Genomic DNA, 54,215 nt, shown 5'->3' on the forward strand with positions numbered 1-54,215 from the left:
TTGGAACAAGGCTAAGCCGGAAGGCAAATCGTCTTTACCGAACTCAAGGCGCTCACAAAAAGCCATCGCCTCTTGTTTCATGCCCTCTTCGATCTCTTTACGTGTTTGGTTCAAGCCATCTAACTCGCTGGCCATTCGACGCGCGGCATGGATGTTGTTACTCATTAGCAGCTCAACACCAAAAGACATGTCATCCAATCGGCCAGCCGCATTGATACGTGGACCAAGCGCAAAACCAAAATCGGAGGCAACCAAACGCTTAGCGTCTCGCTTAGCAATTTCAATCAAGGCTTGAATACCCGGACGAGCTTTGCCCGCACGAATGCGTTGTAGCCCTTGGTGCACCAAGATTCGGTTATTTTCATCAAGTGGAACCACATCCGCAACAGTACCCAGTGCCACTAGGTCAATCAGTTCCATCAACTTGGGCTCTGTCATACCGTGTTGAGCAAACCAACCCAACTTACGCATGTGAACACACAACGCCATCATCAGATAAAAGGCGACGCCAACACCCGCTAGCGCTTTTGAAGGAAATGCACAGCTTTCTAGGTTCGGATTGACCATCGCATCGGCGATTGGCAGTTCATTGCCCGGTAAGTGATGATCAGTAACCAGAACGTCTAGCCCTTTCTCTTTAGCGAAACGGACACCGTCAATCGAAGAGACACCGTTGTCGACTGTCATGATCACTTCAGCACCAAGTTCGATCGCCTGTTCGACAACCTCAGGGCTCAAGCCATAACCATCTTCAAAACGGTTAGGTACTAGATAATCAACGTTAGAGCTGCCCAACATACGCAGAGCAAGCACAGACAACGCCGAACTGGTTGCGCCATCGGCATCAAAGTCACCAACAATGATGATGCGTTTTTGCTGCTGAATGGCTTCGAACAACAATTCAACCGCAGCATCAATGCCGCCCAGTTTTTGATAAGAGTGCAAGCCTTTCGCTGCTGTCTCTAGTTGGTCAGCACTGTCGATTCCGCGACTCACATAAATGCGCTTTAACAAGTCAGGTAAGTGAGCAGGTAAGACTGAAGTGTCGACCTCAGGACGGCGTTGGATCTCTATCATATAAAAATGGGCCCGATATCAATCAGGCCACTCCTTAAATCAAAAACATGGGGGATAAATTGGCAATACAGAAACGATATTATTGCTCTAAACGTTGAAGAAGTTGTGCTGGCGGTAAGTAACCACTCACCAACTCACCACTTGCTAGCACGATAGCAGGAGTGCCATTGATGCCAAGCTCACGACCCAATTTGTATTGTTTGGCGATGATCTGCTTCTGCTCTGCTAGGTCTTTGCCAGACGCTGGCATTTGACGGTTTACTTTAGCATCGTGCATGGCTGTTTTTGGATCATCTGAAGCCCAGATTGCCGCCATTTGATCGGCAACTTGTCCTGTCGCACCTTGGCGTGGGTAAGCCATGTAACGAACGGTGATACCTAGGTCGTTATAGCCTTGCATTTGGCTGTGCAGACGAACACAGTAACCACAGGTAATGTCAGTAAATACCGTCACAACGTACTTTTCGTTATCGGCTTTATATTCGATAACCGTATCCGACATCGCCGCGACCTTTTCAGCATTAAGTGGAGCTTGACGCTCAGCCAAAACGTCACTGAATTTGCCGTTATCATCCAGAGAGTAAAGAGTGCCGGCTAGAAAGTGATCGCCCTCTGGAGAAGAAAAGATAATGCCACTGTTAGTTTGAATTTCTAATAGGCCATCGATGTCTGAAGGAACGATCTTCTCTACCTTGATACCGATTTTTTCAAAACGCTTAGTTAACGCTGCTGTATCAATAGCTGGAGCAACTTCTACGGCTGTTGATGTTTGTTCTACTTTCGCTTCTGATGCATTACATGCAGTAATCATGAGAGGAAGCACTAATAGAGGAAGACGGCGTAATACGCTCATTAAGTTCACCTTAAAAATAAATGGATTTAAGCACGTGGGTGATGCTGCGCGTGAATTTGCTTCAGCCTTTCGGTCGCCACGTGAGTATAAATTTGGGTTGTCGATAAGTCACTATGCCCAAGCAACATCTGTACGACCCTGAGATCTGCACCATAGTTCAGTAAATGAGTCGCAAAAGCATGTCTTAATACGTGTGGTGACAATAGCTCTGTATCTATACCAGCAACAACCGAGTAATGCTTAATACGATACCAGAACGTCTGACGGGTCATTTGCTTGGCGCGTTTACTCGGAAAAACCACATCAGAACTGTTTTCGCCGAGCAGTTGTGGCCGACCTTGTTCAATAAAAGTCTCAATCCAGTCCACGGCATTTTCGCCCATTGGCACCAAGCGCTCTTTACCGCCTTTACCAATAACACGCACCACGCCTTGTCTTAGACTGATATTTTCCATCGTCAAACTGACTAACTCGGTAACACGAAGACCAGTTGCATATAATAACTCAAGCATCGCTTTATCGCGAAGCTCAATAGGGTCATTGGGATCAGGAGCCTCTAGCAGTGCATTAACTTGCTCTTCACTCAAATCTTTTGGCAAGCGCTGTGGCAGCTTAGGGCTGATCAACAATGCACTCGGGTCATCGCCTCTCACTTTCTCGCGGTGCAAGTATTGGAACAAGCGACGAATCGCCGACAACATGCGAGCACGGGAAGTCTGCTTAAAATCGGCGTCAGCTAACCAACCTTGATAATCCTGCAACCCTGAAAGGCTAATAAAGTCGAGGCGGTAATTGTTCTTTTCCATCCACGTTAGAAGCTTGGACAAATCGGTGCGATATGAGACAAGCGTATTCTCCGATAACCCTCGCTCCATCCACATAGCATCTAAAAACTGCTCAACGAGACCGTGGTCTGCGCTCTGCCCTTGAGGCGACTGCATAGTGTTACTCACAATATTGGAAACTGTTTTGAGAGTATGTCAGAGCAAATATGAATGCCATAAAAATTACGACTTGAGCGGATAATCGCTGCAATCGAAGTCGATTTATGGTTAGAATTCGCCATCTGAAATTAAAATCGAACGTTTGCTATGAAAATTGGATTATTTTACGGCTCAACCACCTGCTATACCGAAATGGCAGCAGAGAAAATTCGCGGCATTATTGGTGAAGACCTAGTTGATATCCATAACGTGAAAGAAACCCCTCTTTCTTTTATGGCGGACTACGACCTTTTACTGCTTGGTATCTCAACGTGGGATTTCGGTGAAATTCAAGAAGACTGGAATGAGTTGTGGGAAGACATCGCAACAACGCCTATGAAAGGCAAGGTTGTGGCTCTGTTTGGTCTAGGTGACCAAGAGGGCTACGGTGAGTGGTTCTTAGATGCGATGGGACTATTGCATGATGAACTGAAAACCGCAGGCGCTGAATTTGTCGGCTTCTGGCCAAACGATGACAGCTACGAGTTTGAAGCATCTAAAGCGTTAACGGAAGACAAATCTCAGTTCGTCGGCTTAGCTCTGGATGAAGATTCACAGTACGAACTCAGCGACGAACGCATCGCAACTTGGGTTGAACAAGTACTCGTCGAGTACAGCGAAAAGCTATAAGTTCTGCTTCCTTAGAGTTCAGAACTAAGCACTACGAGCTAAGGGCTAAGAACTAAGAACTAAAAGCTTCAGGCAGAAAGAACATCATCGATTAGATACAAAAAGGCCTCATTACTGCGAAGTAATGAGGCCTTTTCTATTTCATCTCGAAGGACAATCTAATCTCAACGGAAGATTAAACGGTCTCTTCAGCCATCTCTTGTTCTGTTGCTTTACCAACAAAGAACATGCAGATGATTGCTGCAGCAGTTGGAAGTAACCAACCCATACCGATCTCGAACAATGGCAGCATCTTAAGTGCAGACACATCGACACCCGCTACTTTAGCACCATCAATAAGAGCAAACAGTAGAGACACTAATACAACCACACGGTAAGCGGCTTTTGGATTAGGGAAACGGCTACGCAAGAACGTCAGTGCGACTAGAGCGATAGCTACTGGGTACAGTGCAAACAGTACTGGAACAGACAGAGAAATCAGTTGAGAAAGACCAACGTTCGCTACGGTTGCACAAGCTACACCATTAATGATTACCCAAGTCTTGTAAGACAAAGGCGTGAGCGAGCTGAAGTAATCAGAACATGCTGAAACAAGGCCAATCGCCGTTGTTAGACACGCCAGTAATACGATCACCGAAAGCACTAGCTGACCTGATGGGCCAAACAGTGATTGAACGTAAAGGCTTAAGATAGCACCGCCATTGTCCGCACCCGCTGCAACTGTTGCACTTGTTGCGCCTAGGAAGAACAAAGAGATGTAAACAAACGCTAGACCAGCCGCGGCAATACAACCTGCGCTGATAAGGTACTTAGTCGTCGCTGCACGATCAGTAATGCCCTTGCTGCGAATCGCATCAACGATCAGCATACCAAACATCAATGAAGCAAACGTATCCATGGTGTTGTAGCCTTCAAGGAAACCTTTGGTCAGTGGCTGAGTAATGTACTCACCGTGAGCCGCAAGAATGTCGCCTTGTGGGTTAACGAACACAGCAACTGCCAGTACAACCAAACCAACAAATAGTGCAGGTGTCAGTACCTTACCGATTACGTCGATAAGCTTACCTTGCGACCATGAGAAGAACATCGCTACCACAAAGAATGCAATCGAAAAAAGAGTGAGGTGAGCTTGAGAGGCATCGATGAAGAACGGTTTCACCGCCATCTCATAAGCAACAAGGCCGGTACGTGGCGCAGCAAATGCAGGACCGATGATGATAAAGATCAGCACAGCCATGATAGTTGCAGCTCGCTTTGGAAGATCTTTGGTTAGATGACCCCAAGAGCCACCAGCCACTGCAACTGCGACGATAGTGATTAACGGCAGACCAACGGCGGTCAGCAGGAAACCAGACATCGCTGGAAGAAAGTGGTCACCAGCTAATTGGCCAGCAAGAGGTGGGAAGATGATGTTACCCGCACCTAAGAAAAACGCAAAAAGCATAAAGCCCAATGCCATTATATCTGTTAGTTTTAGACTCTGTTTCACAGATAATCCTTAATTATATTTATGAATTTATGTTGTGCTTACGTGAATGTTACAGCAAGAAGCTGCCAATCAATCTATAAAATAGTCGCGCATAATGACGAAACACTTGGCTAGCTGCAAGTCACCACAAAAAAACACCATATAAATTTGCATTTGAGAACCAAAAGCAGTGGATTCCACTAGATATGGAAATATTGCCATAATTATAAACTAACCATAATTAACAACAATGAATTCTCAAATAGAACATTGAGCCATACAATTAATTAACATTAGAGCTAATCACTTAAAAAATATCGATATCCAGAACATTCATGAAAGACAAAAAAACCGAAACCAAAAGCTTCAATTTCAAAAAATTCTCTATTTACGGAGGACAAAGTGGCATGCCCGTCAGTACCGATGGCGTGTTACTTGGCGCTTGGGTAAGCCTGCCACAAAGATCATGTGTACTCGATATTGGAACAGGAACAGGTCTGTTGGCCTTGATGGCCGCGCAGCGTTTTGAGGATGCTTCAATCTCTGCGATAGATATTGATCAGCACGCTATTGATGCAGCAACCGTCAATATTGAGCAGTCGCCTTGGCAAGATCGCATCTCCCTTCATCATGGCAGCGTGTTAACCACGGATTTCTCGCAACGATTTGATGCAATAATTTGTAATCCGCCCTACTTCAACTCTGGAGAGCAGGCACAGCAAAGCCAAAGAGCCACCGCGAGGCACACCAACAGCTTGGATCACCTTGAGCTTGCTCAGCGTTGTTTCGAGATAACGACCGATGCCGCCACAGCCAGTTTTATACTGCCGACGACCGAGGGAGAAGGCTTCATCAAGCTTGCCCAACAATGTGGTTGGTACCTAGCGAAGCGCCTTGATGTAAAAACAACAGACAGAAAACCGGCAATTCGAGTCCTGTTTGAATTGTCTAAAGATCCTGTTTGTGAGCAAGATTTGCAGCGTGAATCGCTTACGATCCATCACGATGGCGGTTATAGCGAGGCATTTATTGCCCTTACTAAAGATTTTTATCTCAAGATGTAGCAAATACCATGTGATCCTAATCACTAATGCTTCTATAATGTCCGACTACTCTTTTTTATCGTCTGCTTTTTGAGGCAGAAACATTTATTGCTTGTGGAGAAACAACAGTGATCAGAACCTTTGCAGAACTCGATCTAAACCAAGAGCTGCTTAAAGCAATTGACGAAATGGGCTACGAACGTCCAACACAGATACAAGCTGAAGCAATCCCGCAAGCGTTAGATGGAAGAGACGTTTTGGCTTCTGCGCCAACAGGTACTGGTAAAACAGCATCATTTGTATTGCCAGCACTGCAATACCTACTGGATTTCCCACGTAAGAAATCTGGCCCTGCACGTATGCTTATCCTGACGCCAACGCGTGAGCTAGCAATGCAGATCACCGAACAAGCACGTGAGCTTGCTAAATACACCAGCCTGAACATCTTTACGATCACGGGCGGTGTGATGTACCAAGAGCACGCTGACATCTTAAGTACAACCCAAGATATCGTGGTGGCAACACCCGGTCGTCTAATGGAGTACATCGAAGGCGAGCGTTTCGATTGTCGTGCGATTGAATGGCTAGTTCTCGATGAAGCCGACCGTATGCTAGACATGGGCTTTGGCCCTGTTGTTGACCGTCTGTCTGCAGAATGTCGCTGGCGTAAACAAACTTTACTGTTCTCAGCAACGCTAGAAGGTAAAGGCATTGAAGGTTTCACTGAAGATCTACTGAAAAACCCAGCAGAGATCGATGCTAAATCATCACTGCGTGAACGTAAGAAGATCACTCAATGGTATCACCGCGCCGATTCAGCTAAGCACAAGCTTGATATCCTAAAACATATCATCACAGAGCAAGCTGAACGCAGCATCATCTTCTTGAAGACGCGTGATCGCCTAGGTGAGCTACGAGGTCAACTAGAAAGTGCACAGATTCCATGTGTATGGATCCAAGGTGAAATGCCTCAAGATCGTCGTAACAACGCGATTTCTCGTTTCCGCGATGGTTCTATCAACGTACTGCTGGCAACTGACGTCGCAGCTCGTGGTATCGATCTTCCAGATGTGAGCCACGTTATTAACTATGACATGCCGCGTACAGCAGATGTCTACCTTCACCGTATTGGCCGTACGGCTCGTGCAGGTAAGAAAGGTAACGCGGTTTCTATCATTGAAGCGCACGATCAGCTAATGATTGAACGTGTGGCTCGTTACACTGAAGATGCGATCAAAGAACGCTTCATCGAAGGCATGCGCCCAACGCATAAGAAAGCCGCGGTAACGAAGAAGAAGAAACCGAAGAAAGAAGACAAGAAAGCGGTCGCGAAGCAAAAAATTGCTAAGAAAAAGAAAATCGCTAAGAAAAAGAAAGCTGTTAAGAACAAGTAATCTAACCGCCTTTCAATGATTCAATAAAAAGCCCCATGCAGTTATCTGCATGGGGCTTTTCTTTGTCTGGTTTATTATTGTCTGGCTTGTTATCAGGCTAAATAACTAGGCCTCTAATTTCAAACTCAAACCGAGAGGAACTCATTAACTAAGAGTGACTAATTAACCAAGAGCTACTAGTTTTGCTCTTCACGCTTGAAGACAAGCTCTTTCGCATTCGACTCTTCTTCAACGAAGTAGTAACCCGCCGTATCAAATTTGGTCAGCGCTTCCACTGAATCGATTTTGTTTTCAATGATGTAGCGAGCCATCATGCCACGCGCTTTCTTGGCGTAAAAACTGATCACCTTGTACTGACCATTCTTACAGTCTTTAAAAACTGGCGTGATGATTTGACCATCAAGGCTCTTCGGCTTCACCGCTTTAAAGTATTCGTTCGATGCTAGGTTGATCAACACATTATCGCCTTGAGCATTCAACGCTTCATTCAGTTTATCTGTGATGATATTGCCCCAGAACTGGTACAAGTTAGTACCACGCTCATTAGCTAAGCGTGTGCCCATCTCTAGGCGGTAAGGCTGCATCAAATCCAATGGCTTCAATAACCCATATAAGCCAGAAAGCATGCGCAGGTGATTCTGTGCGTAGTCAAAATCATCGTCCGACAGTGTTTCAGCATCTAGGCCAGTATACACATCGCCCTTAAAGGCTAGGATTGCTTGGCGTGCGTTGTCTTGGGTAAAGGTCTCGCTCCATTGCTCAAAGCGCGCTACGTTCAGCCCAGCAATCTTATCGCTTACTTTCATCAGAGCTGAAACATCAGCAGGTGTCAGCTTGCGGCACTCTTCAATAAGCTCTGCAGAGTGTTCAACAAACTCTGGCTGGCTGAAGCGCTCAGTCGCTAATGGTGATTCGTAATCTAATGTCTTGGCTGGAGAAACGACAACTAACATAACTTTACCCTAATCGGTTATCTAACTGGATGCAGCTAGAGTATAGAAAAAACATCAACTTGTCTTTATGACTCTTCCTATTACTTTGATAGACAGATCTAGCGATAAGTCGCTTACAAAGAAAAGGTCGCAGACAAAGTAAAAATTACTCACCAAGAAAAATCGCAGACAGATAGAAATTGCAAACAGATAGAAATCGCAGGCAAAGAAAAAGGCTAAGGTCGAAACCTTAGCCTTTCTAATGATTTTAGGATGAGTGATGAATCACTCCAACAAGATTACTTCTTGTTGTTAACCCAAATACCATCTTCCAATTGAGCCTTAAGCTCTGGGAAATCATCCGCATCAAACGTGGGTACTTTACCCGCGTCTAATTGACGGTTGTAGTCTTTCGCTAGCTTAATCACGATGCCCGATAGCAAGATGATCGCTACCAAGTTCACAATCGCCATTAGACCCATCGATACGTCAGCCAATGCCCATACCGTTGGCAATGTCGCCAAAGAACCGAACATAACCATACCCAGTACAACGATACGGAACAGCACGAGGCCCTTCTTGTTGTTGTGCTCTAGGAAGATAAGGTTTGTTTCAGCGTACGAGTAGTTTGCAATGATTGAAGTGAAAGCGAAGAAGAAAATCGCTACCGCTACAAAGATGCCACCCCATTCGCCCACTTGTGCCGTTAGTGCACGTTGCGTTAGTTCGATACCCGTTACTTCACCGTGTGGTACATATTCACCAGACATCAGGATGATTGCTACTGTTGCAGAACAGATAACAATTGTGTCCATGAACACACCTAGCATTTGCACATAACCTTGCGATGCTGGGTGCGGTGGGTAAGGCGTAGCAGAAGCTGCTGCGTTTGGCGCAGAACCCATACCCGCTTCGTTCGAGAACAAACCACGTTTGATGCCGTTAATCATCGCTTGTGCGATCGCGTAACCTAGGCCACCAGCTGCTGCTTCTTGCAGACCGAATGCACTCTTGAAGATAAGAGCCAGAACTTCAGGCACTTTCTCAATGTTCATTAGCATTACGTAGATAGCGATAGCTAAGTAAGCCAGTGCCATGATTGGAACAATAATTTCTGCAGTGCGGGCAATCTTACGGATACCACCGAAGATAACGAATGCAGAGATAATTACGATACCAACACCAACGTAGCCACGCTCAAAGTCGAATGCCGTGTTCATTGCACTTGCAATCGCGTTCGCTTGAACCGCGTTGAATACTAGACCAAATGCGATGATTAGGAAGATAGAGAATAGAACCCCCATCCAACGCATACCTAGGCCTTTCTCCATGTAGTATGCAGGGCCGCCACGGTAGTTACCGTCGTTATCACGCGTTTTGTATAGCTGAGCTAGTGTGCTTTCTGCAAATGATGTTGCCATACCTAGCATGGCGATTAGCCACATCCAGAAGATAGCACCAGGGCCACCGGCGGTTAGTGCCACAGCAACACCTGCCATGTTACCTGTACCTACACGAGCAGCAAGACTAGTACAAAGAGCTTGGAAAGAAGAGATACCAGCACTGTCTGCTTTACGGCTGTTTCTAAGAACAGAGAACATGTGGCCGAAATGGCGGAATTGAATGAAGCCTAGTCGTACAGTGAAGTAGATACCCACACCAACGAGTAAGTAAACTAAGATAGATCCCCAAAGGAGATCGTTCATCAAATTGATTAAGTCTGTCACGTGAACCTCGTAATTGAGTTTAAGCACCGATCTTGCTTCCGAGCCTTCCTCTAGATCACCTATGCCAGTGTCAATAGTTGTGTCGGCATTAGATTTATATTTATTTGTTGCGATCTAGATTGTAAATGTCGCTTCATGCATCCATTTTACGTATCAGTGTATTTTTTGACGGGCGGATAATGCAGCGAGACGGCCTAAAAATCAATATGCAGATACATTTATATTAAAATGACATTTCACTAATAACACACCTTTTGTTAACACAATTTTCAACAATACAGCCCAATAAAAGTCACATTATCGGGACATAATATCAACAACAACCAAGGCACCTCCAAAACAAGAACGACATCCTATAAAGATGACGTCAGCCTAGGTTTTACAAGGTATAGTGAAGATCTGTATTTTTTTCTAGGGCAATGAGAACCCTCTACCGCACGGCACAATACGCACTTAAATGCAGTGTAGTAAAAATACCATTCCATTCGCACAATGAATTAACATTCCATAACCCCTAATTTAATCGTTTACTTAGGTTTGTTTGCTTGTTTTTTGTACATAAAAATCCCCAAAATGTGTGAGCATGCATAAGAAAACAGAACAAAACCTTCATAGATTTGAAACAAATGAGAAACAAATCAAGGTTATTGTGAACCTAAATATGATATTTAATGGTTCGTAAGAACGATTCCCACGGAAGGAGATATGGCTTATGGATAGCTTTCAATTCGATGAACTATCAGAACTAGAAATGCCTCGTGCAACTCAAAAAACTCGCTCTAAACCGCTCAAGCGTAAATGGCGTGAAATCGAGGCTATCAACGATCGTAGACAGCTTGAGAAAGAGCTCAGAGAGATGAATCTCGGTCTCGATTTTAGCCTTGATGATATAAAGCTTTAATCTGCACGACAAGAAATCAGATAGCAAAAGGCACCTATACAGGTGCCTTTTTTATTGTATGAAACCACTCTTCGATTTAGAGCACAATTTGAAAGCGAGCATCTTAATAGAGAGCGCCTAATAATAGCAGCGTTTCAATACGACAACGGGCTACACGCACTCTTGCTCATTCTGTCGAACACGAGCCGCAAGTTGGCGGTACTGATCGGCAATTGTCTCTCCAAAGACAGGGTCATCTTCCGGTTGAAGCCATTGAGACTCTACTTCTTGCCAATCTTTGACCGTGAATGCCTTCACAATCATCGGTAACACATGCTTCTCTTCATATTCCATGTGCTTTCGTTGAGCTTTAACAAAGGCTTCAAGCTGTTCAATAAAGACTTGTTGAGGAACAACCGCATCTTGGAGGATCATATCGACCACACCTAAAAAGTCCGCTGTTTTCTCAGAAAGCAATTGATGTTCCAGCTCCAAGTCTTCAATCATTTGCTCGCTGCCATATTGCTTGAGGTAGTAACGATAAATAACGTCTTCTTTCGGGTGATGCACCTTATCTGAATGGTTCATGAGATAATGAACCACCTCTGCGATCAAGCTATAGTTTATTTCTCGCTCTTGTTTTAGATGCTCTAACTTATTGTTGAGTATCGCGAGCAAACGAGCCATATAGCCATGCTCTCGTCTTATCCTTTCAATCATCATAGTATTGCACTCCATTACACCTACTATTTACAAGTGTATACGAAGATGCTCATTTATGATTTGACCCTGCTCAGAAAACCACCAACCTACAACTCTGTTGGTAATCGCCAATCTATAGGTTGTTGATCCATAGAAGAAAGTAGCTTGTTGGTTGTTGAGAAATGCTGACAACCAAAGAAGCCACGACGGGCGGATAATGGCGATGGATGAGGAGCGACCAAAACATGATGCTTGTTTTCATCAATAGCTTGGCCTTTCTTTTGGGCATGTGCGCCCCACAGTAAGAATATGACCGGCTCAGAACGCTGATTTAGCTCAGCAATGATGGCATCGGTAAAGGTTTCCCAACCACACTTAGCATGTGAGTGTGCTTTTGCCTCTTCTACTGTCAGTACCGTATTCAACATTAATACCCCTTGAGATGCCCAAGTGTCGAGGTAACCATGACTCGGGATCTCAAAGCCGTCTACATCTTGTGCGAGTTCTTTGTACATATTTCGTAGAGACGGTGGAATTTTAACGCCAGGTAGCACAGAGAATGCTAAACCGTGAGCTTGCTTAGCGCCGTGATAAGGGTCTTGCCCAAGGATAACCACGCGTACAGACTCAAAAGGCGTCATATCGAAAGCACTGAACACTTGCTCTTGAGGAGGGTAGATGGTTTTTCCACTATTACGTTGCTGTTCGACAAAAGCGAGAACACTCTGAAAGTACTCTTTGTCACGTTCATCATTAATAATGGATTCCCAACTCTTTGGTGCGCTCATCGTTTTACTTCCCAATAATCAATGTTTCTAGCGGCTTTCGCCAGACAAAAAAATAGCTGTATCGGCTAACTGTCCTGAATAAGGCTCTAGTTATACCTCATACAGCTATCAATAAACATGATGTGTAGGGTTCACTTGTTGATGAATCATAATAATCAGTTCAAGTTGTGTTTATCTCAATTAACCACTTTTTTGCTGTGTACGATGGTGGCCATGACTATGCACGTGACGATTTGGTGTCGGTAAACGGCTGGCGACAGCAACAGTTGAAGTTGAAGTTGAAGTTGAAGTTGAAGTTTGGGTGATTGAATACATAAAGGCACCTCCTGTAAGACATCGTGAACTACATATTCACTTTAGTACTATGAAAGAAAGGTGCCAATTTTTAGAAATAGACGGAAATAAATTTTCTCCTCTATTATTACGCTTCTTCGCTGACTACCGTTGCTGAGCGATGAAACATTCTAAGTTGTTGAATTTCCTCTTTCCAGATCGTCGAATCAATGGTTTCCAAGATAAGAGGAATACCATTAAAGCGAGAATCCGAGGCAATATACTCAAAACAATCCCAGCCAATCTCACCTTTTCCTAAAGAATGGTGTCGATCAACTCGGCTTGCGAACTCAGCTTTTGAATCATTGATGTGCATTGCTCTTAGATAGTGCATACCCACTATGCGCTCGAACTCTGCAAAAGTATGCTCACACGCTTCTTTTGTTCGTAGGTCATAACCGGCCGTAAACGTATGGCAAGTATCTAAACACACACCGACACGCGACTTATCTTCTACTTGGTCGATGATCTCTGCTAGGTGCTCAAACCTCCAACCCAGATTAGTCCCCTGCCCTGAGGTATTCTCAATCACTGCAATGACATCAGGCACCGCTTGGTGAGCCAAGTTGATCGACTCAGCGATCTTGGCCAAACATTCGCTTTCTGAGATTTTCTTCAAATGACTCCCAGGATGAAAATTCAAAAGCGTGAGTCCTAGTTGATTACAACGCTCCATTTCATCAATAAAAGCCGCACGCGATTTCTCTAGCTTCTCTTCTTCTGGTGCTCCTAGGTTAATAAGGTAGGAGTCATGAGGAAGAATATTCTCAGCACTAAAGCCCAACATCTTACAGTTGGCTTTAAACGCACTAATGGTTTTCGCTTCCAGCGGCTTTGCTGCCCACTGTCTTTGGTTTTTGGTAAACAGCGCAAAAGCATTGGCACCGATCTCTCTTGCGCGCATTGGCGCCTGATCAACACCACCAGCAGCAGACACATGAGCACCAATAAACTTAATATTGGTTTGAGGTTTTGAAGATGAATTATTGTTTGTCATTAAATCACTTTACACTTTCAGGATGCTTAATAAATAAAGGGTCGTATCGTTTGTAGTTCAATAAAAACACAACAAATGTAGTAAACTTACAACAAATAAGACTGTTAAATATTTTTTATACTTTAAAATATTTTGTAATTACTTTGTTTTCAAAGGTTTTATTGATTTACCTCAATATAATCACCTTTGTAAAAATATGGTTTTTGGTTGTTTTTTGACTTAAATCAATGTTAACCTTACAGATATTAGGTATATATTACCCAGCTCAACAAAAATCGAAAGTTAACACCATAATCAAACCACATTCAGTGGACTAGGAGATAGTTATGATCCAAGGTATTCAAATTACTAAAGCAGCAAACGATGACCTACTAAACTCAATCTGGCTACTAGACAACGAAAAGAATGAAGCTCGTTGTGTTGTTGCTACTGCAGGTTTCGAAGCTGACCAAGTTATCTCAGCTGCAGACCTAGGCGACTACGAAAGCCGTGAAGTTGCAATCGAAGCAGCACCACGCATCGAAGGCGGTCAACACCTAAACGTTAACGTTCTTAAGCGTGAAACGTTAGAAGATGCAGTTGCTAACCCAGAGAACTACCCACAGCTAACTATCCGTGTATCGGGTTACGCTGTACGTTTCAACTCTCTAACGACTGAACAGCAACGTGACGTTATCGCACGTACGTTCACTGAGTCTCTATAATTTTTAGAGCTTGAATTAGAATACAAAAACGGCGCTCATTGAGCGCCGTTTTTATTTGTTCAACAATACAGATGTACGTTACGGTTGAACTCGACGAAGCACGACTTTTAGCGCTTCAAAATCATTATCAAGATCTTCAGATAACAACTCCATCGCCGCGTGTTTTGCTAGCGGGCCTGGCAGTTCAATATCCGTACCTAAAATATCATCAACCACTTCTTTGAATTTCGCTGGGTGTGCAGTACACAAGAACAGACCAGTTTCGTTCTCTTGCAGTTGCTCTTCCAGTAGACGGTAAGCAATCGCACCATGTGGTTCACATAGGTAACCCTGTACTTTTAGGTCACGTACTGACTCAGCACTTTGCTCGTCAGATACCTTACCTTTACCTAGTGTATCTAAGCCCCAACCTTTCAGTTGGCAAAGCTCTTCGATACGAGGCCAGTTGTTTGGTTGGCTTACGTCCATCGCGTTTGATGTTGTTGCTACCGTTGGCTTTGGATCCCATTGACCTGTTTCTAGGTAACGAGGAACCGTGTCATTTTCGTTGGTTGCAGCAATGAAACGCTTCACAGGTAGGCCTAGTGCTTTAGCAAGTAGACCTGCTGTAAGGTTACCAAAGTTACCACTTGGTACTGAGATAACAAGGTTCTCACGTTGCTCTTTGGTTAGCTGAGAAGCCGCTTCAAAGTAGTAACAGATCTGAGCCATCAAACGGCTGATGTTGATTGAGTTTGCCGAGTTAAGGCCAATCTCTTTACGCAGCTCAGCATCGTCAAATGCATCTTTCACTAGCGCCTGACACGCATCAAAGTCGCCATCGATCGCCACAGTATGGATGTTCTTACCTAGCGTACAAAACAGCTTCTCTTGCAGTGGGCTGATCTTGCCTTTCGGGTAAAGGATCACAACATTGATGTCTTCCATACCGTAGAAAGCGTGCGCAACCGCCGCACCAGTATCACCTGATGTTGCCGTTAAAATAGTGATTTGACCACCATCTGAAACAGCTGCTAAAGATTGAGCCATAAAGCGGCCACCAAAATCTTTAAACGCGAGTGTTGGGCCGTGGAAAAGCTCAAGCGCGTAAACACCATCTTTTACTTGCTTGATAGGTGCAGGGAACTGGAACGCCGCATCTACCAATTGAGCAACCTGTTCTTTTGGTAGCTCATCGCCGATTAAAGCCGAAAGAATCTTTGAACTACGAGGGACAAAGTCCTCTGCTAGTAGCGCATCGATGTCATCAAACTTTGGCAGTTCAGATGGGAAAAATAGACCTTGATTGCGGCCTAGACCTTGACGAACGGCTTGGCCAAAAGAGACTTGCTCGTCATTTTCTTTGATGTTGTACAGCTTCATAACTCACTTCCTGTAACGATCGAACCTTGCTTATCTAAGCGACAAACGTGGACGAATCCTTCTTCGTTTTGTACGTAATTTTGTTCTAACCAGCGTGCAACACGCTCGGCGACATCTTGTTCTTTGCAAATGCTAAATAGAGTTGGACCACTACCGGAGATCCCAGTAGCAAGCGCTCCAGCTGAGGTTGCGTATTTACGCGCATCAGCAAACCCTGGAAGCAGTTTCTCACGATATGGTTCAGCAATCACGTCTTTGATCATCTTCGCTGCTAGCTCTGGCTGACCAGAGTGGCAAGCATGGATGAAACCCGCTAAATGGCGACCATGAGCAATGACATCTTGGCGACGATATTGAGAAGGTAGAATCTCGCGAGCTTCTGCCGTTGAAACCTTAATGCCCGGATATGCCATTACCCAGTACCAGTCATCAAAACATGGCACTTCTTGACTAATGATACCTAACTCTTCCAGCATTAATTGCACACCACCAAGGTAACAGGGTGCAACGTTATCGTAGTGGATGCCACCTGAAATTTTACCTTCCATTTCGCCCATCAGAGCAAGCAGTTCAGTTTCATTCAATGGCTGACCATGAAAACGGTTTAAAGCATCCAATGCAGCTACTATTGAACATGCGCTTGAACCTAAACCAGAACCGATAGGCATGTTCTTTTCTAGTGTCATCTCCAAAGGCTTAACAGAAACGCCTTTCTTGTCTAACTCACGAGAGAACACAACCCAACAGTCGTAGACAATATTTTCTTTGGTTTCAGTCGGCAACTTAGAAACAAAGCTGCCCGATGTTTTTAGTGAGAATGATTCCTCACCGGCTTTAACCATAACTCGGTCACCGAGCAGCGTGCCATCCACTGGAGACACAGCAGCCCCCAGCACATCAAATCCTACACTGACATTGCCGATTGATGCAGGCGCATAAACAACAACATCCATATCACTTGAACTCATTCCTAAACTCCTAATTTCCAACCAAGAGTACGCATCACATCAGAGAATACGCCTGCTGCTGTAACTTCAGTACCCGCACCGTAGCCACGTAATACTAGAGGGATCGGTTGGTAGTAACGGCTGTAGAATGCTAATGCGTTCTCGCCATCTTTAATCTTGAACATTGGGTCGTCGCCATCAACAGCGGCGATACGAACTTTACACTTACCATCGGCGATTTCACCCACATAACGAAGTACTTTGCCTTCTTCTGCTGCGATCGCTGACTGTTCTTGGAAGTAAGCATCCGCTTCTGGCAAGCGAGCCATAAACTCTTCAACCGTGCCTGAATCATCAAAACCCGGTGGCAATGCTTGGTCAACTTCAACATCTTCAAGCTCAAGTGCCATGCCCGCTTCTCGAGCGAGAATAAGCAGTTTACGCGCCACATCCATACCCGATAAATCATCACGAGGATCCGGTTCAGTAAAGCCGTTATCTTTTGCAATATTGGTTGCTTGACTGAGTGTCATACCTTCATCAAGCTTACCGAAGATGTAAGACAGTGAACCAGAAAGAATGCCGTTGAATTTCTCAAGTTCATCACCCGCAGAGATTAGGTTCTGTAGGTTTTCGATGACCGGTAGACCTGCGCCTACTGTTGTCTCGTACATCAACTTACGACGTGAATTACGTGCAACTTCACGAAGCTGATGGTAGTAAGCCATGCTCGCTGTATTTGCTTTCTTATTTGGTGTTACCACGTGGAAACCAGCCGCTAGGAAATCAGCGTATTGCGCCGCAATGCCTTCGCTAGACGTACAGTCAACCAATACTGGATTGATAATGTGGTTACGTTGAACAAGTGCATTTAAGCGCGCTAAGCTAAACTCTTCTGTCGCGCTCGACATGCGATCACGCCACTGCTCTAGCGGCAGACCATCGCTATCTAGCAACAAGCCTTTACTGTTTGCTAAACCACATACGCGAATCACGATGCCTTTTTCAGCCAGTTTGCCTTGTTGACGTTGGATCTGGTCAACAAGCTCACCACCAACACCACCAACACCAACAACGAATACGTCAAGGAAGTGCTTTGAGTTAAATAGGTTCTCGTGACACGCTTTGATCGCTTCAGAGATTTTGTCTTCAGGAATAACCGCAGAGATCGCACGCTCAGAAGAACCTTGCGCGATAGCAACGATGTTGACGTTTACTTCAGCTAAAGAAGAGAAGAACTGAGAAGCAACGCCACGTGAAGTACGCATACCGTCACCCACCAACGTCACAATCGCAACATCATCCATGAACTCAACAGGCTCTAATAAGCCATCTTTAAGTTCAAGTTCAAACGCATCTGACAGCACTTGCTTCGCTTTCACTTTGTCAGCCGATTCAATACAGAAGCTGATGCTGTACTCTGAAGAAGATTGAGTAATAAGGACGATAGAAACGCCAGCAGAAGACATCGCGCCGAATACACGACTCGCCATACCTACCATGCCCTTCATACCTGGGCCTGATACGTTAACCATCGTTAGGTCACTTAGCGTAGTGATGCCTTTGATTGCTAAGTTATCTTCGCCAGTGTCTTGGCCGATCAAAGTACCTGCACCCTGTGGGTTGAAGCTGTTTTTGATTAGGCAAGGAATATGGAATTGCGCGATAGGAGCGATAGTCTTCGGATGTAGAACCGAAGCGCCGAAGTAAGAAAGCTCCATCGCTTCTTGGTAGCTAAGCGATTTAAGCAGACGAGCGTCATCCACTAAGCGTGGATCACAGTTGTAAACACCATCGACATCTGTCCAGATCTCACAACAATCAGCGCGTAGACATGCCGCTAGAACCGCTGCTGAATAATCAGAGCCATTGCGACCAAGCGTTACTAACTCACCTTTTTCATTACCAGCCGTAAAGCCCGGCATGATGTTTACGTGACCTTGTGGAAGCGGTGATTGACGGAAGTTCTGAGTTGAAACATCCACATCGACCATCGCTTCAAGGTGGTCACCTTTAGCGTATAGGTATTGAACTGGGTCAATCAGGCTTGCCGGTTGGCCTTTCGCTTCAAGTACCGCTTTCATCAACTGGATTGAAATTCGCTCACCTTTACTGATGATGCGAGCATTTACGTGATTTGGACACATACCCAGTAGGTTAATACCATTCACGAACTGCTTAAGTTGAGCAAGAGAGGTATCGACCTGCTCTTGAAATGCAGAGCCATCGACTGACGGCAATACAGCTTGAATCTCTGCAAACAATGCAGCGAATGATGATTCGATCTCGGTGATCTGTACGTCTGCTTCACCATTTTTTAGTGCTGCTTCAATTACAGCAACCAGCTTATTGGTTGTTTTTCCTGGAGCCGATAGTACAACGGCTAGCTCTTCTTGCTGGGCATTATTAGCGATGATATCTGCTGCTCGTAAAAAACGATCTGCATCAGCTAATGATGAACCTCCAAACTTTAAAACGCGCATCCCTTTCTCCATAAGTCATAAAAATGGTACAAAAAAAGGCCTGTATCTTGTTGGATACAGGCCTTTTTTTTAAAATCCGTTACTTAGCAGCCTGCCCCAACAATGTGAATGTCGGTAATAATAATGGTGGTGGTCATTACTAGGTGGCTTACGTGCTGCATATCAAATTCTCTGCTTGTGCTTTACTCTACGTGTATCAATTTTTAGCACTACACGTCAATGAAAAGTTGATTTTTTTTTACATTCACACCATTTTTCAGAGCAAACCGCCATTTCAGGGATAAAACAGCGGCTATAAGCCTACAATTCAAAGGTTGGGTTTGATATCAGAACAACAAAGTTAACCCATTGCATATATAGCCATAACAAAATGCCATATCGATTGTGCAGCGAACGTACAGATTTTGTGCTTTAATTGAACGATAACGTTTGAAGAACAATAATAATGACATCAGGAGTGGGAAGTGAAGAGATTACTTATTCTTTTAGCCTTTGCTATGCCTGTTGTTTGTTCAGCGAGCAGCCTACCTCTGTTAAACAATTTGCCTTTGCTACCCAGTCAAATCGATCGTTCTGCCCATAAGTTTTTTATCTCAACACAAAATGCATCAAGTGAAAGCTTTGACACTTGGAAAGTCGATAGTGGCTATTCTTACAGTCTGTTTGCTGATGTCGACCTTTATGTTGGTACACGTATTAATAGTGATTCACTAAAATATGAGAGTGGATTCTTGAGTGGTGTCAGCTATCAATTCTCAGAGAGAGTCTCTTTCAACAGTTCTCTACACACTTATAAAGATGAAACCGAGGACAGTGAAAAGTCGGTCGCCGCTGAGGTTTCAAGCCGAGTACAACTGACCGACAATCTAGATTTGCATGCCACCCTTGATTATGAAGAGTGGCAGCAAGGTGTTGAAGTGGGATTAGGATTTCGTTTCTAATCTATCTCATTTCGTGATTGATAAGCCCGTTAAGATTCAATCAACAATTCCGTTGAAATTAGCACACCATTCCAATCAGCATATATATAGTCACCAGGCTGAATCAGTTGATTGTGTACCGTGAGCGTGACATTAACTTGCCCAACACCGTGCTTCTCGGTTTTAAATGGTGATGCCCCAAGCGCTTGAATACCAAGATCCATCTGCGCCATCATCGCTACATCACGAACCGCACCATTCACAATCACGCCTTCCCAACCGTTTTCTATAGCTAGAATCGCCAATTGATCACCAAGCAGTGCTTTCTGACACGAGCCATTACCGTCTACGACGAGCACTTTGCCACTGCCGTCAGTCTCTAAAACCTCGCGAACCTTGGAATTATCGTGATAACAACGAACTGTTACAATTTTCCCCCAGAACGCACCACGTTGACCGAAGTTCTGCAATGGCATGTTCAGTTGGGTGACTTTGCTCTCAAATTCATCACACAAGTCGGGTGTTATATCGTGCATATATCCTCCGTGAGTAAGGCGTTACCTATTAAGTCAGGCGAGCCTCTATGCTTTTATATGTTATTAAAATTAATCCTTTGTTTTCATCATTCTATGCTCAATTTATTACTGAATAAAAGTTGATTGAGCATATTTATCTACTAGACTCTAAGGACAGCTTTCAGCTTCCTTGGTTCATAATCTGGTCTTTAGCAGGCGAGATGTAAGAACTATCTCGAATAATCATTCTGGTTTTGCTGCTAAATAATCACCATAACATTGGTTAAGTTGTAGCCATACTATTAAAGTTTGTTGCGATACGGCAATTGATGTAAATCAACAAAGTGAATGGAATTAACATTCTCGCGTTGTTAGCATGCTGTTAACATTATAGAATCCTCTGCAATCACTAAAAGAATGATTAAAAGGCGTACTGGATCTACGTTATTGGGCAATACTTCAAGGAAGGCAGATAGCTGGAAGTAAGTGTTTTTTTGAAAACTTTAAGTTATCATCAAAAATACATTACCTGTATGTTATGTTTTTGCCTAGAATTTATTCTATTAGCACAGTTTCGTCACAAATTTAGGTACCGCCAAATGCAAACCCCGCAGATTCTTATCGTTGAAGATGAGCAAGTAACTCGTAACACTCTAAAGAGTATTTTTGAAGCAGAGGGATATGCTGTTTTTGAGGCTAGCGACGGTGAAGAGATGCACCAAGTGCTATCTGACAACCAAGTTAACCTTGTAATTATGGACATCAACCTTCCTGGTAAGAATGGCCTACTACTTGCGCGTGAACTACGTGAGCAAGCAAATGTAGCGCTTATGTTCTTAACGGGTCGTGATAATGAAGTTGATAAGATCCTTGGCCTAGAGATCGGCGCTGATGACTACATCACTAAGCCTTTCAACCCTCGTGAACTGACTATCCGTGCACGCAACCTTCTTAACCGTTCAATGAGCACAAGCTCTGTTCAAGAAGAAAAGCGTAGCGTTGAGAAGTACGAGTTCAATGGTTGGGTACTAGACATCAACAGTCGTTCTCTGGTTAGCCCAGATGGCGAAGGCTACAAGCTACCTCGTTCAGAGTTCCGTGCTCTACTTCACTTCTGTGAGAACCCAGGTAAGATCCAAACACGTGCAGACCTTCTTAAGAAGATGACTGGCCGTGAGCTTAAGCCACACGATCGTACTGTAGACGTAACAATCCGTCGTATTCGTAAACACTTTGAGTCTGTTTCTGGTACGCCAGAAATCATCGCAACGATTCACGGTGAAGGCTACCGCTTTTGTGGTGACCTAGAAGACTAATTCGATTCGCGCTTCGGGCCGTTTAGTTCTTGTCGTCGGTTAGCTGTTCTAAACCGATAGCACTTCTAAACCGTTAGTACTTATAAACTGATAGTACTTATAAACCAATAGCACTTCTAACAGTCGAAGCGTAATCAATAGTGATTAAAAAGGGAGAATGCCAATGCATTCTCCCTTTTTTATTGTTCATTGATCGCTAAGGTTTTAGTAAACCGTATCAACCTTAACGTCTTTCTCGACGAGCCACTTCACGGTTTCGCCGTCTTTGAGTTCAATCGCAACATCAACAGGTTTGTCACTATCGATCTCTAGCTGCCATACAAAAGCGACTTCCCACTGAGTTTCACTGTGTGTTCTTAAATCAAGATCGTCAGCTGTTACCAACAAGGTATCCGCACCCTGTTTAACCGTCACACTTTCAACCGCAAGCGTTGCTGGTAGTTGTGAGTCAGACTCTAGGTAGATAGAACCGTGCAGAGTCTTATCTTGAGCCTCTCCAATCGTAGGCATCTTGTTGTGCCACAGGTTGCTTTTCATTGTGACTGTCGCTGCAGATATTTCTACTTGGTTATCTTGCTGCCATTCTACTTGTGGTGCAGAACAACCCGCTAATGCCACGACACATGCGGCGAATGCTAATTTTTTCATTATTCTTCTACCTTTGATTTAACCAACTCTTTAAGACTTCAATGTCATTCTGGTATTCGTTATTTATTTCATCAACCCAATCTGAAATGTTCTCCCACCACGCAGGCATATCTGGAGATTGAGCTTTCTGAGCAACTTGCTGTATGCGCTTCAGGCCAATTGAACCTGCCGCACCTTTAATCTTATGCGCTTCAGAAACGATGCTGTCTTGATCTTTCGCCACCATGTTGGAATTCAATATTTCCATATATTCCGGCATCATATCTTCAAACATCACGATGCTGTCCAAAACCGGTTTCGACCCGACAATGTCCACATAAGACTCTAGCATATCAATATCAAGCAAAGAGGTATCAATCGTTGAAAGAACAGGCTTACTCGCTACTACTTTTTCAGCACCTGTTACTTTCTTAACACCTGTTACTTTCTTAACACCTGTTACTTTCTCAATACCGGTTACTTTTTCAACATTCTTTGCTGTATCAATACCCTTAGCTTTCTCAATAGTCTCTGGCGCATCCTCGATAAGATCGCTGATGACATCCTGGATTGCACGAACCGACAGTGGTTTACTGATCGCTTCGTCCATGCCTTTCTGGAAGTACTCTTGCTTGTTGTTTAATACGTTCGCGGTTAATGCCACCAAAGGCGGCAGCTTGCTGTATTTCTCGCGGTAGTATTGAGCAATATCGAAGCCTGTCATATCTGGTAACTGGATATCCAGTAATACCAAGTCATAATCTTTCGGGTTGAAAACGATTTGCGCCTCTTTACCCGTCATTACGACTGTCACTTCATGACCAAGGCTTTCAAGTAGAGAGCGAGCTACTGTGATATTAAGCTCAATATCTTCGACCATGAAGATCTTAAGATTGGACTGCTTTCTTGGCGTTTTGATCAGAGCCTGAGTATCGTGATTAACAGGCACTCGAATCGAAACCGTAAAGGTACTACCAAAGCCCTCTTCACTGGTGACTTCAATGTGACCATCCATCATATTGATCAGCTGTTGAGACACGGCAAGACCAATTCCGGTACCTACAGCGTGTAGATTATCTGTTCCCGACTTCACCTGGTAGTACATTGCGAAGATCTTCTCAATTTCACTTTCAGGAATACCAATTCCGGTGTCTTCTACTTCCATCGTGATGTTGGCAAAGTCGCCATCAACTTCAGCGCTGACTGTCATCACCACACCACCATCTTTGGTGAACTTCATGGCGTTGCTGACAAGGTTCCACAACACCTGTCTAAGACGAGTACCATCCACTTCGACCGCAGCAGGAAGATCCGATAACCTTTCAAGATCAAACCTTAACCCTTTTTGCTCTGCCATTAACGCAGAAATACTCTCGATCTCGACAACGAAATCTTCAAAGTTGAGTGGAGTTGGGAATAACTCAAGTTTACGACGATCAAATTTGTCCATATCGATAATATCGTTAAAGATATTACCCAATGTCACCGCGCTCACCTTGATGGTTTGCATCTGCTTGCGCTGCTCGGTCGTCAGTTGGCTATCCAACAACATACGACTCAAGCCGATGATGCCATTGAGCGGCGTTCTTAACTCGTGGCTAATGGTTGAGATAAAGGTGGTCTTATCACGACTGGCTTTCTCCAGTGACTCTTGGTGCTCTTTACGCTCAGTAATATCACGGCCAAAACCAACCAAGCCCAAGTGACGACCTTCTTTACTGTAGAAAGGCACCTTACGCAGTTCGAAGTAGCTCTTACGACCATCAGGGTATTCCAACCATTGGTCATAAGTCAGTGCTTGGTTGTCAGCAAATACCTTCTTATCGGTTTCAACAACTTGTTGAGCGATCTCTTTGCTATAAACATCCCAAGGCGTTAAGCCAACAAGATCTTTTTCTGTCTTGCCAGTAAGCTCTTCAACTGCACGGTTACAACCAGAGAACACACCATCTTCATTGCGATAGTAAATAAGATCAGGAGAGGCATCGATAAACGAGCGTAGCAGTGCCGTACGCTCTGCGAGTTCAAGCTGAGTTCGCTCACGCTGGAACACCTCATTTTCGAGATCGTGCATTGCTTCTGCACGCGCTTCTTCCGCTTTTTCACGCTCTTCAATTTCTTGATTAAGCTTCTCGATATTGAGTTGCAGTTTATTGTTGAGCTCTTGATCTCGCTCTCGCATGTCACCAAGCTTAGAGACTAATTTCGCCAACCTTTGACGAGACTCTTCCAGCTGATCAACGACCACTGATAGGAAATAAACCGCCCAAGGCGTGATCACTAAACCGAAGAAAACCGAACGGACAATATCGATATCATCAACATTACCTTTGAGTGCGAGGGTAATACCCACTTGCACAACAACTGCGAGGGCTACAAGCGCTAAGGCGAGTAAGATAGAAAAGCGGACAATCCCCAGTTTTACGAGTAGATCCACGTAATACTGAGCGAGATTTTTCATGGGTTTCATTTAACGCTCCATGCGATAAGACTAGCAATATTCTACCCTGTTTAAAGAGAGGAGGTAAGCTAGCTACATCACACGCAGCAAGAGAGCTACAGTTATATTGTTTAAAACAGATAAGTGGGATAAATAGAGGGGCAGCAAGAGATAAATACGCTTATCGAATTGAGGAAGGATGCACCATCGAACGGTTTCGACCGTCGGATTTAGCTTGATACAACGCACTGTCAGCCAAGGCAACCGCCGAATCCATTTCATCATCAGGTGTAGGAATGTAAGAGATAATACCAATACTCACCGTGATGAATTCAGAGACATTCGATTTCTCATGCGCCAGTTCCAATTTAAGGATCCCATCATGGATACGCTGTGCCACCAGCTGAGCACCTTCAGCCGTAGTATTCGGTAGAATAAAGCCGAACTCTTCACCACCGTAACGAGCCACACAATCCGATGAACGGTTCAGCACCTGCTTAAATGCCTGAGAGACTTGGATCAGAGCATCATCACCTTGTTGATGTCCGTAAAAATCGTTGTAACCTTTAAAGAAATCGATGTCACACAGCATAATCGTCAGTGGTAATTTCTCACGCACATGATAATGCCACAGCGTCGAAAGCTGCTCATCAAAGCGACGGCGGTTGGAAACCTGAGTCAAGCTGTCCATAAAGCTAAGACGCTCAAGCTCAAGGTTGGCTTCTTCAAGTTTCTGCTCCGCAAGGTAACGTTCTGTAATATCACGCGCCATGATCAACACACCATTAGTGCTTGATGCCAGATCTCTAAACGGTGATTTCACCACATCATACCAAGTGTATTCGCCATCACTAGAGACGACCTTATCGATATAGCGTAATGACTTACCTTGATGAAGCACTTGGTGGTCGGTGTCTGAAATACGCATATACATACTATTAGGCACCACATCTTGCAGGCGCTTACCGACCAAATCACTCACTTCCGAGATACCCAGCGCTGCCACAAATGGCTTATTACACGCTTGGTAAACCATATTTTCGTTGAAGATACCAATCGAGTCAGGGCTCGCTTCCAAGATGTTTTGGAGGATGGTGTCACGTTGGGCAAGCGCGACTTCAGTATCTTTTCGCTTTTCCATTTCGCCGCGCAGCTTTTGCTGCATGTCGTGCCAATCAGTCACATCATGGCTAATTGAGAGCGTGCCTATGGTTGATCCATCTTGCGAGAGCAAGACACTTTGGTAGGTTTCAAGCAAACAACCCTTACCGTCTTGATCCGTTGTCCACGAACGTTCACTGACTCGACCTTTTAAAGCCCCGCCAGAAACACTCAAAGTGCCCTCTTCTGAGCGACCATGCCAAAACTTTTTAAACGAGCGATTACTCGTCACCAACTCACCCTTTTGATCTTTTACATAGATCAGCTCAGATAAAGAATCCAAAGCGGTACGCGCGACATTAAGCTCACGAACTTCTTGGGACACCTCTTCATCTGTATTTTTATACGGTGATGCGTGAATCATCCACGCTTTCTTGCTTCTAAAACGGATCCTGCGACCAACCAAATTGATCTTAAAGGACTCAAATTCAGACAGCGCCCACAGGGAGACCTGCTCAAATGATCGAGAGTTGATGTGATTGGTTAAGTAATGACGAAAGCTATTCTCGCTTTCAACGGTAGGGAATCGAAAGTTAACGCCAATTTGGCGAATGCCAAGCAGCTGCATAGCTTGGCGATTGGCATATAAGATCTCTCCACTTCGAACATCAACAAAGTAGAGTGGCGATGGAGTAGCGAGTAGAAGTTTTTCAAGATGCGACTGATAACGTGAATAAAGATGCCAGCAGATGAGAGCAATCAGCAATACAACAACGATATAAATACCGTAGCCATACGCCCTGTCCCACAACCAAGTCATTACCAGTTCCATTTACTCTCAATCTATACCATAAAATCTGTGAGGGAAATGTTACCACTATTTGTTGGTTTTATCTGCTGTTACCGACAGTCACCATTTTCTATCAATTAACCGCGTTTAAAACGGGCAGTGTGTACTCGAATGCAGAGCCAGTTTTGATGCCTTGTGCGCCAGTTTTATCAAGCGAACGGCCAATCTCAGTCATCGCTAACCAACGGTTCTCACACCACAAAGGAGAGAGTAACGTCGGGCGTCGTGCCGCAGAAGATACTCGGTGATAAACCACGTTTGCTGGAGTACGTTGAATCACCTCAGTCGCGATATCAATGTACTCCTCAAGGCTTGGTGCTTCTAGCTTTCCGGCCTTCCACGCCTTAGCCATGGTACTGCCCTCTACTATATGGAGCCCATGCAGCTTAATACCGTCGGTGCCAACGGCTAATACCTTATCTAAAGTTTCAAGGTTATCCGCTTTGGTTTCTTTGGGCAGGCCAACAATAAGGTGGGTACATATCTTGATCCCCAAAGCACGAGCACGCCGAGTGATCGTTTCATACACCGCGAAATCGTGGCCACGGTTAATTCGCTTGAGGGTTTTATCATTGGCCGTTTGTAGTCCGAGCTCTAGCCAAATCTCGTAGCCTTGTTTCACGTAACCCGACAGCAGTTCCAATACAGAATCAGGCACGCAATCGGGTCTTGTACCAACGCAAAGGCCAACAATATTGGCACCCGGAGCTTTAAGGGCTTCTTCGTACATATTCTTGAGCACCTGCACTTCAGCATAAGTGCTAGTGTATGCCTGAAAGTAAGCAAGATACTTCTTAGCACGGGCAATCTCACCCGCACGGTCTTTTAATTGATCGGCAATACTTTGAATCTGAGTTTGTTCGTCGGAAAAAGACGCCACATTGCAAAAAGTGCAACCACCGCGACCGATTGTGCCGTCTCGATTTGGGCAGCTAAAACCACCATGAAGTGTCAGCTTGTGAACCTTTTCGCCATAACGACGTTGAAGGTCTTGGCCGATAGTATTAACCAACTCGTGTAATTGCATATTTTCAAAGTGCTCAAGTAAATAAAAATGAATCTCAGTCTTTTTCTGAAAAAAAATTACATCCCTGCAAAATTCGACCAATTAGTTTACGCAAGGCTTTTTGCGAGCAACCTATCAAATATCAATAAACATGCAAAAAATCGGCTCTATTTGCCTAATGTTGCACATTTGTTAGACATTAAATTCAAAATAAAACGAAAAAAATGGTCTACATGGACCAACTTTCATTGCAATTCGCCTAGACAAAATTGTAGGATACTTACACATATTGGCTATTTTTGAGTATTTACTTACACCTAAAACTTGCCAATAAGTCGGTGATACCCATATCCCACCTATATAAACCACTAGTTTGTGGCTAAAAATAAACGGATATCACTAAGGATTGTTTTTCTCGCAATACTTTTCCTGCGAGATACGGAAAGGATTCAAACCGCCAGCATAGGCAGGTTTAGACCCATAAATATAAAAGGACAAGGCTAACTTAATACAAATAAGTTGCGCCTAGATTTAACTGGAAGGATGTATCTATGGTAGATCAAGAGCAGAACTCACAGGGTCTGTATACTCCTGAATTGGAGCATGACGCTTGTGGTATCGGTTTTGTTGCGCATCTAAAGAATCGCAAATCTCATGATGTAGTAACTCAAGCACTCGATATGCTTGCACGTATGGAACACCGTGGCGGCCAAGGCTGCGATCCGTGTTCTGGTGATGGTGCAGGTATCCTGCTACAGAAGCCGCACGAATTCTTACTCGAAGAAGCCGTAAAGCTTGGAATTAAACTGCCATCTTTTGAAAAATATGGTGTTGGTGTTGTACTTTTCCCTAAAGATGAATACAAACGTGCACAGTGTCGTGACATTCTAGAACGCAATGCACAACGCCTTGAGTTAGAAGTTATCGGCTACCGTGAACTTCCAACTGACAATTCAATGATTGGTGCTGACCCATTAAGCACAGAACCTCAATTTGAACACGTATTTATTTCTGGCGGCCCTGGTATCACACCAGAAGAGCTTGAGCGTAAACTGTATGTTCTACGTAACTACACTGTTCGTGTATGCCTAGAAAGCGTTTCAAATATCGGTGATGACTTCTACATCAACTCTATGTCTTACAAGACATTGGTGTACAAAGGTCAGCTAACAACTGAACAAGTTCCTCAGTACTTCCTAGACCTGCAAAACCCAACCATGGTGACAGCTCTAGCACTGGTACACTCTCGCTTCTCTACCAATACATTCCCACGTTGGCGTCTAGCTCAGCCTTTCCGTTACATCGCGCACAATGGCGAGATCAATACGGTTCGCGGCAACCTAAACTGGATGAAAGCACGTGAAGCAATCCTAGAATCGGACCTGTTTACACAAGCTGAAATCGACATGCTGCTTCCTATCTGTCAAGAAGGTAGCTCAGACTCATCAAACTTCGATATGGCGCTTGAGCTACTTGTTCTTTCAGGTCGTACTCTGCCACATGCGTTGATGATGATGATCCCGGAAGCATGGCAAGAAAACAAAAACATGGATCCAACTCGTCGTGCGTTCTACCAGTACCACGCGAACGTAATGGAACCATGGGATGGCCCAGCGTCAGTATGTTTCACCGATGGTGTTCAAGTTGGTGCAACGCTTGACCGTAACGGTCTGCGTCCTTCTCGCTACACAGTAACTAAAGACGACTTCCTAGTGATGGCGTCTGAGTCTGGTGTTGTTGAGATCGCACCTGAAAACGTTGAATATCGTGGTCGTTTGCAACCTGGCCGTATCTTCGTTGCTGACCTTGAGCAAGGTCGCATCATTTCTGATGAAGAAGTGAAAGACGGTATCGCTAAATCGCAACCCTACGAAAAATGGGTTGAAGAGAACCTTCTGAGCTTGAAAAAGCTACCCGATGCGAGCAACGAGTTTAACCAACCTTCTCCAGAGAAACTGCTACACAAACAACAATCGTTTGGTGTGAGCTCTGAAGAAGTAAACGAAATCATTCTCCCTCTTGCAAAAACAGGCTACGAGCCACTTTCTGCAATGGGTGCTGACTGGCCGCTAGCGATTCTTTCTCATCAATCGCAGCACCTTTCAAACTACTTTAAGCAGTTGTTTGCACAAGTAACTAACCCGCCAATCGACCCGATTCGTGAGCGTATGGTTATGTCTCTGAACACTTACCTAGGTAAAGATCAGAACCTACTTGCTGAAACACCTGAACACTGTCAAAAAGTGGAACTTGAGTCTCCAGTTCTTTCTAACTCAGAGTTAGAGAAACTGCGTGCAATCGATAATGAGCACCTTCAATCGAAGACGCTGGATATCGTATTCCAAGCGAACGGAGACCAAGGTAAGTTAGAGCGCGCACTTAAGCGTATCTGCCAATATGCGGAAGATGCGGTTATTGATGGTTACTCTATCATTCTACTGACTGACCGTGCGGTTAACTCAAACCATGCCGCTATCCCAGCAATGCTGGCGGTTGGCGCGGTTCACCACCACCTAATCCGTAAAGGGCTACGTGCTAAGTGTGACATCGTGGTTGAAACGGGCGACGCTCGTGAGACACACCACTTCGCAACCTTAATTGGTTACGGTGCAAACGCAGTTAACCCATACCTAGTTATCGAAACGATTGTTGAACTGCAACGTACTAAGAAGCTAGATCCAAACGTTCATCCACGTGAGTTATTCGATAACTACCGTAAGGGTGTTAACGGCGGTCTACTGAAGATCTTTTCTAAGATGGGTATCTCTACGCTGCAGTCTTACCACGGCGCTCAAATCTTTGAAGCACTTGGTGTTAGCAAATCAGTGGTTGAAAAATACTTCACGGGTACTGTTTCTCGTATCCAAGGTCTAACGATCGACGATATCGCACGAGAAGTACTGGTTCGTCACCGTGTTGGTTACCCTGCTCGTGAAATCCCAGCTCAAGTTCTTGATGTTGGAGGTGTTTACCAGTGGAAACAACGTGGTGAGAAGCACTTATTCAACCCAGAAACCATTTCTCTACTTCAAGAATCGACGCGTAACAAAGATTACGGTCAATTCAAGAAGTACGCGAACGCAGTTGATGCTCAAGGCGACAACGCAGCAACACTACGTAGCCAACTTGATTTCATCAAGAACCCAGCAGGCTCTATTCCTCTAGCGGAAGTAGAACCTATTGAGAAAATCCTTAAGCGTTTCGCAACAGGCGCAATGAGCTTCGGTTCAATCTCGCATGAGGCTCACTCAACACTCGCTGTTGCAATGAACCGCATTGGCGCGAAGTCGAACTCAGGTGAAGGTGGTGAAGACCCAGCACGTTTCGAGCGTAAAGAAAATGGCGACTGGGAACGTTCAGCAATCAAACAGGTGGCTTCTGGTCGCTTTGGTGTAACGTCTTACTACCTATCTAACGCTGATGAGCTGCAAATCAAGATGGCTCAAGGTGCGAAACCTGGCGAAGGTGGTCAACTACCTGGTGATAAGGTTGATGACTGGATCGGCGCAACGCGTCACTCGACTCCGGGCGTAGGTCTTATCTCTCCACCGCCACACCACGATATCTACTCAATCGAAGATTTGGCTCAGCTGATCTACGATCTGAAAAACGCGAACCGTAACGGCCGTGTAAACGTGAAACTAGTATCGGAAGCTGGCGTAGGTACGATTGCATCGGGTGTAGCGAAAGCGAAAGCTGACGTGGTACTTATCGCAGGTTTTGATGGTGGTACGGGTGCATCTCCGATGTCTTCTATCCGTCACACAGGTCTGCCTTGGGAGCTGGGTCTAGCGGAAACGCACCAAACACTACTGAAAAACGGCCTACGTAACCGTATCGTTGTTCAGTCTGATGGTCAGATGAAAACACCACGTGACCTTGCAGTCGCAACCTTACTTGGCGCTGAAGAATGGGGCGTAGCAACAGCTGCTCTAGTTGTTGAAGGCTGTATCATGATGCGTAAGTGTCACAAGAATACATGTCCTGTTGGTATCGCAACACAAAACAAAACTCTTCGTGAGCGTTTCGACGGCCGCGTAGAAGACGTAGTCACTTTCTTCCAATACATGGCTGAAGGTCTACGTGAAGTAATGGCTGAACTTGGCTTCCGCTCTATTGATGAGATGGTTGGTCAATCACACAAACTTAAAGTTCGTGATGACATCGGTCACTGGAAGTACAAGAACCTAGATCTAACACCGGTACTCCACATTGAGCAGGCTCGTGCAGAAGATGGTATCTACAACCAGACAACACAGAATCATAATCTTGAAGACGTTCTAGACCGTAAGTTGATTCAGGCTGCAATCCCAGCGCTTGAGAAAGGTGAAGCGGTTACCGCTCAGTTCCCTATCATCAACACGGACCGTTCAGCAGGCACGATGCTGTCGAACGAAATCTCGAAGGTTTACAAAGACCAAGGTTTACCACAGCCAATGAACGTTAAGTTCCACGGTAGTGCAGGTCAATCTTTCGGTGCGTTCCTTGCGAAAGGCGTTAAGTTCGAAGTAGAAGGCGATGCGAACGATTACTGGGGTAAAGGTCTGTCTGGCGGTACGTTGGTACTGTACCCAGATGCAAGATCGACTATCGTTGCTGAAGATAACATCGTGGTTGGTAACGTATGTTTCTACGGTGCAACCTCTGGTGAGTCTTTCATTCGCGGTATGGCTGGCGAACGTTTCTGTGTTCGTAACTCAGGTGCGAAGGTTGTAGTTGAAGGTGTTGGTGACCACGGTTGTGAATACATGACTGGCGGCGCGGCAATTATCCTTGGTTCAACGGGTCGTAATTTTGCTGCAGGTATGAGTGGCGGTGTCGCTTATGTTTGGGATAAAGCAGGTGACTTCGAGACTAAGCTCAACGCAGAACTTGTAGACCTAGATCCAATTGAACAAGAAGATAAAGATCTTCTACTAGATATGCTAACTAAGCATGTTGAATTCACAGGAAGTGAAGTTGCTCAGTCTTTCCTAGACAACTTTGAAGCAAGTGTTGCATCGCTAGTTAAAGTAATGCCACGCGACTACAAAGCGGTTCTTCAAAAGCGTAAAGCTGAAGCACAACAGGCACAAACGGAAGAAGTGGAGGCAGTATAATGGGTAAGCCTACTGGATTTTTAGAACACGGTCGTGAGCTTCCAAAGAAGCTCGACCCGTCAGTTCGAATTGAAGACAACAAAGAGTTCGTACTTAACGAAGAGTTTGGTGAAAAGATCAATACTCAAGCATCTCGTTGTATGGACTGTGGCGTACCTTTCTGTCACAACGGCTGTCCGATTGGTAACATCATCCCAGAATTCAATGACGCTGTTTATCGCGACAGCTGGGAAGAGGCTTGGAACATTCTTAGCTCTACCAATAACTTCCCTGAGTTTACAGGTCGTGTTTGTCCTGCTCCTTGTGAAAGTGCCTGTGTTCTTGGCATCAACCAAGACCCAATCACTATCTGTAATATCGAGAAAACGATTGTAGAAACTGCGTACCGTGAAGGGTACGCAAAGCCTAAAACACCACGCTCTCGCACAGGGAAAACTGTCGCAGTTATCGGTTCAGGCCCAGCAGGCTTAGCCGCAGCTGAACAGCTAAACAGTGCAGGTCACTCGGTAACGGTATTTGAACGTGACGAGAAAGTGGGTGGTCTACTTCGCTTCGGTATCCCAGATTTCAAACTGGGCATGGACGTGATTGATCGTAAGATCAACCTAATGGCTGAAGCTGGCGTTGAATTTAAAGTTAACCAACACATCGGTGTTGATGTTAATGCTCAACAGTTACGCCAAGAGTTTGATGTGGTATTGCTAACGGGTGGTTCTACGGTTCCACGCGACTTACCAATCCCAGGTCGTGAGCTTAAAGGCGTTCATTTTGCCATGGAATTCCTTGGTCAAAATAATCGCCGTGCCAACGACTTAGATCTTAAGACAGAAGAGCTTCACGCTAAAGATAAACACATTGTGGTTATCGGTGGTGGTGATACAGGCTCTGACTGTGTAGGCACATCAAACCGTCATAAAGCAGCAAGCATTACTCAGGTTGAGATCATGCCGATCCCACCAGAGAAACGCCCTGCAAATATGCCTTGGCCTCAATACCCAATGATCATGAAAACCACCACTTCTCACGAAGAAGGTTGTGAACGTCATTGGAACATCTTAACCAAAGAGTTCATTAGCGACGATCAAGGTCAAGTAACGGGTCTACGTATCGCTGACATCGTTTGGCAAGACGCAAAACCAGGCGAACGTCCAGGTTTTGATGAAGTAGCGAACTCTGAACGTGTTATTCCATGTGACATGGCATTCCTTGCAATGGGCTTCTTACACCCAGAGCCAACAGGCGTGCTTGCTCAACTAGACATTAAACTGGACGAGCGCGGTAACGTAGCTTCTGAAGGTTTTGCGACTAACCAGAAAGGCGTTTTCGCTGCTGGTGATATGCGTACTGGCCAATCTCTGGTTGTACGTTGTATTAATGAAGGTCGTGAATGTGCAATTGCCATTGATGACTTCTTAATGGGTAACTCAAACTTAGAAGCGAAAGCAGATTCACTCATGCTTTCCGCATAATATTTCTCGGGCTAGCGTCGATGACGTTAGCCTAGAGGAAAAGCAACACCCTTCCTAACTTTTATGTTTGGCTAGCACTCGATGCTAGCCTTTTTTCTATCTGCCTTACGGCTCCTGCGACATTCCCTTCGTTGCACATGTTAAATCCCATTAACATCTACCTTTTATATCCCTTTGATATCACTCTACTATTTTAGATTATTACGTGGTTAATCGCGTTTACGCATGATAATTAACCATGAACTTGACCTTAAACACAATTAGCTATACGTTGTAAAGCTGGTGAAAATAAAACCAATCGGTTTTGTTAACACAACCAATAACGTTTTAACTAGCTAAAGACAAACTATAAGCTTATAAAAAATAACAAGTATATGAATAGTTAGTCATTTACTGTCTGGATGACAGAGAAGCAAAAGGGAGAATTGCAATGGCTCTATATGATCCTAGTCTTGAAAAAGACAACTGTGGATTTGGTTTAATAGCGCAAATGGAAGGCCAACCGAGTCATAAGTTGGTACGAACTGCTATTTCAGCCCTCGATCGCATGACACACCGTGGTGGTATTGCTGCAGATGGTAAAACAGGAGATGGCTGTGGCTTATTGCTACAGAAGCCAGACTCTTATCTCAGAATTATTGCAGAAGAGAATAACTTCAAGCTCGGCAAGCAATACGCTGTCGGCATGATTTTCTTCAGCCAAGACCCAATCAAAGCGCAATCCGCGCAAGACATCGTCAATAAAGAACTCGCTCAAGAAACGTTAACCGTTGCAGGTTGGCGTGTCGTGCCGACCAACACCGACGTATTAGGTCCAATCGCAAAAGATTCCGTTCCTAATATTCAGCAAGTGTTTATCTCAGCACCTGCGGGGTGGCGTGAACGCGATATTGAACGACGCCTTTACATCGCTCGTCGTCGAATTGAAAAGCAGATCACCGAAGACAAAGATTTCTATATTTGTAGCCTTTCGACACAAGTCATGGTTTACAAAGGTCTGTGTATGCCGGCCGATCTTCCGCGATTTTACCTCGATCTTGCTGACTTACGTATGGAATCGGCGATATGCCTGTTCCACCAGCGCTTCTCTACCAATACTCAGCCGCGTTGGCCACTGGCTCAGCCATTCCGCTATTTGGCGCACAATGGTGAGATCAATACCATCGAAGGTAACCGTCAGTGGGCTAAAGCTCGTGCCTATAAATTCTCTTCACCACTGCTGCCCGATTTACAAACGGCCGCACCCTTTGTGAATGAGACAGGCTCAGATTCATCAAGCCTAGATAACATGCTCGACCTGTTCCTTGCCGGTGGTATGGATGTATTCCGAGCGATGCGTATGCTCGTGCCGCCCGCTTGGCAAAACCACCCAGACATGGATCCCGATCTGCGTGCATTCTACGACTTCAACTCCAAGCACATGGAACCGTGGGATGGCCCTGCAGGTATCGTCCTTTCTGACGGTCGTTACGCTGCGTGTAACCTAGATAGAAACGGCTTACGCCCTGCGCGTTATGTGATTACCAAAGACAATCTGATCACGCTGGCCTCTGAAGTGGGCATCTGGAATTACGCGCCAGACGAAGTGGCAGAGAAAGGGCGTGTCGGCCCGGGTGAACTACTCGTCATAGATACGCGCCGCGGTAAACTGTGGCAATCTAACGAGATCGACAATGACCTTAAAGGTCGCCATCCCTATAAAGAGTGGATGGAAAAGAACGTTCACAAACTCACACCGTTTTCCGATCTGCCCGATGAGCAAGTCGGTAAGCGCAGCTTTGACGATGACACGCTCAAGACCTACCAAAAACAGTTTGCGATGAGCAACGAAGAGTCGGACCAAGTACTGCGTGTGCTTGGTGATATGGGACAAGAGGCCGTAGGCTCGATGGGCGATGATACGCCGATGGCTGTGCTCTCTTCGAAAGAGCGTCTCGTCACTGACTATTTCCGTCAAATGTTTGCACAGGTCACCAACCCACCGATTGACCCACTGCGTGAAAAGCATGTTATGTCTTTAGCCACCAGTATCGGCCAAGAGATGAACGTGTTCTGCGAAACCGACGGTCACGCCTATCGTGTGACATTTAATTCGCCCGTTCTGGTCTACTCTGACATGCAGCAACTTCTGCAGTTAAATCAAAAACACTATGGCCACGCGATTCTTAGCATGCACTATGATCCTGCTGATAAAGATCTCGAACAAGCCATTAATGACTTGTGTGATCGTGCGGTGCAAGAGGTCCGTGATGGTGCTGTTTTGATTGTACTTTCAGACAAGCACTTAGAGAAAGGCAAGCTGCCGGTTCCAGCAGCGATGGCTGTCGGTGCGGTGCAAACCAGACTTGCTGACAACAACCTACGTTGTGATGCTAACATCGTGGTTGAGACTGCAACCGCACGTGACCCGCACCAATTTGCAGTTCTGCTTGGCTTCGGTGCAACCGCAGTTTATCCATATCTCGCTTATGAAGCATTGGGCAAAATGTTGGACGACGGTTCATTAAATAAAGACTATCGCACTGCATTGCAAAATTACCAAAACGGCATCAACAAAGGTCTGTATAAGATCATGTCGAAGATGGGTATCTCGACGATTGCTTCTTATCGCTGCTCGCAGTTATTTGAGGCGGTCGGTTTGCATACCGATGTCGTTGACTTGTGTTTCCGAGGCGTAACGACTCGTATCCAAGGCGCTAGCTTTAGCGACTTCCAACAAGATATCTATAACCTATCTCGTAAAGCATGGACTAAACGTAAACCACTGGAACATGGTGGTTTGCTCAAATACGTACATGGCGGTGAATACCACGCCTACAACCCAGACGTAGTCAGTACCTTACAAACAGCCGTAAAGACAGGCGAAACATCAGATTATCAATCTTTTGCGAAGCAAGTGAATGCTCGTCCTGCTGCCATGCTGCGTGACTTAATGAGCCTTAAAAAAGCAGTTCAACCTCTAGCATTAGAAAAAGTCGAACCGAGCAGTGTTCTCTTTAAACGTTTCGACTCTGCAGCGATGTCGATTGGTGCCTTAAGCCCTGAAGCTCATGAAGCACTGGCCATGGCGATGAACCGATTAGGAGGCTACTCCAACTCTGGTGAAGGTGGTGAAGATCCACGACGCTTTGGTACTGATCGTAATTCTCGCATCAAGCAGATAGCTTCCGGTCGCTTTGGTGTGACGCCACATTACTTAACCAATGCGGATGTTCTGCAAATCAAAGTTGCACAAGGTGCGAAGCCGGGCGAAGGTGGCCAACTGCCAGGGCATAAAGTCACCGCAGAAATCGCCAAACTGAGATACTCAGTTCAAGGGGTAACACTGATCTCCCCTCCTCCGCACCACGATATTTATTCTATCGAGGATCTGGCGCAGCTTATTTTCGACCTTAAGCAAGTGAACCCTAAAGCATTGGTTTCAGTGAAGTTAGTATCGGAACCGGGTGTAGGCACCATTGCTACTGGTGTGGCGAAAGCCTATGCCGACCTGATTACTATTTCTGGCTACGACGGTGGTACCGCGGCAAGTCCATTGACCTCGGTAAAATACGCAGGTTGCCCTTGGGAGCTTGGCTTAGCGGAAACTCAACAAGCACTGGTGGCCAATGGCTTACGCCATAAGATCCGCTTGCAAGTCGATGGTGGTTTAAAAACCGGACTCGATGTTATCAAAGGTGCGATTCTCGGTGCTGAAAGCTTTGGCTTTGGTACTGCGCCAATGGTCGCGATGGGTTGTAAGTTCTTACGAATTTGTCACCTAAACAACTGTGCAACGGGTGTTGCGACTCAAGATGAAACACTACGCCGTGAATACTTCAAAGGCCTGCCAGACATGGTGGTGAACTACTTTACCGGCCTAGCCGACGAAGTTCGCCAGTACCTTGCAGAACTTGGCGTAGAAAAACTTACTGACCTGATTGGCCGTACTGATTTGCTTGAAGCCGTTCAAGGTCTCACGGCGAAGCAGAGTAAGTTGGATCTTTCATCGATATTGGAAGCTCCGGTATCTACTGAAGGTCATCCACTGTTTTGGACCGAGCCAAACGCACCATTTGATAAAGCGCAACTCAACCAACAGATCCTTGATGATGCCATTGATGCGATTGAGAAACGTCAATCCACCAGCCTTTACTACAACGTAATCAACACCGATCGCTCGATTGGCGCTCGTATCTCTGGCGAAATTGCCAAACGTTACGGGAACCAAGGTATGGCGGGGTCACCAATTAAGTTGTATCTCGATGGCACAGCAGGTCAATCCTTTGCGGTTTGGAACGCTGGCGGCGTTGAGCTGTATCTGACGGGTGATGCCAATGACTATGTCGGCAAAGGCATGGCGGGCGGTAAGGTGGTTATCAAACCTCACCAAGGCACTGCATTTGTTTGTAACGAAGCGACCATCATAGGTAACACTTGTTTGTATGGTGCGACCGGAGGCAAGCTATTTGCAGCAGGTACTGCAGGCGAACGATTTGGCGTGCGTAACTCAGGTACCGTTGCGGTGATTGAAGGTGCAGGTGACAATGCTTGTGAATACATGACCGGTGGTATTGTTGCCATTCTTGGCGCAACCGGAGTGAACTTCGGCGCCGGTATGACAGGTGGTTTTGCTTATGTGATGGACAAGAATGACGACTTCCAAGGCCGTGTAAACAACGAATCGGTCGAAGCACTTTCTCTGTCTGATCTATTTATCCACCAAGAACATCTACGCGGCCTGATTGCGGAGCACTTAGAAGAGACTGGCTCAGTACACGCTGAAGCTATTCTGGCGAACTTTGATGAATGGATTCCAAAGTTCTACCTAGTGAAGCCGAAGACGGCGGATCTCAACACCTTGCTCGGTCACCAAAGCCGCAGCTCTGCTGAACTTCGTGTTCAAGCGCAATAATTGGAAGGAGCCAATCATGAGCCAGAATGTATACCAATTTATTGATGTGAATCGCGTAGACCCAGCGAAGAAACCAATCAAGATACGTAAGATTGAGTTTGTAGAGATCTACGAACCTTTCACGAAGCAACAAGCTAAGGCACAGGCCGACCGCTGTTTAGACTGTGGTAACCCCTACTGTGAATGGAAGTGCCCAGTCCATAACTACATCCCTCAATGGCTCAAACTTGCCAATGAGGGACGCATTATCGAAGCGGCTGAACTGTCCCACCAAACCAACAGCTTGCCTGAGGTTTGCGGCCGAGTTTGTCCTCAAGATCGTCTATGTGAAGGCTCTTGTACCCTCAACGACGATTTCGGCGCAGTAACCATCGGCAACATTGAAAAATACATCAATGACAAAGCGTTTGAGATGGGCTGGAAACCAGACATGTCTCACGTTGAATGGACCGACAAAAAGGTCGCGATCATTGGCGCTGGCCCCGCAGGTCTTGCTGCAGCTGATATCTTAGTTCGAAACGGTGTGAAGGCCGTGGTATTTGACCGCTACCCGGAGATCGGTGGCCTACTAACGTTTGGTATCCCATCGTTCAAACTCGAGAAAGGCATCATGGAAAACCGTCGCCGTATCTTTAGTGGGATGGGCGTTGAATTTAAGATGAATACCGAAGTCGGTAAAGATGTTCAACTACAACAACTTGTCGATGACTATGATGCTGTTTTCTTAGGGGTCGGTACTTATAAAAACATGCGCGCTGGGTTAGACAACGAAGAAGCACCGGGCGTTTATGATGCTCTACCCTTCCTTGTTTCCAATACCTACAAGGTCATGGAGCTGGATAACCCAGCACCATTCATCGACATGAAGGGCAAAAAAGTGGTTGTGCTTGGTGGCGGTGATACCGCGATGGACTGTGTGCGAACGTCTATTCGCCAGCATGCAGCTAACGTTGTTTGTGCTTATCGCCGAGATGAAGCCAACATGCCAGGCTCTCGTCGCGAGGTGAAGAATGCGAAAGAAGAAGGCGTGAAGTTCATGTTCAACCTTCAGCCATTAGCTCTGGAAACCGATTCATCTGGCCATGTGACTGGCGTAAAAGTGGTGAAAACGGCGCTAGGTGAACCCGATGACGCAGGTCGTCGTCGCCCAGAACCCGTAGAAGGCAGTGAGCATGTTCTTGAAGCAGACGCAGTTATCATGGCATTTGGTTTCCAACCTCATGCGATGGAATGGCTAGAACCATTTGGTGTAGAGCTCGACCAATGGGGTCGCATCAAGGCTCCCGGTAAACAAGAATTTCAATACCAAACCACCAACAGTAAGATCTTTGCAGGTGGTGATGCGGTTCGAGGATCTGACTTAGTCGTGACCGCTATCGACGAAGGCCGTAAAGCAGCGGAAGGAATATTGGATTACCTAGAAGTGTGACGAATCTAAGGTTTCCTTTATTACTCAGTTCGTTACTATAAAAAAAGGATCCAGTTATGGATCCTTTTTTGAATTAGATACGTTTATCACAAGCATAACGAAAATACGTAAAACAAACTCAAACAAGCTAATACCTATAACTACAATTAAAACAACGCCATAGGAAACACTATGAAAAAAGCCGCTCTCCTTTCTCTATCTCTTTTGACCTTAACCGCTTGTAGCCAAGGAATCACGGACATGAAAGACAGAACTTCATCACCTTGTGGAGACAAACCAAACTGCGTATCAACTCAAGATGACCGTGAACAGCATACATTGGCCGCGTTTGAGTTATCAGATTCAGCAAACTTAGATGCCATTGAGCAGGTTGCGCTAACCTTACCGGGATCGAAAACCGCGAGTAAAACAGAAGATTACCTGCGTGTTGAATGCACTTCTCGCATCATGCGCTTTGTCGATGACTTAGAGCTTAAGATCACTGATGGCAAACTGATCGTGCGTTCAGAGTCTCGTACTGGTCACTCTGATTTTGGCGTAAACCGAAAGCGTGCTGAACAACTTCGCACTAGCTTAAAAAGCGAAGGCCTGATCAAATAGATAAAAGAATACGCAGATAAATCGCTGCTATTCGGATGAGAAGTGCCTCTGGGCAGTCGCTCGACACTTCTTATCCATGCTACAATTTCGCTCTACCGTTTAAATATTATTTATTAAGAGACTACACATGAAAATCGGCATCATTGGCGCAATGGAGCAAGAAGTTGCGATCCTAAAGGCAGCAATTTCAGACATTACTGAAGTTAATAAAGGCGGTTGTACCTTTTTCTCTGGTCAGCTAAATGGTGTTGACGTTGTTTTGCTTCAATCAGGCATTGGTAAAGTAGCCGCTGCAGTGGGTACTTCAATCCTACTAAGCGAATACCAGCCAGACGTAGTACTAAACACTGGCTCTGCTGGCGGTTTTGATTCAACGCTAAACCTTGGCGATGTGGTTATCTCGACTGAAGTTCGTCACCACGATGCAGACGTTACGGCTTTCGGTTACGAAATAGGCCAAATGGCAGGTCAACCTGCAGCGTTCAAAGCTGATGACAAACTGATGGCTGTTGCAGAACAAGCACTCGCACAAATGGAAGGCAAACACGCCGTTCGTGGTCTTATCTGTACTGGCGACGCGTTTGTATGCACTGCAGAACGCCAAGCGTTCATCCGCAAGCACTTCCCATCTGTCGTTGCTGTAGAGATGGAAGCATCGGCTATCGCTCAAGCTTGTCACCAATTCCAAGTACCATTCGTGGTTGTTCGTGCAATCTCTGACGTTGCAGACAAAGAATCACCAATGAGCTTCGAAGAGTTCCTGCCACTAGCAGCACAAAGCTCTTCAGAAATGGTTATCAAGATGGTTGCCCTACTAAAGTAAGCGACTAGACATGCAAACACTGTTTGATCAGGTATTTGCAAATGGCGTGCTCCTTGTAATGTGGGGAGCACTGCTTTTTCATTTGATTTTACCTATCCCCCATGCCGCACACCCCACGACCTTATGGCATAAGTTTGCTGAGCTTTTAGCAAGCAAGGTTAATAACAACCAAAACTATTCCCAAAGCTTAATCTCGGGCACATTAGCCTGGGGCGTAATGGTACTGCCGACTCTGGTAATTCTATTGGCACTGCAACCATTGGTTTGGCAATCTCAACTGTTTGAATTAGCGCTGTTATTACTGGCGATTGATTGGCGCAATAATGAAAAGCTAGCAAATCAGCTGAACAAAGCGCTTGGACGAGAAGATAAAGCTGCCGCTCGTCAGTTACTGGCTCCGGTTGTAAATCGTCAAACCGAATCACTGTCATCACTTGGCCTAGGCAAAGCCGCCGCAGAAAGCATCATCATGGGTTACGCTCGCAATGTGGTATGTGTTTTATTCTGGTACGCCATTGGTGGTGGAATTACGGCTTTAATGTACCGCCTTGTAGTCGAGTTAGCTCGAGCTTGGTCACCAAGTCGCAAGCGATTTGCTCCATTCGGGTCAACAGCGATTAAGATAGTCGCTATCCTCGAATTCATACCGATGCGTCTGTTTGCTTTGATGATCGTATGTGGTGATAAAGCCACACACACATTTAAAATGATGTTGGTCCAAAGCTCATCTTGGCCACTACCAGGCCCGGCATGGTTAATCACCGCTGTAGGTAACAAGCTAGAGCTGTCATTGGGCGGCCCTGCGATTTACGACAATACCAAAGCCATTCGTGCAAAATTAGGCGGCAGAATCGCCCCATCAGCCCTGCATTTATCGCAGGTTCAGAAGCTATTATTTGGCCGCATCGCTATCTGGATATTTTTACAAAGCCTAATCTTACTATTTGTTCACCAAGGGATTTAGAGTGAAACCTTCAGCACTTGTTACAAGCCTTACTCTTTTGTCTTCCAGCTTATGGCTACCTTTATCATTTGCAGAAGAAACATCACTGACTCCAGAAAAAGTACAACCTGCTCAACGGGTGGTCAGCCTTGCTCCTCATGCTACTGAACTCGCGTACAGTGCTGGCTTAGGTGACAACCTTGTTGCTGTAAGTGAGCGGAGTGATTACCCACCACAAGCAGACCAGCTTGAAAAAGTGGCAAACTATCAAGGCATCAAGGTTGAGAAGATCATCGCACTGCAACCTGATTTGATTCTTGCGTGGCCAGCGGGAAACCCGCCCAGAGAACTCGCGAAACTAGAGCAATTTGGGTTTAATATTTACTACTCGAAAACTAAAAGCCTAGACAGCATTGCGACCAATATTGAACAACTCAGCCAATACTCAAGTGATCCGAGTATTGGGAAAAACAATGCCAAGCAATACAAAGAACAACTCAACGCATTGAGACTAAAATATAAAGATGCTGAGCCCGTAAACTACTTTTATCAGCTAAGTGAGAAGCCGATCATCACCGTCGCTCAAGGGCACTGGCCAAGTGAGGTGTTTGAATTTTGTGGCGGCCAGAATATTTTCGAAGACAGTGCTTCCCCTTATCCGCAAGTTGGTATTGAACAAGTTGTATTAAGGAAACCGCAAGTGATCTTCACTTCTCAGCACGCCATTGAGAATGGAACCATGTGGCAAACTTGGGAAGATGAGATCCCGGCAGTCGCTCAAAATCAGATTTGGTCACTCAACTCTGACTGGATTAATCGCCCGACGACAAGAACTTTGAAAGCGATCCAACAAGTATGCGATTTCTTCGATAGAGCTAGGCAAAATCACTAACTATTTGCTGCGTTTTTTCGTACAATTCGCCACCGACCTGTCCCTACAATTTTAACTATAAGAGCACCAGTATCATGGACTCCATGCTGCTTTATATTATCGATTTATTTGGCACTGCCATTTTTGCTGTCTCAGGCGTATTTGTCGCGGGCCGTCTTAAGATGGATCCCTTTGGTGTCGCCGTTTTAGGTAGCGTAACCGCGATTGGCGGCGGTACGATTCGTGACATGGCACTGGGTGCAACTCCCGTGTTTTGGATCACCGATACCACCTACCTTTGGGTCATCATCACCACCTGTTTGCTGACCATGATTATAGTAAGACGTCCAAAGCGTCTGGCTTGGTGGATCCTGCCAGTATGTGATGCGATCGGCTTAGCGGTATTTGTTGGCATTGGTGTTGAAAAAGCGCTGAATTATCAAGACTCTGCATTGGTTGCTATTATCATGGGGGTTATCACAGGCTGCGGTGGCGGCATTATCCGTGACGTACTTGCTCGTGAAGTTCCAATGATCCTAAGAAGTGAAGTCTACGCCACGGCTTGTATCATTGGTGGTGCTTTCCATACCATGGCGATTCTCATGGGGCACGATTCAGAAACCGCATTTTTAGCCGGTGTGTTCACAACACTATTGATTAGGCTTGGCGCTATTCGCTGGCACTTGTCATTGCCAACCTTCGCTATCAAATAGATAGAACGATGACTAAGAGGCTCCGCAAAGGAGCCTTTTTTAATTCGCTTTCAAATTACTTATCCCCTCAATTTCCCCCTTCAAAGATCCCCTTTTTTCCTGACATTCAATTTAGTTAGCTTGTTAGTTCATAGCTCTTAGCTTGTTAGTTAGTAATGCTTTTTGTTTACTTACCTAGTTAACAGACTATATTAGTAAATAAATATCTTTATAAATTGTTTTATTTACTAATATAGTCTGCCAATAGGGAGTTCAAGATGAGTATCAATAACGTGGGCATTGTTTTCTTCTCTAAGAATGGAGCGACTAAGCAAGTCGCAGAGACAATCGCTGAAGGCATTAACACTCAACAATCTAACTCAGCACTGCTCATCGAGGTGCTCTCTTCTGAAATAGTCGAAGGAAGATATGACAATGACGATAAGCTCAGCGCATTAGACAGCTGTGACGCCATTATCTTTGGCTCCCCGACTTATATGGGCTCACCAGCAGCTCAATTTAAGAGCTTCATGGATGCGAGCAGTGATAGCTACTGTAAGAAGGCATGGCGAAATAAGCTCGCTGCAGGTTTCACCACTGGTGGCAGCCTAAACGGTGAACAACAGCAAACTCTACTGAGCTTTTTCACTCTGGCTTGTCAGCATGGCATGATTTGGGCAGGGCTTGATATCTCAAAGCATATTGATGATTTAGGTTTGAATCGCACAGGTTCAAGTATAGGTTTGGTCGCCAGTGATGATCAGACGGCTGAGAGCAACGATAATCACATCAATAGTAATGATCTTAAAACCGCTTTCTATTTTGGCCAACGCATCGCGAGTCTAGTTAAGAAAACCTAACTAGCTAATTAACGAGCTAACGTCAAAACCCCTAGCTTGTCTGATATCTATGAGCTCAGACTAGAGAATGAATGGCGTTTGAGGTAACTTGGTTTAATCATTCCCAACTTTCATGAATATAATCCAATGCTACTCGAAGGAATCGAAACTCTATTGGTTTTAAGTAAAGCAAAAACCATGAGCCGCACCGGCAGTTTGCTTTATATCAGCCAATCAGCGGTCAGCAAACGGATTGCTAATTTAGAGAAGAAGTTGGGCAAGAAACTCATAGAACCGAGTGGCCGACAGATCAAACTGACGCCAGATGCGATTGCATTAATCGAGAGTATCGGCCCTACATTCAATGAGCTTCGTGGTCTTATTTATGAGCAGCAAGAGTTGGAAGATACCACTCTCATCACCTTAGATAGCTCTAAGTCGCTGATCGCGGGTTATCTAGGTGAGATGATGGGCCAATTTATCCAACAAGATAAATACATCACCATTACCACGAACCATACCCCAAGAATCATAGAGAGGGTGCAATCTGGCAAGGCGACCTTAGGGTTGTGTGCTGGTTTACTGCCACCGCATCATGGGTTAATGACATTCCACCTGTTTGATGAGCCGTTTTACATAGTGAGTAAGTCGCCATTAACGGAGCTTCCTCCAATGGTTATCACTAACGACATGACCAATCCGGCAAACTCGTATCAGTTATCTGTGCTTGAAAAGTTCGGCATCAAACCCTTGATGGAGATGGATGCTTACACCGCAGCAGCCCAGTTAGCGCTGGGTGGGACAGGGCCAGCGTTGATCCCGCTCTCTATCGTAAAAACACTCAATATTGAGCCTCAATACCTGTTTAGTTTTGCCGAATTGAAGGGATTGATTCGACCGATTCATATCTGTGTAAGGCCGAACAGCTATCAGTCTCCACGAGTTAAAATACTGATAGAATCCATTGTTGATGCTGTTCCCAAAGCAGTTTAGACGCCATTAACATAGACATCACGATCACAAGGGGGCGAATCCATTTCTGCCCTTTTGTCACCACGACTTTAGCGCCAAGCTGAGCGCCCATAAAGCCACCAACCGCCATCACTAAGCCTAATTCCCAAATTGGCAAACCAGCCAAAATAAAGAAGATTAAAGCTGCGATATTCGAAGTGAAATTAAGAACCTTAGTACGTGCCGTTGCATCCACTAAAGAGAAATGGCCGATAGCGACAAAACAGACGGTGAAAATAGAACCCGTTCCTGGGCCAAAGAAGCCATCATAGAAACCAACACCGCCACCAATACACAAAGCAAACACGGCTTCAGACATCTTTTGCTTACCTTCAGACGCTCTAGTTTGGGGTGCTAATAGGAAATAGAGAGAGATGGCGATAAGCAGTAAGGGGATCATGCTGGTCAGCAAACTTGCGTCAATATGCTGCACTAACTCAGCGCCAATCGCAGAACCAATAAAGGTACAGAGAATGGCAAGACGCATCTCTTTTATGTTCACGATACCGTTGCGTACGAAATACCAACTGGCGGAGAAACTACCAAAAGAACTTTGAAGTTTGTTGGTGGCCAATGCCTGCGTTGGTGGTACTCCTGCCGCTAGCAATGCAGGTAGAGTCAACAATCCACCGCCGCCAGCCATTGCATCAATAAAGCCTGCCGCCGTTGCAACAACAAACAAGATAGCCAATATTTCTAGAGTGATTTCCATATACCCAACGCCTTAAATTCTCGTGTAGCGACAACTTACCACCGTGAGCAAACAATCAACAACGAAACACAAGATTGTAACCTATTCCAAATTTTCATCATTTAGCCATTACCAGATTTTCACCAGATGACAGGCATAAAAAAGCCCACTCCGAAGAGTGGGCTTTGAGCATTTATATCCGCTTAACAGCGATACACGTTAGTCAATTAAGCTAGAGAAGCTTTAACCTGTGCGTGCAGTTCTTGAACTGAAGTTACTGACGTTTTCGCGTCTGCAGTGTGCGCCATACAAGTCGCAAATGCAGCATTTAGCGTCGTCGTGTAGTTCACTTTCTCAGCCAACGCGCCACGACGAAGAACTTTCGAATCTTCAATCGCTTGACGGCCAGCAGCAGTGTTCACGATGTACGTGTACTCGTTGTTCTTGATACGGTCAAGAATGTGAGGACGACCTTCGTGTACCTTGTTGACTAGACGTGGGTTAATACCCGCTTCGCCAAGGATAACTGCAGTACCGTGTGTTGCGTCTAGTTGGTAACCAAGCTTAGATAGCTTAGATGCTAGGTCAACAACGCGCTCTTTGTCGCCTTCGCGAACAGAAAGAAGTGCACGGCCGCCTTCTGGGTAGATGTTGCCACAACCCAATTCAGCTTTAGAGTATGCTTCAGCAAACGTTGCACCAACACCCATAACTTCACCAGTAGAGCGCATTTCTGGGCCTAATAGTGGGTCAACACCAGGGAATTTGTTGAACGGAAGAACAACTTCTTTCACTGAGTAGTATGGTGGGATGATTTCTTTCGTAAAGCCTTGAGACTCTAGCGATTGACCCGCCATAACACGAGCTGCAATCTTAGCGACTGCTGCGCCTGTTGCTTTCGATACGAACGGTACTGTACGTGCTGCACGAGGGTTAACCTCGATTAGGTACACTTCGTTGTTCTTAACAGCAAACTGCGTATTCATTAGACCACGAACACCCAACTCGAACGCTAGCTTTTCAACTTGCTCACGCATTACGTCTTGGATTTCTTGGCTTAGCGTGTAAGCAGGAAGAGAACATGCTGAGTCACCTGAGTGAACACCCGCTTGTTCGATATGCTCCATGATACCCGCAATAACAACGCGCTCACCGTCACAAATCGCATCAACGTCGACTTCAATTGCATCATCTAGGAAGCTATCAAGCAGTACTGGAGATTCGTTTGAAACACTTACTGCTTCGTTGAAGTAGCGACGTAAGTCTTGCTCGTCGTATACGATTTCCATCGCACGACCACCAAGAACATAAGAAGGACGAACAACCAATGGGAAGCCGATTTCGCGAGATTTCTCTACCGCTTGCTCCATTGTTGTTACTGTCGCGTTTTCTGGTTGTAGAAGACCAAGACGGTCAACAGCAACTTGGAAACGCTCACGGTCTTCTGCACGGTCGATTGCGTCTGGGCTAGTACCAATGATTGGTACGCCAGCAGCTTCAAGCTCACGAGCCAGTTTCAGTGGTGTTTGACCACCGTACTGAACGATAACGCCTTTTGGCTTCTCAACACGAACGATTGCTAGTACGTCTTCCAGAGTTACTGGTTCGAAGTACAGACGGTCAGACGTATCGTAGTCTGTCGAAACTGTCTCAGGGTTACAGTTAACCATGATTGTTTCGTAGCCATCTTCACGTAGTGCTAAAGATGCGTGTACACAACAGTAATCGAATTCAATACCTTGGCCGATACGGTTTGGACCGCCGCCTAAGATCATGATTTTCTCTTTGTCTGTTGGGTTCGATTCACATTCGTCATCGTAAGATGAGTACATGTAAGCCGTATCAGAAGAGAACTCAGCCGCACACGTATCTACGCGCTTGTAGACTGGGTGAATATCGTATTGGTCACGTAGGCGACGAATTTCACTTTCAGCCACACCTAGAATCTTAGACAGGCGAGCATCAGCAAAACCTTTACGCTTAAGCTTCATTAGCTCGTCTTTATTCAGACCAGCAAAGCCTTTCGCTTTAAGTTCTTGCTCTAGTTTTACGATGTCTTCGATTTGAACTAGGAACCAGCGGTCAATTTGCGTTAGGTTGAATACACCATCAACTGACATACCAGCACGGAAAGCGTCTGCGATGTACCAAATACGGTCAGAACCAGCTTCTTTAAGTTCATGGCGAATCGTCGTTAGAGCGTCAGGTGCATCTAGGTCGACCATTTCGTCGAAACCAGTTGCGCCAACTTCTAGACCGCGAAGTGCTTTCTGTAGAGATTCTTGTTGGTTACGGCCGATAGCCATAACTTCACCAACCGACTTCATTTGAGTCGTTAGACGGTCGTTAGCACCTGCAAACTTCTCGAAGTTAAAACGAGGAATCTTAGTTACTACGTAGTCGATTGTTGGTTCGAATGATGCTGGCGTTGCGCCGCCAGTGATGTCATTCATTAGCTCGTCTAGCGTAAAGCCAACAGCCAGTTTCGCTGCAATCTTAGCGATTGGGAAACCTGTTGCTTTAGAAGCAAGTGCAGAAGAACGAGATACACGTGGATTCATCTCGATGATAACCATACGGCCATCTTTCGGGTTGATACCAAACTGTACGTTTGAACCACCTGTTTCAACACCAATCTCACGCAGTACTGCTAGAGATGCGTTACGCATTAGTTGGTATTCTTTGTCTGTTAGCGTTTGAGCCGGAGCTACTGTGATCGAGTCACCAGTGTGAATACCCATTGGGTCAAAGTTTTCAATCGCACATACGATGATGCAGTTGTCGTTCTTGTCGCGAACCACTTCCATCTCGTACTCTTTCCAACCGATAAGTGATTCATCGATAAGAAGTTCGTTGGTTGGAGATAGGTCCAAACCACGACGACAGATTTCTTCAAATTCTTCTTTGTTATAAGCGATACCACCGCCTGTACCACCCATCGTAAACGACGGACGAATGATACAAGGGAAACCAACCATTTCTTGAACTTTGTAAGCTTCTTCCATCGTTTTCGCTGTATCAGCTGTTGGACACTCAAGACCAATCGATTTCATTGCTTTATCAAAACGAGAGCGGTCTTCAGCTTTATCGATAGCGTCAGCAGTTGCGCCAATCATCTCTACGCCGAACTCTTCAAGTACGCCGTATTTTTCTAAATCTAACGCACAGTTAAGTGCAGTTTGGCCGCCCATTGTCGGTAGAACTGCATCTGGCTTTTCTTTAGCGATGATGTTACGAACCACTTCCCATTGGATAGGTTCGATGTAAGTCGCATCAGCCATGTCTGGGTCAGTCATGATTGTCGCTGGGTTCGAGTTTACAAGAATAACTCGGTAGCCTTCTTCGCGAAGTGCTTTACAAGCTTGAGCACCAGAGTAATCAAACTCACATGCTTGACCGATAACAATCGGACCAGCACCTAGAATTAGAACACTTTTAATGTCAGTACGTTTTGGCATTATCTACTACTCCGGATTACGCTTTGTCTTGTTTGTTTGCAACAGACTGGTTAATTAATTCAATGAAGTGGTCGAATAGCGGTGCCGCATCTTCTGGACCTGGACTTGCTTCTGGGTGACCTTGGAAGCTAAATGCTGGTTTGTCTGTACGGTGGATACCTTGTAGAGAACCATCAAATAGAGACTTATGAGTCGCTCGTAATGTCTCTGGAAGCGTGTCTTCGTCAGCAGCAAAGCCGTGGTTTTGTGAAGTAATCATCACAACATCACGATCTAAATCTTTAACCGGGTGGTTTGCACCGTGGTGACCAAACTTCATCTTCACTGTCTTAGCGCCTGACGCAAGAGCAAGAATCTGGTGACCTAGACAGATACCAAAGATTGGTAAACCTTTTTCTAGGAACACTTTTGTTGCTTCAATTGCGTAAGTACATGGTTCTGGGTCACCAGGGCCATTTGAAAGGAAAACACCATCTGGGTTTAGAGCGAGTACTTCTTCTGCTGAAGTTTCAGCAGGAACAACCGTTAGGCGGCAGCCGCGGTCAACAAGCATTCGTAGGATATTTCGTTTTGCACCGAAGTCATAAGCAACAACGTGGTATGGCAATTCAGAGTCTGCTTTCGCTTCAGGAAGTCCACCCGTAAGCGTCCACGAACCTTGTTTCCATTGATACGCTTCTTTTGTTGTAACTTCTTTCGCAAGGTCCATACCTTTCAGGCCAGGGAATTCTTTTGCTTTAGCTAGAGCCAAAGCTTCGTCTAAATTGTTACCCGCTACGATACAACCGTTCTGTGCGCCTTTTTCACGAAGAATACGCGTCAGCTTACGAGTATCGATATCAGCGATACCAACAACGTTTTGCGACTTAAGGTAATCAGAAAGGGATTGTTCATTACGGAAGTTAGAAGCGATTAGAGGGAGATCGCGAATCACAAGGCCTTGAGCGTGGATTGAAGAAGATTCTTCATCTTCGGAATTGGTTCCGGTATTGCCAATGTGAGGGTAAGTAAGGGTAACGATTTGTTGAGAATAGGAAGGATCAGTGAGGATTTCTTGGTACCCCGTCATCGAGGTATTAAAAACGACTTCACCAACTGCAGAACCTACAGCGCCAATGGCTTCACCGTGAAATACTGTCCCATCTTCTAGGACGAGTAGTGCTGACTTCTTCAAGACAACCTCCAGAAATAAAAATGCATTAAAATTGATTTAATTTGCAAATCTACCTTCCTGTAACACCAAAAACTGCGTGTTTATGGAAATTAGACAAATTGGCGATATTCTAGTGATCTGCGTGATACGTGTCAACATTTAACGAGAAAGAAATTAAACATTTGTAAGAACTAATTCAATTTCCCCCATCAAAGCTTCAAAAGTTCAACTTTTATACTCTATTAATAGGAATATTACGATTTTCTAATTTTAACCCGTCATTTTAGCTAACCATAGAGTGCCAAAAATATCAGCAACAAAACGCAATCGATAAATACCAAGAGAAAACATAGTAATTTAAAGACCTAAAACAAAAAACACACTAAAGACCGCATAAATAGCACAAAAATAGAGAAAAAATGGCGATAAAAAGAAAGTAGAAGGAAGATCGTAGAAGAGAGATTATTAAGGAAAAGCCACCAAATAAAGAAAGCGCCGGCAATTGCCAGCGCATAAATATCTATTTACAGGTCATTCAAACCAAGGACATCCGTCATGGTATAAAAGCCTGCTGGCTTGTCATTTAGCCAAACAGCCGCCTTGATCGCACCATTGGCAAAGGTCATTCTATCCGTTGCCTTATGGGTAATTTCAACGCGCTCGCCAATATCAGCAAACATAGCGGTATGCTCACCAATGATGTCACCGGCACGAATGGTCGCAAAACCGATCTCATCTTTTGTACGCTCGCCCGTAATGCCTTCGCGTGACCATACAGCGACATCGTTTAGCTCGTTGCCCATCGCTCCGGCTATCGCTTCGCCCATGCCAATCGCAGTACCAGAAGGTGCATCGACTTTATGACGGTGGTGAGCCTCTACGATTTCAACATCACAGTAATCGCCCATCACTTTAGCGGCCTTTTCTAGCAGCTTAAATACTAGGTTCACACCAACGCTGTAGTTTGGTGCCATTACAATAGACATCTCTTTTGATGCTGCATCGATGACCTGCTTTTCTTCTTCAGAGAAACCAGTAGTGCCGATGATCAGTTTTTTACCGTGACGCTTACAAAGTTCAATATTCGCTAATGTGCTCACAGGTGCGGTAAAGTCGACGATCACATCAAACTCTTCAATCGCTTTCGAAAGGTCATCAACTAAAGCTACATCAAAACGACCTTCACCGCATAACTCGCCAACATCAACACCGACCAAAGATGACTCTGGACGCTCTGAACCAGCGCCAACGCTTGCTTCTGAATTTTGGTGAGCGGCTTTCACCAAGTTACGACCCATACGGCCAGCTGCTCCTGCAATTGCAATTCTTACCACTGCGAATATCTCCATTGTTTTGGTTACCGTCACTGCTCATCTGTCGCAGCAACGTTCATTCGATTAATCTCTTTAAACTAACAACAATCTCAAACTCAGGCTAGCAATTACGAAAACTCTTTTATTACTCGCTCTAAAATGGGCACATTCGCTTCAGGGAATGCGTATTGGCTCAATGATTCAAGATCGACCCATTCACCTTGTTGCCCTTCTTTACCATAAGGCTGTTGCTCGAAATCAGTCACAAGAATGAAATCAAACTTAAGCGACTTGTCACTGTAATCAAATTCAAGGTGCTCAAACAGAGACTGCTCTGTCACCTTGATGCCAATCTCTTCATCAAGTTCACGAGCCATCGCTTGCTCAATGGTTTCGCCCGCTTCTACTTTACCACCAGGGAATTCCCAGAAACCGCCTTTGTGCTTGTCGTCTGGGCGTTTAGTGATAAAGACCTGTGACTTATCTTGGTTGAAGATAATGCCCGCGACAATATGGATTCTTTTCATATGATGATGTTCCTTAATAAACGCTTGGCCTACGTTGCCCCTAAATTCGTCACCCTCCAGAAGGAGTAACGACTGAGGTGGGAAGCTAATACAACAACCTTAAGCCAAACTATCAAACAAGACTCCCGACTGCGCTCGCTCCTCGCTATAGGGAATGACGACTTTCCTTTCGACAAAAAGATAAGTCATGAAATTTACTGACCCGTCCTGATATGGGTTGACACTTGATTGACTAAAACGCTCGATGTATTTCATCGGGCGTTTTGTATTTTAGAGCTGTGTGAGGCCTATATTCATTATAGATTTTTACTGATTCGGCGACCAT

General features: G+C 45.2%; 41 protein-coding genes, 1 pseudogene and 1 other annotated feature (1 of these 43 only partly in view). Of the genes and pseudogenes, 19 read left to right on the forward strand and 23 right to left on the reverse strand.

Annotated elements, in window-relative coordinates; all coding sequences use genetic code 11:
- The 3 genes from recJ to xerD all read right to left on the reverse strand — a co-directional run.
- A protein-coding gene (gene recJ / locus L3V33_RS20910; protein ID WP_237291136.1) for a single-stranded-DNA-specific exonuclease RecJ crosses the window boundary here: on the reverse strand, positions 1-1,077 show its 5' portion. The gene continues 660 nt to the left of window position 1, outside the view; the window shows 1,077 of its 1,737 coding nt (coding positions 1-1,077); the start codon lies at positions 1,075-1,077; its stop codon lies beyond the left edge, outside the window.
- Positions 1,078-1,156: 79 nt separating this feature from the next.
- Positions 1,157-1,930: a thioredoxin fold domain-containing protein gene (locus L3V33_RS20915; RefSeq protein ID WP_237291137.1), complete on the reverse strand. Its 774-nt coding sequence runs from the start codon at positions 1,928-1,930 to the stop codon at positions 1,157-1,159.
- Positions 1,931-1,956: 26 nt separating this feature from the next.
- Positions 1,957-2,871, reverse strand: coding sequence for a site-specific tyrosine recombinase XerD (gene xerD, locus L3V33_RS20920; RefSeq protein ID WP_004735009.1), 915 nt, complete (start codon positions 2,869-2,871; stop codon positions 1,957-1,959).
- Between the two features lie 150 nt (positions 2,872-3,021).
- Here xerD and fldB point away from each other — a divergent pair, with 150 nt between their 5' ends.
- Positions 3,022-3,543 carry a flavodoxin FldB gene (fldB, locus tag L3V33_RS20925; protein ID WP_004735008.1) on the forward strand — a complete coding sequence of 174 codons (522 nt, stop codon included), beginning with the start codon at positions 3,022-3,024 and terminating at the stop codon, positions 3,541-3,543.
- A 175-nt stretch (positions 3,544-3,718) separates the two neighbouring features.
- On the opposite strand, the gene brnQ is transcribed toward fldB, so the two are convergent.
- Positions 3,719-5,032, reverse strand: coding sequence for a branched-chain amino acid transport system II carrier protein (brnQ, locus tag L3V33_RS20930; RefSeq protein ID WP_017077715.1), 1,314 nt, complete (start codon positions 5,030-5,032; stop codon positions 3,719-3,721).
- 314 nt (positions 5,033-5,346) lie between these two features.
- On the opposite strand from brnQ, the gene L3V33_RS20935 reads away from it, so the two are divergent.
- Both L3V33_RS20935 and srmB read left to right on the forward strand, forming a co-directional pair.
- Positions 5,347-6,075 carry a methyltransferase gene (locus L3V33_RS20935; RefSeq protein ID WP_004735006.1) on the forward strand — a complete coding sequence of 243 codons (729 nt, stop codon included), beginning with the start codon at positions 5,347-5,349 and terminating at the stop codon, positions 6,073-6,075.
- Positions 6,076-6,182: 107 nt separating this feature from the next.
- A complete protein-coding gene (gene srmB / locus L3V33_RS20940) occupies positions 6,183-7,448 on the forward strand; it encodes an ATP-dependent RNA helicase SrmB (protein ID WP_054547801.1) in 1,266 nt (421 codons plus the stop codon).
- A gap of 176 nt (positions 7,449-7,624) precedes the next feature.
- Here srmB and yaaA read toward each other — a convergent pair whose 3' ends face one another.
- Complete coding sequence (gene yaaA / locus L3V33_RS20945) at positions 7,625-8,401, reverse strand: peroxide stress protein YaaA (RefSeq protein ID WP_017084789.1); 777 nt, start codon at positions 8,399-8,401, stop codon at positions 7,625-7,627.
- 278 nt (positions 8,402-8,679) lie between these two features.
- Entirely contained in the window at positions 8,680-10,107 is a 1,428-nt protein-coding gene (locus tag L3V33_RS20950; RefSeq protein WP_237291138.1) for a sodium:alanine symporter family protein, read from the reverse strand.
- Between the two features lie 712 nt (positions 10,108-10,819).
- Here L3V33_RS20950 and L3V33_RS20955 point away from each other — a divergent pair.
- Complete coding sequence (locus tag L3V33_RS20955; protein ID WP_004735002.1) at positions 10,820-11,008, forward strand: DUF3545 family protein; 189 nt, start codon at positions 10,820-10,822, stop codon at positions 11,006-11,008.
- 150 nt (positions 11,009-11,158) lie between these two features.
- Here L3V33_RS20955 and L3V33_RS20960 read toward each other — a convergent pair whose 3' ends face one another.
- The 3 genes from L3V33_RS20960 to nfo form a co-directional block, all read right to left on the reverse strand.
- Positions 11,159-11,710, reverse strand: a complete 552-nt coding sequence (locus tag L3V33_RS20960; protein ID WP_054547802.1) for a hemerythrin domain-containing protein — start codon at positions 11,708-11,710, stop codon at positions 11,159-11,161.
- Between the two features lie 86 nt (positions 11,711-11,796).
- On the reverse strand, positions 11,797-12,477 hold the full coding sequence (gene ung, locus L3V33_RS20965; RefSeq protein ID WP_237291139.1) for a uracil-DNA glycosylase: 681 nt from the start codon (positions 12,475-12,477) through the stop codon (positions 11,797-11,799).
- A gap of 421 nt (positions 12,478-12,898) precedes the next feature.
- Positions 12,899-13,807: a deoxyribonuclease IV gene (gene nfo / locus L3V33_RS20970; protein WP_237291140.1), complete on the reverse strand. Its 909-nt coding sequence runs from the start codon at positions 13,805-13,807 to the stop codon at positions 12,899-12,901.
- Positions 13,808-14,133: 326 nt separating this feature from the next.
- Between nfo and grcA the strand changes: the two genes are divergently transcribed.
- On the forward strand, positions 14,134-14,511 hold the full coding sequence (gene grcA / locus L3V33_RS20975) for an autonomous glycyl radical cofactor GrcA (RefSeq protein ID WP_004734998.1): 378 nt from the start codon (positions 14,134-14,136) through the stop codon (positions 14,509-14,511).
- 78 nt (positions 14,512-14,589) lie between these two features.
- Here the strand turns inward: grcA and thrC are convergent, their stop codons facing one another.
- From thrC to thrA, 3 genes are read right to left on the reverse strand one after another with little or no spacing between them, the layout of a single operon-like run.
- Positions 14,590-15,873, reverse strand: a complete 1,284-nt coding sequence (gene thrC / locus L3V33_RS20980) for a threonine synthase (RefSeq protein ID WP_108155616.1) — start codon at positions 15,871-15,873, stop codon at positions 14,590-14,592.
- The gene (thrB, locus tag L3V33_RS20985; RefSeq protein WP_237291146.1) at positions 15,870-16,826 is read right to left on the reverse strand and encodes a homoserine kinase; all 957 of its coding nucleotides are present in this window, start codon (positions 16,824-16,826) and stop codon (positions 15,870-15,872) included. Before thrB ends, thrC begins: the two co-directional genes overlap by 4 nt.
- 17 nt (positions 16,827-16,843) lie before the next feature.
- The gene (gene thrA, locus L3V33_RS20990) at positions 16,844-19,303 is read right to left on the reverse strand and encodes a bifunctional aspartate kinase/homoserine dehydrogenase I (protein WP_017087520.1); all 2,460 of its coding nucleotides are present in this window, start codon (positions 19,301-19,303) and stop codon (positions 16,844-16,846) included.
- Between the two features lie 29 nt (positions 19,304-19,332).
- Positions 19,333-19,451 (reverse strand) — a sequence feature (Thr leader region).
- 316 nt (positions 19,452-19,767) lie between these two features.
- On the opposite strand from thrA, the gene L3V33_RS20995 reads away from it, so the two are divergent.
- Positions 19,768-20,244, forward strand: a complete 477-nt coding sequence (locus L3V33_RS20995; RefSeq protein WP_171308547.1) for a ribonuclease regulator — start codon at positions 19,768-19,770, stop codon at positions 20,242-20,244.
- Between the two features lie 29 nt (positions 20,245-20,273).
- Here L3V33_RS20995 and L3V33_RS21000 read toward each other — a convergent pair whose 3' ends face one another.
- Entirely contained in the window at positions 20,274-20,759 is a 486-nt protein-coding gene (locus L3V33_RS21000) for a putative 4-hydroxy-4-methyl-2-oxoglutarate aldolase (RefSeq protein WP_004734993.1), read from the reverse strand.
- A gap of 47 nt (positions 20,760-20,806) precedes the next feature.
- On the opposite strand from L3V33_RS21000, the pseudogene L3V33_RS21005 reads away from it, so the two are divergent.
- A pseudogene (locus L3V33_RS21005) lies at positions 20,807-20,965 on the forward strand (ribonuclease activity regulator protein RraA).
- Between the two features lie 372 nt (positions 20,966-21,337).
- On the forward strand, positions 21,338-22,054 hold the full coding sequence (arcA, locus tag L3V33_RS21010; protein ID WP_004741534.1) for a two-component system response regulator ArcA: 717 nt from the start codon (positions 21,338-21,340) through the stop codon (positions 22,052-22,054).
- Positions 22,055-22,258: 204 nt separating this feature from the next.
- Here the strand turns inward: arcA and L3V33_RS21015 are convergent, their stop codons facing one another.
- The 4 genes from L3V33_RS21015 to L3V33_RS21030 all read right to left on the reverse strand — a co-directional run bounded on the left by L3V33_RS21015 (position 22,259) and on the right by L3V33_RS21030 (position 28,099).
- Positions 22,259-22,702, reverse strand: coding sequence for a hypothetical protein (locus L3V33_RS21015; protein ID WP_004734990.1), 444 nt, complete (start codon positions 22,700-22,702; stop codon positions 22,259-22,261).
- 7 nt (positions 22,703-22,709) lie between these two features.
- Entirely contained in the window at positions 22,710-25,151 is a 2,442-nt protein-coding gene (arcB, locus tag L3V33_RS21020; protein ID WP_237291141.1) for an aerobic respiration two-component sensor histidine kinase ArcB, read from the reverse strand.
- 151 nt (positions 25,152-25,302) lie between these two features.
- Positions 25,303-27,054, reverse strand: coding sequence for a diguanylate cyclase (locus tag L3V33_RS21025; protein WP_017077703.1), 1,752 nt, complete (start codon positions 27,052-27,054; stop codon positions 25,303-25,305).
- A gap of 91 nt (positions 27,055-27,145) precedes the next feature.
- Complete coding sequence (locus L3V33_RS21030; protein ID WP_017087516.1) at positions 27,146-28,099, reverse strand: TIGR01212 family radical SAM protein; 954 nt, start codon at positions 28,097-28,099, stop codon at positions 27,146-27,148.
- A 530-nt stretch (positions 28,100-28,629) separates the two neighbouring features.
- On the opposite strand from L3V33_RS21030, the gene gltB (L3V33_RS21035) reads away from it, so the two are divergent.
- From gltB (L3V33_RS21035) to L3V33_RS21085, 11 genes are all read left to right on the forward strand, one after another.
- A complete protein-coding gene (gene gltB / locus L3V33_RS21035) occupies positions 28,630-33,177 on the forward strand; it encodes a glutamate synthase large subunit (protein WP_004734986.1) in 4,548 nt (1,515 codons plus the stop codon).
- Positions 33,177-34,646, forward strand: coding sequence for a glutamate synthase subunit beta (locus L3V33_RS21040; RefSeq protein WP_004734985.1), 1,470 nt, complete (start codon positions 33,177-33,179; stop codon positions 34,644-34,646). Before gltB (L3V33_RS21035) ends, L3V33_RS21040 begins: the two co-directional genes overlap by 1 nt.
- 430 nt (positions 34,647-35,076) lie before the next feature.
- Complete coding sequence (gltB, locus tag L3V33_RS21045) at positions 35,077-39,540, forward strand: glutamate synthase large subunit (RefSeq protein ID WP_237291142.1); 4,464 nt, start codon at positions 35,077-35,079, stop codon at positions 39,538-39,540.
- Between the two features lie 16 nt (positions 39,541-39,556).
- A complete protein-coding gene (locus L3V33_RS21050; protein ID WP_171314933.1) occupies positions 39,557-40,969 on the forward strand; it encodes an FAD-dependent oxidoreductase in 1,413 nt (470 codons plus the stop codon).
- Between the two features lie 171 nt (positions 40,970-41,140).
- A complete protein-coding gene (locus tag L3V33_RS21055) occupies positions 41,141-41,569 on the forward strand; it encodes a DUF1499 domain-containing protein (protein WP_054547811.1) in 429 nt (142 codons plus the stop codon).
- A 127-nt stretch (positions 41,570-41,696) separates the two neighbouring features.
- Positions 41,697-42,392, forward strand: a complete 696-nt coding sequence (gene mtnN, locus L3V33_RS21060; protein ID WP_017072837.1) for a 5'-methylthioadenosine/S-adenosylhomocysteine nucleosidase — start codon at positions 41,697-41,699, stop codon at positions 42,390-42,392.
- A 10-nt stretch (positions 42,393-42,402) separates the two neighbouring features.
- Positions 42,403-43,356 carry a cobalamin biosynthesis family protein gene (locus tag L3V33_RS21065; protein ID WP_237291143.1) on the forward strand — a complete coding sequence of 318 codons (954 nt, stop codon included), beginning with the start codon at positions 42,403-42,405 and terminating at the stop codon, positions 43,354-43,356.
- Between the two features lies 1 nt (position 43,357).
- Positions 43,358-44,227 carry a vitamin B12 ABC transporter substrate-binding protein BtuF gene (gene btuF / locus L3V33_RS21070; protein ID WP_017080248.1) on the forward strand — a complete coding sequence of 290 codons (870 nt, stop codon included), beginning with the start codon at positions 43,358-43,360 and terminating at the stop codon, positions 44,225-44,227.
- A gap of 74 nt (positions 44,228-44,301) precedes the next feature.
- Positions 44,302-44,919, forward strand: coding sequence for a TRIC cation channel family protein (locus L3V33_RS21075; protein ID WP_004734978.1), 618 nt, complete (start codon positions 44,302-44,304; stop codon positions 44,917-44,919).
- Positions 44,920-45,176: 257 nt separating this feature from the next.
- Positions 45,177-45,758: a flavodoxin family protein gene (locus tag L3V33_RS21080; protein WP_237291144.1), complete on the forward strand. Its 582-nt coding sequence runs from the start codon at positions 45,177-45,179 to the stop codon at positions 45,756-45,758.
- Between the two features lie 126 nt (positions 45,759-45,884).
- Entirely contained in the window at positions 45,885-46,730 is an 846-nt protein-coding gene (locus L3V33_RS21085) for a LysR family transcriptional regulator (protein ID WP_237291145.1), read from the forward strand.
- Here L3V33_RS21085 and L3V33_RS21090 read toward each other — a convergent pair.
- From L3V33_RS21090 to L3V33_RS21115, 6 genes are all read right to left on the reverse strand, one after another.
- The gene (locus L3V33_RS21090) at positions 46,681-47,460 is read right to left on the reverse strand and encodes a TSUP family transporter (RefSeq protein WP_017080245.1); all 780 of its coding nucleotides are present in this window, start codon (positions 47,458-47,460) and stop codon (positions 46,681-46,683) included. The genes L3V33_RS21085 and L3V33_RS21090 overlap by 50 nt on opposite strands.
- A gap of 206 nt (positions 47,461-47,666) precedes the next feature.
- Positions 47,667-50,897 (reverse strand): carbamoyl-phosphate synthase large subunit, encoded by a 3,231-nt coding sequence (gene carB, locus L3V33_RS21095; RefSeq protein ID WP_017077692.1) that lies wholly within the window; start codon positions 50,895-50,897, stop codon positions 47,667-47,669.
- Between the two features lie 16 nt (positions 50,898-50,913).
- A complete protein-coding gene (gene carA / locus L3V33_RS21100; RefSeq protein ID WP_017072829.1) occupies positions 50,914-52,071 on the reverse strand; it encodes a glutamine-hydrolyzing carbamoyl-phosphate synthase small subunit in 1,158 nt (385 codons plus the stop codon).
- Between the two features lie 503 nt (positions 52,072-52,574).
- Positions 52,575-53,399 (reverse strand): 4-hydroxy-tetrahydrodipicolinate reductase, encoded by an 825-nt coding sequence (gene dapB, locus L3V33_RS21105; RefSeq protein WP_081009011.1) that lies wholly within the window; start codon positions 53,397-53,399, stop codon positions 52,575-52,577.
- Positions 53,400-53,491: 92 nt separating this feature from the next.
- Positions 53,492-53,890: an 8-oxo-dGTP diphosphatase MutT gene (mutT, locus tag L3V33_RS21110; protein WP_004734971.1), complete on the reverse strand. Its 399-nt coding sequence runs from the start codon at positions 53,888-53,890 to the stop codon at positions 53,492-53,494.
- Between the two features lie 232 nt (positions 53,891-54,122).
- The coding region (locus L3V33_RS21115) for an integrase core domain-containing protein (RefSeq protein WP_150330743.1) at positions 54,123-54,215 on the reverse strand (93 nt) is incomplete at its 5' end.

Origin of the sequence: Vibrio sp. A2-1, assembly GCF_021728355.1 — a bacterium.
Lineage (GTDB): Bacteria > Pseudomonadota > Gammaproteobacteria > Enterobacterales > Vibrionaceae > Vibrio > Vibrio splendidus_K.

Excerpts from the sequence above, each read along its gene's own strand:
- fldB (WP_004735008.1), top strand. The coding sequence starts at position 3,022 with ATGAAAATTGGATTATTTTACGGCTCAACCACCTGCTATACCGAAATG.
- L3V33_RS21050 (WP_171314933.1), top strand. The coding sequence starts at position 39,557 with ATGAGCCAGAATGTATACCAATTTATTGATGTGAATCGCGTAGACCCA.
- L3V33_RS21025 (WP_017077703.1), bottom strand. The coding sequence starts at position 27,054 with ATGGAACTGGTAATGACTTGGTTGTGGGACAGGGCGTATGGCTACGGT.
- L3V33_RS21065 (WP_237291143.1), top strand. The coding sequence starts at position 42,403 with ATGCAAACACTGTTTGATCAGGTATTTGCAAATGGCGTGCTCCTTGTA.
- L3V33_RS20915 (WP_237291137.1), bottom strand. The coding sequence starts at position 1,930 with ATGAGCGTATTACGCCGTCTTCCTCTATTAGTGCTTCCTCTCATGATT.
- gltB (WP_004734986.1), top strand. The coding sequence starts at position 28,630 with ATGGTAGATCAAGAGCAGAACTCACAGGGTCTGTATACTCCTGAATTG.
- L3V33_RS21075 (WP_004734978.1), top strand. The coding sequence starts at position 44,302 with ATGGACTCCATGCTGCTTTATATTATCGATTTATTTGGCACTGCCATT.
- ung (WP_237291139.1), bottom strand. The coding sequence starts at position 12,477 with ATGAGCGCACCAAAGAGTTGGGAATCCATTATTAATGATGAACGTGAC.
- xerD (WP_004735009.1), bottom strand. The coding sequence starts at position 2,871 with ATGCAGTCGCCTCAAGGGCAGAGCGCAGACCACGGTCTCGTTGAGCAG.
- dapB (WP_081009011.1), bottom strand. The coding sequence starts at position 53,399 with ATGGAGATATTCGCAGTGGTAAGAATTGCAATTGCAGGAGCAGCTGGC.
- carB (WP_017077692.1), bottom strand. The coding sequence starts at position 50,897 with ATGCCAAAACGTACTGACATTAAAAGTGTTCTAATTCTAGGTGCTGGT.
- nfo (WP_237291140.1), bottom strand. The coding sequence starts at position 13,807 with ATGACAAACAATAATTCATCTTCAAAACCTCAAACCAATATTAAGTTT.
- L3V33_RS21000 (WP_004734993.1), bottom strand. The coding sequence starts at position 20,759 with ATGCACGATATAACACCCGACTTGTGTGATGAATTTGAGAGCAAAGTC.
- arcB (WP_237291141.1), bottom strand. The coding sequence starts at position 25,151 with ATGAAACCCATGAAAAATCTCGCTCAGTATTACGTGGATCTACTCGTA.
- L3V33_RS21040 (WP_004734985.1), top strand. The coding sequence starts at position 33,177 with ATGGGTAAGCCTACTGGATTTTTAGAACACGGTCGTGAGCTTCCAAAG.
- L3V33_RS20955 (WP_004735002.1), top strand. The coding sequence starts at position 10,820 with ATGGATAGCTTTCAATTCGATGAACTATCAGAACTAGAAATGCCTCGT.
- thrB (WP_237291146.1), bottom strand. The coding sequence starts at position 16,826 with ATGGATGTTGTTGTTTATGCGCCTGCATCAATCGGCAATGTCAGTGTA.
- mutT (WP_004734971.1), bottom strand. The coding sequence starts at position 53,890 with ATGAAAAGAATCCATATTGTCGCGGGCATTATCTTCAACCAAGATAAG.
- L3V33_RS20960 (WP_054547802.1), bottom strand. The coding sequence starts at position 11,710 with ATGATGATTGAAAGGATAAGACGAGAGCATGGCTATATGGCTCGTTTG.
- L3V33_RS21085 (WP_237291145.1), top strand. The coding sequence starts at position 45,885 with ATGCTACTCGAAGGAATCGAAACTCTATTGGTTTTAAGTAAAGCAAAA.
- arcA (WP_004741534.1), top strand. The coding sequence starts at position 21,338 with ATGCAAACCCCGCAGATTCTTATCGTTGAAGATGAGCAAGTAACTCGT.
- grcA (WP_004734998.1), top strand. The coding sequence starts at position 14,134 with ATGATCCAAGGTATTCAAATTACTAAAGCAGCAAACGATGACCTACTA.
- thrA (WP_017087520.1), bottom strand. The coding sequence starts at position 19,303 with ATGCGCGTTTTAAAGTTTGGAGGTTCATCATTAGCTGATGCAGATCGT.
- L3V33_RS20935 (WP_004735006.1), top strand. The coding sequence starts at position 5,347 with ATGAAAGACAAAAAAACCGAAACCAAAAGCTTCAATTTCAAAAAATTC.
- thrC (WP_108155616.1), bottom strand. The coding sequence starts at position 15,873 with ATGAAGCTGTACAACATCAAAGAAAATGACGAGCAAGTCTCTTTTGGC.
- L3V33_RS21090 (WP_017080245.1), bottom strand. The coding sequence starts at position 47,460 with ATGGAAATCACTCTAGAAATATTGGCTATCTTGTTTGTTGTTGCAACG.
- L3V33_RS21055 (WP_054547811.1), top strand. The coding sequence starts at position 41,141 with ATGAAAAAAGCCGCTCTCCTTTCTCTATCTCTTTTGACCTTAACCGCT.
- mtnN (WP_017072837.1), top strand. The coding sequence starts at position 41,697 with ATGAAAATCGGCATCATTGGCGCAATGGAGCAAGAAGTTGCGATCCTA.
- L3V33_RS21015 (WP_004734990.1), bottom strand. The coding sequence starts at position 22,702 with ATGAAAAAATTAGCATTCGCCGCATGTGTCGTGGCATTAGCGGGTTGT.
- yaaA (WP_017084789.1), bottom strand. The coding sequence starts at position 8,401 with ATGTTAGTTGTCGTTTCTCCAGCCAAGACATTAGATTACGAATCACCA.
- L3V33_RS21080 (WP_237291144.1), top strand. The coding sequence starts at position 45,177 with ATGAGTATCAATAACGTGGGCATTGTTTTCTTCTCTAAGAATGGAGCG.
- gltB (WP_237291142.1), top strand. The coding sequence starts at position 35,077 with ATGGCTCTATATGATCCTAGTCTTGAAAAAGACAACTGTGGATTTGGT.
- L3V33_RS21030 (WP_017087516.1), bottom strand. The coding sequence starts at position 28,099 with ATGCAATTACACGAGTTGGTTAATACTATCGGCCAAGACCTTCAACGT.